Genomic DNA, 57,671 nt, shown 5'->3' on the forward strand with positions numbered 1-57,671 from the left:
GACAAGTAGTTTCGTACGTCTCATCCGCCGAGGCGCACGACGGCCGGCGGTGTGGTGGCAGCCCGGAATGTCCAAATCAGGTCCAGGCACATCCACCACGTCGCCTTCGGGGTGGTCCCGGTGATGATCTGGGCTGAGCTCGAAGACTTCCGCGCTCTGGTGAGCCAGGCCCAGGCGACGTGGTCGCGGTAGCGGTGCCCGACGAGCTGGGCTGATGTACGGGCGTTGTGCAATGTGCATCGTATTCGCGCCAGATACAGTGAATTTGCCCTTGAACTGTCGTGATGCAGTTTGGTGCAGTTCATCATGGACCGTATTTCAGGGTGCCCGGGGCATCGTAGAGGTCTGCGCATTACCGACGATTGGGTCTGTCACGTCTCAGCGGAGGCATGAGATGTCGTATGTGGTCGCGTCACTGGGAACAACGGGCGCGGCGACGCCGCAGGTCCCGCGCGGTCGGCCCTGGCAACGAAACCTGACGGCGGTGGGCTTGCTCGCCCACCAACGGCTACGGCAGTACGGCGCTGTGTCAGGTTGTCTAGCTGCGCAAACGCCCAATCCAGGGGGAATGACAGCAGGCCGGCCACGGAAACATCGCACCGCGTCAAGCGAGGTCTAAACATGAGTGAGTTCAGGGTCCCCGCTCCGTTCGCTGTCGACGAGTACGACAGCATCATCGCCGCGATCTTCGAGCACGAGCGCGATGATCCCAACTACGTGATCTATCGACGCCAGATCGACGGCGTCTGGATGGATGTCACGTGTGCCGCCGTGGCCGGCCAGATCCGCTCGGCAGCACTGGGCTTGATCGCGTTGGGAGTGCAGGCTGGGGATCGAGTGGTCCTCTTCTCGGCCACCCGCTACGAGTGGCCGATCCTCGATTACGCAATTCTGTCTGTCGGCGCGGTCACCGTACCGATCTACGAGACGTCGTCGGCGGAGCAGGTGCGCTGGGTGCTGCAGGACTCGGAGGCGGTGGTGGCGTTCGCGGAATCCGATGCGCACGCGGCGATGGTCAACGAGCTCGCCGGCGACCTGCCGGCCCTGCGCCATGTGCTGCAGATCACCGGCTCCGATACCGAGGCACTCGACCGGCTTGCAAAGGCGGGCGCGGTGATAGACCCGGCCGAGCTGACCGCTCGGGTCGAGGCGCTACGCAGCTCGGACGCCGCGACGCTGATCTACACCTCGGGCACCACCGGGCGACCGAAGGGTTGCCAGCTGAGCCATTCCAACCTGGTCTACCAAACTCGGGGCGCCAAGGCTTACCACCCGACGCTGCTGCGCACGGGTGAGAAGCTGCTGATTTTCTTGCCACTGGCCCACGTGTTTGCCCGGGCGATTAGCATGGCCGCCTTCCAAAACAAAGTCACTGTGGGATTCACCAGCGACATCAAGAATCTGCTCGCGCTGTTGGCGGTGTTCAAGCCGACGTCGGTGGTGTCGGTGCCGCGGGTGTTCGAAAAGGTATACAACACCGCCGAGCAGAACGCCGCCAACGACGGCAAGGGCGCCATTTTCAAGATCGCCGCACAGACCGCGGTCGACTGGAGCCAGGCGCAAGACGACGGCAATCCGGGATTGTTGTTGCGCGCAAAGCATGCGGTGTTCGACCGGTTGGTCTACCGCAAGCTGCGCGGGGCGCTGGGCGGCGAGTGCCGCGCAGCTGTCTCGGCCGGGGCGCCGCTGGGTAAGCGGCTCGGTCACTTCTACCGTGGCGCCGGACTGACGGTCTACGAGGGCTACGGCCTGACCGAGACCAGTGGCGGCATCGCCATCAGCCCGTTCGCCGATGTGAAGATCGGTACCGTCGGAAGGCTGTTGCCCGGCAACAGTTTGCGCATCGCCGACGATGGTGAACTGCTGGTGCGCGGCGGCGTGGTGTTCACCGGCTACTGGCGCAATGAGCAAGCGACCGCCGAGGCATTCACCGACGGCTGGTTCCGGACGGGCGATCTCGGTGCGGTCGATGAGGACGGCTTCTTGACCATCACTGGGCGTAAGAAGGAGCTCATTGTCACCGCGGGCGGTAAGAACGTCGCCCCCGCGGTGCTGGAGGATCAGCTGCGGGCGCACCCGCTCATCAGCCAGGCAATGGTGGTCGGGGACAACAAGCCGTTCATCGGTGCGCTCATCACCATTGACCCCGAGGCGTTCGACGGCTGGAAGCAGCGCAACAGCAAGACGACTAGCGCCTCGGTGAGCGAGCTGGCCACCGATCCCGACCTGGTCGCCGAGGTGGACGCCGCCGTCAAGCACGCCAACCTGCAGGTATCGCATGCTGAGTCGATCCGCAAGTTCCGCATTCTGCCCGTCGACTTCACCGAGAACACCGGCGAGCTGACCCCGACGATGAAGGTCAAGCGCAACGTGGTGGCCGAGAAGTTCGCCTCCGACATCGAGGCGATCTACAACAAGGACTAGCCCCGAGCAGACGCAGAATCGCCCTGGAACCCTCGGTCCAGGGCGATTCTGCGTCTGCTCGCCACACTTAGCCGCGCAGCAGGTCCGCCAGCCGAGCGGCTAGCTTGTCCCAGCGCCACTGGGCCGTCACCCATTCCCGCCCGGCGGCCCCCATCGCGGCGGCCCGGTCCCGATCGTTGAGCAACTCGCTGACCGCGTCGGCGACCTTGTCCACCGAGTTACCGTCGATGACTAGCCCAGTCCTGTTGTGCTGCACCGTTTCTGGGGCTCCACCGGATTGGCCGGCGATCACCGGTACGCCGGTGGCCGAGGCCTCGAGAAACACGATGCCCAAGCCCTCGACGTCCATTCCGGCACCCCGAGTGCGGCATGGCATCGCAAACACGTCGGCCAGCGCATGGTGAGCGGGTAGCTCATCGCCCCGCACGCCGCCGGTGAACGTCACATGATCGGCCACCTCGCAGTCTTGTGACAGCTTGCGCAGCGTCTCCAGGTACGGACCACCCCCGACGATCACCAGCGCGGCCCCATCGACGCGCTGCCGGATCAAGGGCAGCGCCTTGATCAGCATGTCCTGGCCTTTGCGGGGCACCAGTCGCGACACGCACACCACCGTGGGTCGTTCGCCCAGCCGGTAGCGCTCCCTCAGCTCGGCGCGGGCGGCCGGATCGGGACGGAACCGGTCGCTGTCGACCCCGGGAGGCAGGTATTCCAGCGTCGCCGCGGGACCGAAGGCAGCCGCGAACCGGGACCGCGTATAGCGGCTGACGAAGGTCACTGTGTCGGTGCCGTCGCCGATGCGGCGCAGCACCGATCTTGCAACGGGAAGCATCGACCAGCCCACTTCGTGGCCGTGTGTGCTGGCCAGTACCCGGCTCGCTCCAGCCTGCCGGGCGCGTGGCGCAAGCAGAGCCAGCGGTGCGGCCGCGCCGAACCAGACGGTGTCAATGTCGTGCTCGGTGATCAGGCCACGCATCCGGGTGTCGACTGTGGGTACGGGCAGCATCAGCGTGCTGGGATGTCGCACCACCTGGTAGCCCGCCTTGTCCGCTGCGGCGTCAAAAGCCTCGGCGCCCTTCCACTTTGGCGCATACACCGTCACGGCATGCGATCCGGCTTCGGAACCGGATTGGACTAGGCGAGCGACGAACTCCCCCAGGTAGGACTGGATACCACCACGCCGGGGTGGAAAATCGTTCGTTACCAGCAGGACCCGGCTCACTGCGACAGGCTAGCCGGTCTCCCTCCCGCGAGCAGACGCAAAATCGCCCAGAACCGCGGCGTGTCGGGTGATTTTGCGTCTGCTCGCGGGAGATGTCCTCAGCTCGCGGGAGATGTCCTATCCGGTCAGCCAATGGTTCCAGCGCACCAGCAGGCCAGCCGCATCTGTGCCGAGCACATCGCGGAGGGCGGTCGCGAGCTCGGAGTGTCCGACACCGCATGCGGAGAGATAGAAGGCGCGCAATGTCGCCGTGCCGTAGCTATCCGCGACGAAGCGGGCAAACCACCACGCTCGGTCATATGCCTGCGAGCGCTGCGGCCCGGGTGTGTTTAGGTCGGTGTCCGACGGCAGCGATGGCGCCGCTTCGGCGGGCGGTGCGGTGTTCGGGCGGGCTACGAAATCGGCTACCCCCTCGGTCACCCATTGAGGTGCGTCAAGGGCGCTGTCGGCTCGTGCCGCATAGTGAAAAAGCTCGTGCGCCAACACTATTCGCAGGGCGTCATCACTCATGTTGTCCGCGCCCGGCGCGAACACGATCCGTTGGCCGACCGAGACCCGTCGGGCAGGATCGACGCTGTCGGCGACGGCAACCGCCGCGATGTCGGCCCATTGCGATGCCGGGCCTCCGCCAACGGCGACAAGAAACTGTTCACGCGATCCCGCGGCCACCACCGAGATCTCGTGTGGCCAGTCGGCTCCCCAGAAGGCCACTACCTTGTCAATCGCGGCACCGATGTTCGCAGCGACGCGAGACAGTAGCCGCTCGGCGCCCGAACCGCCGACGCTAACTAACCGGACGGCGCGATCGCCGACGACCAGCGTCTGCGTAGTGTCTATAGGTCGAGTGGGCACCGGTTGTCCGGGTACCACCACCGCCGCAGTCAGCTCAGCTACAAATACGCACGTCAGCAGTGCCCGAGCCCAGCGGCGTCGCCGGCCGAGCCGGTGGAGCCGCCCAGCGGGGCTATCAGTAGCGGCGAGCGTCGTAGATCGGGCCGGACGAGTCCATCGGCACCACTCGCACCGGCTGGCCGTAGGTAGAGGAATGGACCATGAGGCCGTCGCCAATGTAGATGCCGGCGTGCGACGCGTCGGAATAGAAGGTCAGCACATCGCCCGGCTGCAGGTCCGATAGCGCCACCGGTTGACCACCGTGGGCCAGCGCCTGGCTGGAGTGTGGCAGCGCGATGCCGGCCTGCTGAAACGCCCACATCACCAATCCGGAGCAGTCGAACCCGCCCGGTGCGGCGCCGCCCCACGCGTAGGGCGAACCGACTTGCGTCAACGCAGCCTGCACGACGACCGCACGGTCGCCGCCACCACCTGGTGGCACGAACGGGAATCCGGGCACCATTCCGCTGGGCGGCGGGGCCTCGCCGGGCACCGCGGCCGCTGCCGATACGCCGGGCGCCAACGCCTCGGGAGCCGGCCCGGGAGCACCCGGAAGACCCGCCGGGACCTGACCCGGATCGGCGAGCGCGTCGCGCTGTCCAGGGGTCAACGCTTGGTATTGCGACTTCACGACAGCGATCTGTACCTGCAGCTGACTTTGCTTGTGCTGCAGACTCGCCCGAACCGCGGCGGCTTGTTCGGCCGCGGACTTGGCATCGGCCGCCGACTTGGCAGACGCTTGCTCAGCCTTGGCGGCCTGCTCTCCAGCAGCCCGGAAACTTGCCATCTGCGAAGACATTTGATGCGCCATTACCCGCTGCACCGTGAGTCCGTCGATCAGCAGCTGCGGCGACTCCGCCGTCAGGATGGCGTCCATGCCGTCGGTGCGGCCACCCATGTATGTGGCGGCAGCGATCTTGTTAACCGCGGTCTGGAATGTGGCCAAACGTGCTTTGGCGGCATCGGCTGCGGCCTGATCATCCGCATGCTTTTTTTCCGCAGCCTGCTGGGCAGCCAGCTTGGCGTTCAGGTCGAGCTGTGCGCTGTGCATCGCCTCGGTGGTCTGTTCGGCCTGCCGGGACAGCTCGTTGAGTTTGGCTAGCGCGTCGTCGGCAGGATCGGCCGTCGCATTAAAGGCATTCACGACTAGGACGCCGGACAACACGGTGAAGCTCGCTAATGAACCGATGGCCGATCGCTTGATGACGCGCACGATCGAACGCCTACAGTCGAGCTTCAAAATTTGCTTCCTTAAACGGCCATCGACGCGTTGACGTCGAGCTGGTTTAGGTCTCAAACAGGTTACGAAACGATATCAGCGTTTGTCCAAAGGGGCAGATTAAGAAAATAGACAGATTTCTATCGTTTTCTTGTGGACAACCGTGCTTCTGCTATGGCAATTCCGACGCATGATCACGCAGAGACCTTACGCGACACCAGATCCGTGATTGCGGCGGACCGGCACCAGCCGCAACCTTGGGGCCAATCCCACATCGGCGAGCACCTCCAGCGCCGCGCGTTCGTCATGCGATAACGATTCCGGAACCCCCAGCAGCACGCTCACCACACAATCGCGACAAGCGGGCCCACGCACCGCGCAATCGTCACAGTCGATGATCACGGGCGCGCCTGCCCCCGGCGCTGCGTTGCTCTCCGGTCCGCTTCCTAGTGTCATCTGTGTGAGTCCCTCTCGTTCGTAGTCGGTCGGCTGGGCCGAACGCTAGCGACGGGCACCGACATCTATCCGTGGTCGGAAGTCGGGGCGGCGTGGGAACCGACGGGTGTCGGTGCGCACGCTTAACGTCGCCGCCATGGGTGTGACCGGTGGGACTCAGCTGAGTTTGCCCGGGCTCAACCCAGACGAAGATGTCTCGTTACGCGAGACGACCTTTGTCGTGGTCGACTTGGAGACCACCGGCGGACGCACGATGGGCACCGCGGGAGCGCCCCCAGACGCCATTACCGAGATCGGTGCCGTCAAGGTCCGCGGCGGCGCCGTCCTCGGCGAATTCGCCACCCTGGTAGACCCACAGCGCAGCATCCCGCCCCAAATCGTGCAGTTGACCGGCATCACCACCGCGATGGTGTGTGACGCCCCCGCCATCGACGCCATCCTGCCAATGTTTCTCGAATTCGCCGGTGGCGCAGTGCTGGTAGCCCACAACGCCGGGTTTGACATCGGATTCCTGCGCGCCGCCGCGCAGCGGTGCGACATCGCCTGGCCGCGACCGCGGGTACTGTGCACGGTCCGACTGGCGCGGCGAGTGCTCAGCCGAGAGGAGGCCCCCAGCGTGCGACTGGCCGCCTTGGCGCAGCTGTTCGCCATCGCTAACCAGCCCACGCACCGCGCCCTCGACGATGCGCGTGCCACCGTCGACGTGTTGCACGCGCTCATCGAGCGGGTAGGCAACCAGGGCGTCCACACCTATGCCGACCTACGCTCGTATCTGCCTGACGTGACCCCGGCTCAGCGTCGCAAGCGGGTCCTCGCCGACGGCCTGCCACACCGGCCGGGGGTCTACGTGTTCCGCGGACCGTCGGGCGAGGTGCTCTACGTGGGCACCGCGGTTGACCTGCGACGACGCGTCAGCCAGTACTTCAACGGCACCGATCCGCGCAGCCGGATGAAGGAGATGGTCACGTTGGCTAGCGCGATCGACCATGTCGAGTGCGCGCATTCGCTGGAGGCCGGTGTCCGTGAATTGCGGATGCTGGCTGCGCATGCCCCGCCGTATAACCGCCGGTCGCGCTTCCCACACCGGTGGTGGTGGGTGGTGCTCACCGATGAAGCGTTCCCGCGCCTGGCGGTGGTCCGTTCTCCGCGGCACGACAGCGTGGTCGGCCCATTTCGGTCCCGCACCGACGCCGCCGACACGGCAGCCCTGCTGGCTCGATTCACCGGGGTCCGAACCTGCACCAAACGCCTGGCGCGATCAGCCTTGCACGGTCCGTCCTGCCCAGAGCTCGAAGTGTCGCCCTGCCCGGCCAACCGCGACGTCACCGCTGCGCAGTACACCGCGGCGACGCAGCGCGCAGCGGCCCTGATCGACGGACGCGACAACAGCCCGCTGGCCGCGGCCGTCCAGCAGGTCGCCGCGCTCGCCGAACGCCGTCACTATGAAAGCGCCGCGCGACTGCGTGATCGCCTCGCCACCGCCATCGAAGCGCTGTGGCGTGGCCAGCGACTGCGCGCGCTGGCCAGCGTGGGCGAGCTGATCGCCGCCAAGCCGGACGGCCCCAAGGGCGGCTGGCAACTCGCCGTGATCCGCCATGGTCAACTCGCCGCGGCCGGTTGCGCCCGACGCGGAGTGCCGCCGATGCCGGTGGTCGACGCCGTTGCGGCTGGCGCCCAAACGATCCTGGCGGCGCCGGCCCCGCTCGGCGGGGCACTGGTCGAAGAGACCGCGGTCATCACGCGCTGGCTGACGGCGCCGGGGGTGCGCATCGTTCGGGTTTCTGAGGGTGGGTGGGTGTCACCGCTGGGGTCAGCGGGGCCATGGGCGGCGTGGGCGGCGTTAGCGCGTTCGGCGCGACTGGCCGGTGAGCAAGCGGAGTTAGACCTGCTGGCTGAACCGCACCCATCGCGCGAGCAGCTGTTCGGCCGCACCGCTGTCGATCGCGGCGCTGGCCCGCCGCAACCCGTCTTCCCACGCCGGCAGCCATTCGGCGCGGCTGGATAACCCGGCGTGCGCGACGATCGCTCCCGCGGCATTGAGCACCACGGCATCTCGAACCGGTCCCGTCACGCCGCCCAGCACCGCGCGCGCTTGGGCCGCGTTGGCCTGCGCGTCGCCTCCGCGCAGGTCGTCAAGGTCGGCGCGGGCAAACCCGAATCCGGCGGGGTCAAAGGTCAGCTTGTCCACGGTCCCGGCTTGCACTCGCCAGATGGTGCTCGTGGTGGTGGTGGTCAACTCGTCGAGCCCGTCGTCACCGTGTACGACCAGCACGCTGGACCGGCGTGCAGCGAACACCCCGGCCATCACCTCGGCGAGGTCGGCAAAAGCGCAGCCGATCAATCCCGCCCGGGGCTGAGCCGGATTGGTAAGCGGCCCAAGGAGATTGAACACCGTAGGCACCCCAATCTCACGGCGCACCACGGACGCGTGCCGGTAGGACGGATGAAACTGCGGCGCGAAGCAGAACCCGATTCCTACCTCTGCGAGGCTGCGCGCAACCTGGTCGGGGCCCAGGTCGATGCGCACTCCGAGCGCCTCGAGCGTGTCTGCGCCACCGGACAACGAAGACGCCGCTCGGTTGCCGTGTTTGACCACCGGAACACCCGCGGACGCCACCACGATCGCCGCCATGGTGGACAGGTTGACCGTGTTGAACCCGTCGCCGCCGGTGCCGACGATGTCGACGGTGTCCCCGATATCCCTAAGGATCGCGTCGATAGGCATCGAGCGGGCGTGACTGAGCATGACGCCGGCTAGTTCGCCGACTTCGTCTGCGGTGGGAACCTTCATCTTCAGAGCCACGGCAAAGGCGGCGATCTGGGCCGGTCGCGCGCTGCCGGTCATGATTTGGTCCATCGCCCAGGCGGCCTGGCCGCGCGCCAAATCCTGCCCGTCCGTCAATCGACCAAGCACCTGCGGCCAGGACGGCGCCGACGCGGCTGCGGGACGGGGAGACCCCCCAGGAGCGGAAGTCTCAGATGACGGAGCCACGCGCCGATGGTCCCACGACAGGACCCGCGGGAACGAATTTCTGACCCGGGTAGAGTTCAACAACTACAAAGCGTCATACTTGCGGATGTGACGAGTGCTGTAGGGACCTCTGGTACTGCCATCACGGCGCGCGTGCATTCGCTGAATCGGCCCAACATGGTCAGTGTTGGCACCATAGTGTGGCTATCCAGCGAGCTGATGTTCTTTGCTGGGTTGTTCGCGTTCTACTTCACAGCGCGAGCGCAGGCCGGCGGGAACTGGCCGCCGCCTCCGACGGAGCTGAATCTGTATCAGGCCGTGCCGGTGACGCTGGTCTTGATCGCCTCGTCGTTCACCTGCCAGATGGGCGTGTTCGCGGCCGAACGCGGCGATGTCTTCGGGCTACGGCGCTGGTATGTGATCACGTTCCTGATGGGCCTGTTCTTCATCCTCGGCCAGGGCTACGAGTACATCAACCTGACCACTCACGGCACCACGATCCCCGGCAGCGCATACGGCAGCGTGTTCTATCTCGCCACCGGCTTCCACGGGTTACACGTCACCGGCGGTCTGATCGCCTTCATTTTCCTGCTGCTCCGCACCACGATGAGCAAATTCACCCCGGCACAGGCCACCGCCAGCATCGTCGTCTCCTACTACTGGCATTTCGTCGACATCGTGTGGATCGCACTGTTCACCGTGATCTATTTCATCCGATGAAAGCCAGCGGCGCCCGAACAAACCCGAACAGGACCCAAACAGGAATTGACAGGAGTGCTCAGTTGAAACTGAGGTTCACCCGATCCGGTGGGAGTGACCGCAATTCTCGGGTTCGACGGCGCCTACGCCGTCGGTTGTCGGGCGGGCTGCTGCTGCTGATCGCGCTAACCATTGCCGGCGGGCTGGCGGCCGTGCTGACCCCCACCCCGCAGGTGGCCGTCGCCGACGAGTCTTCCTCAGCGCTGCTGCGCACCGGCAAACAACTCTTCGACACCTCATGCGTGTCCTGCCACGGGGCAAATCTGCAGGGCGTGCCCGATCACGGGCCAAGCCTGATCGGTGTCGGCGAGGCCGCCGTCTACTTCCAGGTGTCGACCGGCCGGATGCCGGCCATGCGCGGTGAGGCTCAGGCGGCGCGCAAGGACCCGATCTTCGACGAGGCACAGACCGACGCCATCGGCGCCTACGTGCAAGCCAACGGTGGAGGCCCCACGGTGGTGCGCAACCCCGACGGCAGCATTGCGATGCAATCGCTGCGCGGCAACGACCTCGGTCGCGGTGGCGATCTATTCCGCCTCAACTGTGCCTCGTGCCACAACTTCACCGGCAAGGGCGGAGCGTTGTCCTCTGGAAAGTTCGCCCCCGACCTGGGCCCGGCCAATGAGCAGCAAATCCTCACCGCGATGCTGACCGGCCCGCAGAACATGCCGAAGTTTTCCGACCGCCAACTCTCCTTTGAATCGAAGAAAGACATCATCGCCTACGTGCGGACCGTCGCCGAGGAACGCTCGCCGGGTGGCTATGGCCTCGGGGGATTCGGGCCGGCACCCGAAGGCATGGCGATGTGGATCATCGGGATGGTCGCGGCCATTGGGCTAGCACTGTGGATTGGGGCTCGCTCATGAGCCGCGCCGGCGACGATATGGCGCGCAGCGACAAAATCGGCGAAGGGGAGCGGCGCGTAGTGAGCGAAGTCGACCGCATCGAAGGCACCGACAAAGGCGCGGCCCGTGAGCCCGACGAGGCGGCGCTTGCCGCGATGTCGCAACAGGAACTGCTTGATCTGGGCGGAAAACTGGACGGTGTCCAGATTGCCTATAAGGAAACTCGCTGGCCGGTCGAGGGCACTAAGGCCGAGAAGCGCGCCGAGCGCGGGGTGGCCATGTGGCTTTTGCTCGGCGGTGGATTCGGGCTCGCGCTGCTGCTGGTTTTCCTGTTCTGGCCATGGGAGTACAAGCCCAGCGGCGACGCGGGCAGCTTCCTGTATTCCCTCGCCACCCCGATGTACGGCCTGACCTTCGGGCTGTCCATTCTGTCGATCGCCATCGGCGCGGTGCTGTTCCAGAAACGGTTTATCCCCGAAGAGATCACGATCCAGGACCGACACGACGGCGCTTCTCGCGAGATCGACCGCAAGACCGTGGTGGCCAACCTGACCGACGCGCTCGAGGGCTCGACGATCCGACGCCGCAAGCTGGTCGGGCTGTCTCTGGGCATGGGTCTGGGAGCGTTCGGCCTCGGCACTTTGGTGGCATTTGCTGGCGGCATGATCAAGAACCCGTGGAAGCCGGTCGTCCAGACCGCCGAGGGCAAGAAGGCTGTGCTGTGGACGTCGGGGTGGACCCCACGCTACAAGGGCGAGACCATCTATTTGGCGCGGGCCACCGGCGCGCACGGCGGACCACCTTTCATCAAGATGCGCCCCGAGGATGTCGACGCTGGCGGGATGGAGACGGTCTTCCCCTGGCGGGAGTCCGACGGCGACGGCACCACGGTGGAATCACATGAAAAGCTCACCGCGATCTCGTTGGGCATCCGCAATCCGGTGATGCTTATCCGTATCAAGCCCACCGACATCGGCCGGGTGGTCAAACGCCAGGGCCAGGAGAGCTTCAACTATGGCGAGTTCTTCGCCTTCACCAAGGTCTGCTCGCATTTGGGTTGCCCCTCATCGCTGTACGAGCAGCAGTCTTACCGGATCCTGTGCCCTTGTCACCAGTCGCAGTTCGACGCGTTGCACTTCGCCAAACCGATATTTGGCCCGGCGGCCCGCGCGTTGGCGCAGCTGCCTATCACGATCGACGCAAACGGGTATTTCGTCGCCAACGGTGACTTCATCGAGCCCGTCGGACCAGCATTTTGGGAGCGCACAACAACATGAGTCCAAAATTCAGTCCTCCAAAAATCGGTGACGTCCTGGCTCGCCAAGGCGAGGACATCGATACGCGGTATCACCCGTCGGCAGCGTTACGCCGCCAGCTCAACAAGGTCTTCCCGACACACTGGTCGTTCCTGCTCGGCGAGATCGCGCTGTACAGCTTCATCGTGCTGCTGATCACCGGCGTGTACTTGACGCTGTTCTTTGATCCCTCGATGGTTGACGTCACGTACAACGGCGTCTACCAACCGCTGCGCGGCGTCGAGATGTCGCGCGCCTACCAGTCGGCGCTGGAGATCTCCTTCGAAGTCCGAGGTGGCCTGTTCGTCCGCCAGATCCATCACTGGGCCGCCTTGATGTTCTCCGCGGCGATCATGGTGCACCTGGCGCGCATCTTCTTCACTGGAGCATTCCGGCGGCCCCGTGAGGCCAACTGGATCATCGGTTCGCTGCTGCTGATCCTGTCCATGTTCGAGGGCTACTTCGGCTACTCGCTACCCGACGACTTGCTGTCCGGCATCGGTCTGCGGGCCGCGCTGTCGTCAATCACGTTGGGCATGCCAGTTATTGGGACCTGGCTGCATTGGTTGCTGTTCGGTGGCGACTTCCCCGGCACCATCCTGATTCCCCGGCTATACGCACTTCACATCCTGCTGCTGCCGGGGATCATCCTGGCGCTGATCGGGCTGCATCTGGCGTTGGTGTGGTTCCAGAAGCACACCCAGTTCCCCGGCCCGGGACGCACCGAACACAACGTGATTGGTGTGCGGGTGATGCCGGTCTTCGCGTTCAAGTCCGGCGCGTTTTTCGCGGCCATCGTCGGCGTGCTGGGTCTGATGGGCGGCCTGTTGCAGATCAATCCCATCTGGAACCTGGGTCCCTACAAGCCATCTCAGGTGTCGGCGGGTTCGCAGCCCGACTTCTACATGATGTGGACGGAGGGCCTCGCTCGTATCTGGCCGCCGTGGGAGTTCTACTTCTGGCATCACACCATTCCCGCCCCGGTGTGGGTCGCCCTGATCATGGGCCTGGTTTTCACCCTGCTGATCATCTACCCCTTCCTGGAGAAGCGGTTCACCGGCGACTACGCGCACCACAACCTGCTGCAGCGGCCACGTGACGTTCCGGTGCGCACCGCGGTCGGCGCCATGGCGATCAGCTTCTACATGGTGCTGACCCTCGCGGCGATGAACGACATCATCGCGTTGAAGTTCCACATCTCGCTGAACGCGACGACGTGGATCGGGCGTATCGGCATGGTGGTACTTCCGCCGTTCGTCTACTTCATCACCTATCGGTGGTGCATCGGGCTGCAGCGCAGTGACCGTTCGGTGCTCGAGCATGGCGTCGAGACCGGCATCATCAAGCGGTTGCCGCACGGCGCGTACATCGAGCTGCACCAGCCGCTCGGACCGGTTGACGATCATGGGCACCCGATACCGCTGGAGTACCAAGGTGCACCATTGCCCAAGCGGATGAACAAGTTGGGCTCGGCGGGATCGCCGGGTAGGGGCAGCTTCCTATTCGCCGATCCGGCATCGGAGGATGCGGCGCTGCGCGAGGCGGGGCATGCCGCGGAACAACGTGCCCTGACCGCACTGCGTGAACATCAGGAAAGCATCGTCGAGTCAAACGGCGAACACGGCTAGCACCGCTCGCCCGCTGAGGTGAGCTGACGGAGCTGACGGAGCTGACGGAGCTGACGGAGCTGACGGCGGGAGCATCGCCCTGCACCGAAATCCCGCTCTGGGCTCACCGTGGAAGCCCCAAATTGCACACTCGAGGGCAACGGGCTCATTGCCGAGCCACGACACGGCGCAGTTGCCGTACGTGTACCCACTCAATCGCCGGCATCCCCGCGGTGACAACGCCGGCCAACCCGTAGCAGATCCACGACGGACCGTCATGACCGACGGCCATCAGGTAGGTCGCCGCCGCGGCTGCGGTCAGTGCAACGCCGATGGTGCCCGTCAGCGCGACCGTCCCACGCAACCAGACCCGATCCACGGCCGTCCCGGACCACTCGCCAGCGGTCCCGGCCGCTTTGACCGCCCCCGCGCGAGCCGGCTCCGCCACCGTGCGCGCTCCGGCGCGGCCCGGCCTCACGGGTTGCCGTCCCGCCCCACTCCCCTGCAGCGCTCTCGAACGAACGACCGGCTCGTCCTGGACCGTGCGGCGAGCCCGCAGCAACACCGGGATTGCTCCCGCAATGATCAGCGCGGAGACGATGATGACGGCGTACAACACCCATGTGGTGTGCGGCGCCATCTTGTGGAAGCCCCGGCCCAGATCCGCCAGTGCGACGGCGGCGGCAACGCTGACCCCTATGAGCACCAGCCAGATAGCGGCGCAGGCCCCAACCAGAATGCGGTCGACAACGTCTGGCGACACGACCGGATCAGGCCCCCGCCGGTATGCGGAATACCTACCGACCATCAGCAGCTCGTCTGCGGTGCGTCGTTGGTGTTCGATGACAACACCGTTCCGTCACTTGTCGTAATGGAGCAGTTGAGTCTGCTCACCCGGAAGAGGCTTGACGCCTCGACCGAGCCCACGTCGGAATTCGAGATCGGTGTGACGGTCATCGACCAGGGGATGTACACGTTGTGCTGGGTTCGTCGCCGACCGGAGGCGTCGACATAGGTGATCGAGATGATGTCGCCGGGCGCCTTGGTACCGGTCACCGAATAAGTGACCTGTCGCGGACCCGCCGGCGTCGTGGTCGTGATGGGTGGCGGCGCCGCGGCTGCGCTCGTCGTCGCCGGCGGCGGTGTGGTGGTGGTCGCGGCGGGCGGTGGCGTGGACGGGGGCGGTGGCGGTGGCGGAGGCGTTACGGTCACGGTCTGCGTCTCCGTCGCGGTCGGAATCTCGGTGGTGGGTGGGGGTGGTGGGGGTGGCGAAGATGGCGGGGGCGGCGGCTTGGTGGTGGTGATTTCGTCCTGCAGCGGCGGCACGGACGTGGTGGTGCCGGGTGTCGCGAGCTTGTTGGAGCCAGTGTGCGTGACGAGCAGCGACACCGATACCACGAGCGATATGGCGGCCAGGATGGCCGCGACGCCCACCACCCAGGGCCAACGCGGGGCCGCGCTCTCGGCATCCTCGTCGGAGTCGTCATAGCTGTCGTAGTCGTAGAGGCTCAGATCGACGGGCACATACCGGGCGCTGACAAATTGCTCGGACTCCGGCGCCGAATACGCACGCGAATACGCATCGGTCTCCCCGGTTTGGTCTCGGAGCTCTACTTCGCCGCTCTCGCCGACGGAGCCCAGCTCGGCGGCGGTGTCACTGCTGGGTTCGAGCTCGGCGCTGGGCTCATCACCGGAGACGGGACCGTCAGGTTCCCGCCCGGGGGGATTCGGCCCGCTCATGTTCGCCTACCCTGTCCAACTCCCTCATCAGCGCTGCACCTATGGACGCGCGCCGGACAAATTCTCGTGTGCCTCGCAAACCCTACCCAATCGGGCCGGCCAGAGGCGTCTTGGCAAACTGGCCACTGATCAACTGATGCCCTGATTGTGACCTTCCCGGATCCGATCAGTGTTTCTCGGGGCCAACGTAGTACTCGAAGACCAGTCCGGCCGCCGAGGCAAGGATGAACGTCACGCCCGCAACGATCAACCACGGCAGCCACAACGCGATTCCGACTGCCGCGACCGAACCCGAGAGCGCGACCATGATCGGCCACCAGCTGTGCGGGCTAAAGAATCCCAACTCCCCTGCGCCGTCACTGATCTCGGCGCCTTCGTAGTCCTCGGGCCGGGTATCGAGACGGCGCGCCACAAACCGGAAGAAGGTGGCGACGATCAAGGCCAAGCCGCCCGTGAGCGCAAGCGCGGTAGTGCCGGCCCACTCGACGCCACCGGTGGCGAACAGCGATGTCAGCACACCGTATAGCACCGTCGTCAAGACGAAGAATGCGGCGACGAACTCAAACAGCCTGGCTTCGATATGCATTGAGTGTCCTAACCTACTGGCTGGGGGGCCAATTCACCGCGGCGGGTATCGAACGGGTGGGTGGTCACCGCAAGAGGTGCCTGGTTGATTGCCAACAGGGCCTCGGCGTTGTTCTTTCCTTCGATCCGTTGCTGCAAGTACGCCTTGAAGTCGTTGGGGGCTACCACCCGAACCTCGAAGTTCATCATGGAGTGGTATGTGCCGCAGAACTCGGCGCAATGGCCGACAAACGCCCCGGTCTTGGTGATCTCCTCGATCTGCCAAACGTTGACCGAGTTGTTCGCTTGCGGGTGGGGCATCACGTCTCGTTTGAACAAGAATTCCGGTACCCAGAAGGTGTGCACGACGTCGGCCGAAGCCATCTGGAATTCGATGCTTTTGCCAGCGGGCAACACCAGGACGGGAATCTCGGTGCTGGTCCCCAGGGTTTCGACCTTGTCAAAATTCAGGTAGGTGCGGTCCTCGGTGTTGAGCCCGCGCACCGGGCCCACCAGCTCCTCACCATGCTTGTCCTTGCCCTCCGGCTTGGACTGCATGGCCTGTTTGCGCACCGGGTCGGCGCCCTCGTAGGTCAGGGTGCCGTCCTTGAAATTCACCCGCTGGTAGCCGAACTTCCAGTTCCATTGGAACGACGTGATGTCGATCACGACCTCGGGGTCCTTGGCTATGTGCAGCATCTTCTCCTGCACCACGACCGTGAAGTAGAAGAGCACCGAGATGATCAGGAACGGCACGACGGTGAGCACTAGCTCCAGCGGCATGTTGTAGCCGAACTGGCGGGGCAACTCGGTGTCGGTTTCCTTCTTCCGGTGGAACACAGCGGACCAGAAGATAAGGCCCCACACGATGACACCGACGACCAGGGACGCAATCACCGCCCCGATCCACAGTTCCCTGTTGAGGTGGCCCTCGTGGGTGATGCCTTCCGGCCAACCCAGTGCCAGCGCTTCCTGCCAGCTACATCCGCTCAGGGTGACGGCCAGCGTGCCCAGCGTCGCGGCCAGCGCGAGCACCCGAAGACGACGGGACACACCCCGGCTCGCACCGCCGACACGACTTGGCTCGCTAGGTGTCACGTTGGCGCCTCCTATATCACAAGCTGTGCCGACTGATGGCCGCGCGCTTCCCGCGGCAACCGTCGGCGAACTCGGATGTCGAATACTACGCAGCGTAGACCACGTGCCTCGACCGGGCGACTGCCTGGTCACCGCGACCCGCCGGATGCGACATCCCTCGGCGTCGCGACGTGGGGCATACTGAGGCGCCGTGTGTGGACTGCTGGCTTTCGTCGCCGCCCCGACGGGCCGTGGCGGCCCTGACGCTGCCGCGGCCCACGCCGCCGAGTCCGACAGCGCGATAGCCCGCGCGTCACACTTGATGCGCCATCGCGGCCCGGATGAACCGGGCACCTGGGTCGACCCACACGCCGACGGTTCCGTCGTCTTCGGGTTCAACCGGTTGTCCATCATCGACATCGCTCATTCGCATCAACCGCTGCGATGGGGGCCCCCGGAGGCGCCGGACCGCTACGTGCTGGTGTTCAACGGCGAGATCTACAACTACCTGGAGTTGCGCGACGAACTAGCGACCCGCCACGGCGCCATTTTCGCCACCGAGGGCGACGGCGAGGCGATCGTCGCCGGTTACCACCACTGGGGCACCGACGTGTTGAGGCGGCTGCGCGGCATGTTCGCGTTCGCGCTGTGGGACACCGTCACCCGCGAATTGTTCTGTGCCCGCGACCCGTTCGGCATCAAGCCGCTGTTCATGGCGACCGGCGCCCGCGGCACTGGGGTGGCCAGCGAGAAAAAATGCCTGCTGGACCTCGTGGACTTGATCGGATTCGACCGCGAGATGGACCACCGGGCGCTGCAGCACTACATCGTGCTGCAGTACGTGCCGGAGCCCGAGACGCTGCATCGCGGGGTTCGCCGACTGCAATCGGGCTGCTATGCGCGGATCCGGCCCGGGTCGGCGCCCGAGATCACCCGTTACTTCGCGCCGCGCTTCGCCGCGACGCCGATCACCACCGATACCGAACAGGCCCGCTATGACGAGATCACGGCGGTGCTGGAGGATTCGGTGGCCAAGCACATGCGCGCCGACGTCACCGTTGGCGCGTTTCTGTCCGGAGGCATCGACTCCACGGCCATCGCGGCCCTGGCCATCCGGCACAACCCGAGACTGATCACGTTCACCACCGGCTTCGAGCGCGAGGGTTTCTCCGAGATCGACGTCGCGGTGGCCTCGGCCGAGGCTATCGGAGCGCGCCATATCGCCAAGGTGGTCAGTGCAGACGAGTTTGTGGCCGCGTTGCCCGAGATCGTCTGGTATCTCGACGAGCCGGTCGCCGACCCTGCGCTGGTGCCGCTGTTTTTCGTCGCCCGCGAGGCCCGAAAGCACGTCAAGGTGGTGCTGTCCGGTGAAGGCGCAGACGAGCTGTTCGGCGGCTACACGATCTACCGCGAACCGCTGTCGCTGAAGCCCTTTGACTACCTACCGCGGCCACTGCGACGGTCGATGGGAAAGGTGTCCAAGCCGTTGCCGGAGGGCATGCGCGGCAAGAGCCTGCTACACCGCGGATCGCTGACCCTCGAGGAGCGCTACTACGGCAATGCCCGCAGCTTCTCCGACGCCCAGCTTCGTGACGTCCTGCCCGGCTTCCGGTCCGACTGGACCCACACCGATGTGACGGCGCCGATATATGCCGAATCGGCCGGCTGGGATCCGGTCGCGCGGATGCAGCACATCGACTTGTTCACCTGGCTGCGCGGCGACATCCTGGTCAAGGCTGACAAGATGACGATGGCCAATTCGCTCGAGCTGCGGGTACCGTTCCTGGATTCCGAGGTGTTCGCCGTGGCCTCGCGGTTACCGCTGCAAGCCAAGATCACCCGCACCACCACCAAGTACGCGCTGCGGCGCGCGCTGGAGCCCATTGTGCCGGCGCATGTGCTGCACCGGCCCAAGCTGGGCTTCCCGGTCCCGATCCGGCATTGGTTGCGCGCGGGCGAGTTGCTGGACTGGGCGTATTCGACGGTTGACTCGTCGCAGGCGGGCCACCTGGTGGATCTCGCCGCGGTGCGCCGCATGCTCGACGAGCACCGGACCGGCGGCAGCGATCACAGCCGGCGACTGTGGACGGTGCTGATATTCATGCTGTGGCACGCAATCTTCGTCGAGCACACTGTGGTACCGCAGATCAGCGAGCCCGAGTACCCGGTCCAGTTATGACGGCCAGCAGACGTAAAAGCTCCCGAAAACCGCGGTTTTCGGGAGCTTTTACGTCTGCTCGGCCGGGTTAGGCGAGCACCGCGGCGATCTCGGCGGCGGCGTCGTCGCCGTAAGCACCCGCTAACCGGGTGGCCGCAACCTCTCGGTCCCACACCCACTCTTGGGTTCCGGTCGACTCCAGCACCAACACCGCGACCAGCGAACCCAGCTGCGCCGAACGCTCCAGACTCAAACCGGCGCTGCGCCCGGTCAGGAAACCAGCGCGGAACGCGTCGCCGACGCCGGTGGGATCGGTCTGACTTGTCTCGGGCACCACACCGACGTGGATGGTAGTGCCGTCGCGTTCTACCACATCGACTCCCTTCGCACCCAGCGTGGTCACGCGCAGTCCGATCTGGGACATCACATCGGCCTCGGACCAGCCGGTCTTGGACAGCAGCAGATCCCATTCGTAGTCATTGGTGAACAAGATGCCGGCGCCGTCAATGAGCTTGCGAATCTCCTCACCAGACAGCCTGGCCAACTGCTGGGAAGGGTCGGCGGCAAACGCCAAGCCCAGCTTGCGGCACTCCTCGGTGTGCACGATCATGGCGGCCGGGTCGTTGGCCCCGATGATCACCCACTCGGGCGTACCGATGGACGACACCACCTCGGCGAGCGAGATGTCGCGGGCCTCTGACATGGCGCCCGGGTAGAACGATGCGATCTGGGCCATCTCGGTGTCGGTGGTGCAGACGAAACGGGCAGTGTGCGCAGTCCGGGAAATCAGCACGTGGTCGCAGTTGACGCGATGCCTTTGCAGCCAGTCGCGATAGTCGGCGAAGTCGGCGCCGGCCGCACCGATCAACACGGGGTCACCGCCGAGCACGCCGATGGCGAAGGCGATATTTCCGGCCACCCCACCGCGGTGCACCACCAAGTCGTCGACCAGGAAACTAAGCGACACCTTGTGCAGGTGTTCGGCGAGCAGCTGCTCGGAAAAGCGGCCTGGAAACCGCATGAGGTGGTCGGTCGCAATGGAACCGGTTACCGCGATCGTCACAAAAATTCCGCCCTTCATTCTCTAGGTCGTCTAGCTTCTCACGGATCTCATCCTGACGACCAACGCTGGCGTCGCATTCACAGGTCGTCGGCAGCTATTGCGCTAGCCTGCCTAGAGAGCTCACCTGGTTGCCGGAATTCCCTGATGAAGCGGCAACCGCTAGTCGTCCGCTACTAGCTTCAGACACCAGCGTAGGAGAACAGCGATGGCCGGTCCGCATTCGCCGAACCCTGCCGTCGGCGCCGACGGACCACACCCGTACCCCGGGACCGGGCCCGAAAAGCCCCCGACCTTCGACTTTCCCGACCATCCCGGCGGCACCGAACCATCCGTCCCACCCACGCAGGCGAGTGCCCCGGCGCCTCAGTCAACCGGCTATCCCGGCCCCATGTCACCACCCGTGCCCTATCCGAAGCGCCAGCCCAGGCGGCTACTCATCGGCACCCTGCTCGCCATCGTCCTGGTAGCGGGCCTTACCGCGGCAATCGTGTACGGGGTCCGCACCAACGGGGCCAACACCGGAGGGACATTTTCGGAGGGATCGGCCAAGACGGCGATACAGGGGTATTTGAACGCGCTAGTGCACAAAGACATCGACACCATCGTCCGCAATGCGCTGTGCGGCATCTACGACGGCGTGAAGGACAAGCGCTCCGATCAAGCTCTGGCCAAGCTAAGCAGCGACGCGTTTCGCAAGCAGTTCTCGGAGGTCGATGTGACCTCGATCGACAAGATCGTGTACTGGTCGCCATACCAGGCTCAGGTGCTCTTCACCATGCGGGTGACGCCCGCCACCGGTGGCCCGCCGCGGGGCCAAGTGCAAGGCGTCGCACAGTTGCTCTTCCAGCGCGGCCAGATCTTGGTGTGTTCCTACGTGCTGCGCACCGCAGGACAGTACTAACCGGGCCGGGACGACACGCCCCGGCCCGGCCCCGTCCAACACAAGCTAAGTGGTCAGTTGAAGGAATCCCCGCACGCACACGAGCCGGTGGCGTTGGGGTTGTCGATGGTGAAGCCCTGCTTTTCGATCGTGTCGACGAAATCGATCGACGCACCATCCACATAGGGGGCGCTCATCCGGTCCACCGTCAATGTCACACCGCTGAACTCCGCGGTCAGGTCTCCGTCCAGCGTGCGATCGTCGAAGAAGAGGTTGTAGCGCAGCCCCGCGCAGCCGCCGGGCTGAACAGCGATCCGCAGCGCTAAATCGTCACGTCCCTCCTGATCCAGCAGGGCCTTCGCCTTGGTGGCAGCGGCCTCGGTCAGGATCACGCCGTGGGTCTTGGCGCTCGAGTCGTTCTGCACCGTCATTGCTTCTCCTACATGCCTCAGTGTTGTATGGCCCCGCCAAACTGGAGTCGAATCCGGTTTGGGATCTGCTCCTGGGGAAAATCCACTGTGATCAACGGTACCCTGCACCGCCGCGATTCCCGAGTCGTGCGGCAACCTCAGATGCCAATCCCATGAGCTGATTGGCGGCGTCAGCCAGCGCCAACCCCACTGAACCCGCGTAATCGGCGATCGACAAGGCCGACATGATGCCTGACGAGCGCGCCGCGGATTTATCCAGAACCACCTGCCCGGCTAGAACAATCACCGGAATTCCCAGTGGGCGGGCCGCAGCCGCGATCTCGCCGACCACCTTTCCGTGCAGCGACTGCTCGTCGAACTTGCCCTCCCCTGTGACGATCAACTCCGCATCGGCGAGGTCGTCGGCAAGGTGGGTATGTTCGGCGATGATCGCCGCACCGGATTCGCACCGGCCGCCCAGTGCAAGCAGCCCCGCCCCGATACCGCCGGCGGCACCGGCACCCGGCTCGGCGCTCACGGCCCGCCCAGCCGCGGCGTCCAGTTCCACCGCCCATGCCCCAAGGCGAGCTTCCAGCGCTGCGACGGTAGCGGCATCGGCGCCCTTCTGCGGCGCAAACACCCTGGCCGCGCCCCAGGGCCCTACGAGCGGGTATTCGACGTCCGAGGCGGCGATCAGCTCGACTTCGGCCAACTGGCGGCGGGCAGCATCGAGGCCGCCGAGCTCCGCAATCATCCCGCGTCCGCCGTCGGTGCAAGCGGTCCCTCCCAGACCAACGACGATTCGCACCGCCCCGGCCCGCAATGCAGCGGCGATGAGCTGTCCTACTCCCCCGCTATGCGCCGCCAATGCGGTCTCGGGCGACGGCGGGCCGCCCAGCAACGACAGGCCGCACGCTTGTGCGCATTCCAGGTACGCCGTGGCCGACGCCGGATCGAACACCCACTCGGCGTCCACCATGGTGTCCAGCGGGCCGGACACCTGCAGCCGCCGCGACTCGCCCAGTCGGCTGCGCAGCACCTCGACGAAGCCGGGGCCGCCGTCGGATTGAGGGGCGACGATGAACGTATCGCCTGGCCGTGACCGGGTCCAGCCGGTTGCTATGACGGCGGCCGCCTCGACCGCGGATAGGCTGTCGCCGTAGCAATCCGGGGCCACCAGCACCCGCATCGCAGGCAGCTGAAGCCGGCCGGGCGCGAGGCCATCGGCAGCGGCATCCGAGGCGTGCGGGCCGTCCATTACACGCAGCCTAGGGCCAACACGCATGCTGGCGTTGCGTAACCGCCGGCATAGTTCCGGCGAGCCGCTGCCCGCGAAGTAACCTGGCCACTGTGAAGCTGCTGGGCCGCAAGAAGGGTCATGAAGAAGGCGCCGACGCGCCAACCGCACGCGACACTGCCGGCTCCGGGCCGGCCGCAGATGCCGCGTCAGGAGTGGCTCAAGGGGCGCGGAAGACTGGGCCAAAGGGTCGGCCCACACCCAAGCGCAGCGAGGCCAGGCGCAACACCAGGAAGGGTCCGGTCGTACCGGCGCCAATGACTGCCTCCGAGGCGCGAGCGCGGCGCAAGACGCTGGCCGGCCCCAAACTCAGCCGCGAGGAACGCCGCGCTGAAAAGGCCGCGAGCCGGGCCCGGATGACGGAACGCCGGGAACGCATGATGGCCGGTGAAGAGGCCTACCTGCTCCCGCGCGACCAGGGCCCGGTAAAGCGTTATGTCCGCGACGTGGTGGATGCCCGGCGCAATGTGCTCGGCCTGTTCATGCCGTCGGCACTGGCGTTGCTGTTCGTCATGTTCGCCGTCCCGCAGCTGCAGTTCTACATGTCGCCCGCGATGCTGGTGCTCATGGCCGTGATGACGATCGACGGGATCATTTTGGGCCGCAAAGTTGGCAAGCTGGTGGATGCGAAGTTTCCGGATAACACCGAAAGCCATTGGAAGCTAGGCATATACGCCGCGGGCCGGGCGTCGCAGATGCGCCGCATGCGGGCGCCGCGCCCCCAAGTCGAACGCGGCGCCAATGTCGGCTAAGAATCGCCGGAAAGCCGTCTGACCGCTGTGCGCACCCTGGTACTCGGAGGCATCAGATCGGGCAAGTCGCAATGGGCGGAGGAAGCCATCGCCGCATCACTGGCACCCGGCGAGCCGGTCCGCTATCTGGCCCCCGGGCGATGCGCCCAGGCCGACCCGGAGTGGGCGCAACGGATCGCCAAGCACCGGAACCGTCGTCCCGGACACTGGTCGACCGTCGAAACCGATGACATCATCACCCAGCTACGGCAATCACCGGACATCCCGACGCTGGTCGACGATCTGGGCGCATGGCTGACTAGCACGCTCGAACGCCACCACGCCTGGGAAGACGGGTCAGTTGCGGCGCCCGTCCGGGACATGCTCGCCACGGTTGACGCGTTCCGGTCGACGCTGGTGCTGGTCAGCCCCGAGGTGGGGCTGACGCTCGTGCCGGCGACCGCATCCGGGCGCCGGTTCGCCGACGAGCTGGGCAGCCTGAACCAGCGGGTTGCTGCCCTATGCGACCGGGTGGTGCTGGTGGTGGCCGGGCAGGCCGTACCGATCAAGCCGTCGGCAACATGATCGGATTCGCGCCAGTGTCGCCCCCCGATGCGAGCGCCGCAGCGGCCGCCCGCGCCCGCCAGGACACCCTGACCAAACCGCGCGGCGCGCTGGGCCGCCTCGAGGATCTGTCGGTCTGGGTGGCGTCCTGCCAGGATCGATGTCCGCCGCGGCAGTTCGAGCGGGCCCGGGTGGTGGTGTTCGCCGGTGATCATGGTGTCGCCCGGTCCGGGGTGTCGGCGTACCCGCCGGAAGTGACCGCCCAGATGGTCGCCACCATCGACGGCGGTGGTGCGGCGATCAACGCGCTGGCCGACATCGCGGGCGCAACTGTCCGGGTGGCCGACCTGGCAGTGGATGCCGACCCGTTGACCGCGCAGATTGGCGCGCACAAGGTGCGCCGCGGCAGTGGGGACATCGCTACCGAGGACGCGTTGACCGATGACGAGACCGCCGCAGCGATCGCGGCTGGCCAGCAGATCGCCGACGAAGAGGTCGACGCTGGCGCCGACCTGCTGATCGCCGGCGACATGGGGATCGGAAACACCACCGCGGCCGCGGTTCTGGTGGCGGCGCTGACGGAGGCGGAGCCGGTCGCCGTCGTGGGGTTCGGCACCGGCATCGATGACGCCGGCTGGGCCCGCAAGACGGCCGCGGTGCGCGATGCCTTGTTTCGGGTGCGGCCACTGCTGCCCGACCCGGTCGCATTGCTGCGCTGCTGCGGCGGTGCGGACTTGGCGGCGATGGCGGGCTTCTGCGCGCAGGCCGCGGTGCGGCGTACCCCGCTGGTGCTCGACGGCATGGCGGTGACGGCCGCGGCGCTGGTCGCCGAGCGCTTGGCGCCCGGCGCCCGGTTGTGGTGGCAAGCCGGTCACCGCTCCACCGAACCGGGTCATGGTCTGGCCCTGGCGGCTTTGCAGTTGGACCCGATCCTGGACCTGCGCATGCGCCTGGGCGAGGGAACCGGTGCGACGGTCGCAGTCTCGGTACTGCGCGCTGCGGTGGCGTCGCTGTCATCGATGACCACCTTTTCAGAAGCCGGCGTCTCGACCCCGTCCGCATCGTGATGCGTTCGCTGGCAACAGCTTTCGCCTTCGCAACGGTGGTTCCGGTGCCCGGCTCCGGCGCCACTGGCATGGGACGCGGCGCCATGACCGCGCTGCCCGTGGTCGGTGCCGTGCTGGGTGTGCTGGCCGCGACCGTCACCTGGGCCGGTGCGCTCGCGTTCGGCCCGTCGAGTCCACTAAGCGGCATGCTCACCGTGGCGGTGCTGCTGGGCGCCACCCGCGGCATCCACATCGACGGTGTTGCCGATACCGCCGACGGTCTGGGTTGCTACGGGCCACCACAGCGCGCGCTTGCGGTGATGCGCGACGGGTCGACCGGTCCGTTCGGGGTGGCGGCGGTTGTCTTGGTCATCCTGTTGCAGGGACTGGCCTTCTCGATAGTCGGCGGGGTGGGAATCGCCGTGGCCGTCTTCGCCGGCCGGGTCACCGCGGTGCTGGCCTGTCGCCGGTCGGTGCCGGTGGCCGACGGCAGCGGACTGGGCGCCCGCGTCGCGGGCACCCAGTCCGCCCCGGTGGTGGCGGCCTGGCTCGCGGTGCTGCTCGCGGTTTCGCTGGCGGCCGGTCCACGGCTATGGCAGGGACCAATCGCGGTGCTGGTAGCGGTTTTCTGCGGCGCGGTTCTGGTCGCGCATTGTGTGCGCCGCTTCGGAGGCATTACCGGCGACGTGCTGGGTGCCGCGATTGAGTTGACCACGACAGTGAATTTAATATTGTTGGCGGCACTGGCCCGCGTTTAGCTTTCGGCTATTGCCGGCTAATTTTGCTTGTCCCCCAATCGGGGGACAAGCAATTCCACCGATGGTTTCCAATCGGAGGATTGTTTGCCCCGCTCAGCAGCCTTAACGTTTTCGTTATGCTCGCAACCCTGGCACCGGACGCCTCGGCTGAAAAAAGCCCATTCAGGCGACTTGTGACCCAGGGCACGTTTTACACCACCGGGACACAGCTGAGCAATGGCGCCGTGGTGTTGCCATTCATTTGCGCACACCAAGGCATTACCTGGGCCGCCGGGCTGCTATTTCCGGTGTACGCAATGGGTTCGATCGTGGGAAATTCGATGTCGCCGGCGATTCTGCAGCGTGCGGGCCAGCTGCGACACCTGTTGTTGGCGGCGATGGCGGCGATCATGGCGTCGCTGGTGGCGTGGGATGCCGCAATCCCCTGGACCGGTCGTTGCGTCCCAGTGGTGTTTCTGCTGACGGCGGGGGTCGCGGGAGTGGTTGTCGGCGTCTCGACCGTCGCCTACACCGACATGATCTCTAGCAAGCTACCCGCGTCACGCCGGGGCGAACTGTTCCTCACTCAAGGTGCAGCCGGCTCAGCGCTGGCCACCGGCGTCACGCTGGTGATCGTGCCGATGCTCGCTCTCAGCGATCAGATGGCCCACTATCGCTATCTGCTGTGGATGGGTGCAGCGGCGCTGATCGTCTCCGGTGTCGCAGCGCTGTGCGTCGGTCCGATGCGGTCCGCTGCCACCACCACACGGCCGCCGTTACGGGACATTTATCGGCAGGGCTTCGCGGTCGCCCGGACCCAGCCGTGGTTTCGCCGGTACGCGGCGACTTATCTGTTGTTCGCTCCGATCTGCCTGGGAACCACCTTCTACAGCCTGCGGGCCGCCCAGAAGATCGGCAGTTTGCATGTTCTGGTGGTCCTTTCCAGCATCGGATTGGTCATCGGTTCGGTGATGTGGCGCAAGGTCTACCGCCGGTTTGGGGTGCGCGGCATGCTGGTGGGCAGTGCACTGCTCAGCGCGTCTGCCGCGCTGTTGTGCATCGTTGCCGAGTCATGCGGCCAGTGGTACCACATGTGGGCGTACGGAACCGTTTTCTTGCTGGCCACGGTGGCCGCTCAGCCGGTTGTCGCGGCATCGGTTTCGTGGATCAGCGTGTTCGCCGCCGAGCAACACCGGGCGACGCTGATCGGCTTCGGGTCGACGTTGGTCGCGATCATGTCGACAGTCATAGGAGCCGTCCTGGGTGTGATCGCCCAGAAGCACGCAACGGTGTGGCCGGTTGTCATTGTGCTGATGCTGTCCGTCGTCGCCGCCATTGCGGCTCTGGGCGCACCTGGGCCAGCCGCGGAGCCCGCGCGCAGTCGATCGCCGCGAGCGCAGCGCGGCAAATCAGGGGTGCTCGTGTTCGAAACCATCAACGGCCCCCGTCGCCTCCACCGCGGGCAGATCCGACGCGCGTGGGACAGTTGGCACCCAGAGCCGGTTCGGCCGGCGCCGGCCACCGCTGTCGCCGTCGCTTCCTAACCCAGCCGCGACATCCAGCCATGGGTATCGGCAAAGGTGCCGCGTTGGATCCCGGTGAGGGTGTCGCGCAACGCCATCGTCACTTCACCCGGTTGGCCGCCAGCGATGGTGAATTCACTGTCGCCATACTTCACCCGAGCGACTGGGGTGATCACGGCCGCGGTGCCGCACGCGAACACCTCGGTGATCTCACCGGAGGCGGCTTTCTTCTGCCACTCGGCGATATCGATCTTGCGCTCCTCGACCGCGAAGCCGGCGTCAATTGCCAACTGCAGCAACGAGTCCCGCGTAATGCCAGGCAGCAGTGAGCCAGACAGCTCGGGGGTGACCAGGCGCGCCGAGCCGCCACTGCCGAGCACGAAGAAGATGTTCATCCCGCCCATCTCTTCGACGTAGCGGCGTTCGACGGCATCCAGCCAGACCACTTGGTCGCAACCGTTTTCGGCGGCTTCGGCCTGCGCCAGCAGCGAGGCTGCGTAGTTGCCGCCGAACTTGGCCGCACCGGTACCACCCGGACTGGCCCGCACGTATTCCGTTGACACCCAGACGCTGACCGGACTGATGCCACCCTTGAAATACGCGCCCGCCGGCGAGGCGATCAACAGGTAGCGGTACTCCTTGGCCGGTCGCACCCCAAGTCCCGGCTCGGTCGCGAAGATGAACGGCCGCAGATAAAGCGCCTCTTCACCGCCGGCCCGCGGCACCCACCCCTTGTCGATCGCGATGAGCTGGCATAGGGATTCGATGAAAACAGCCTCGGGCAATTCGGGAATCGCCAGCCGTCGGGCCGACGACCGTAACCGGGCTGCGTTGGCCTCGGCGCGAAACGACACGATCGACCCGTCCGCCCAGCGGTAGGCCTTGAGCCCTTCGAACACTTCTTGTGCGTAATGCAGCACGATCGCCGACGGGTCCAGCTCGATCGGTCCATACGGGATGACCCGCGCATTGTGCCAACCCCGGCCTCCCACCTCCGGCGAGCTGTAATCGATCGACACCATGTGGTCGGTGTGGTATTTACCAAAACCAGGGTCGGCCAGGATCGCTGCCCGCTCGCCCTCGGTCGCCGGGTTTGCCGCGCGGGAAACGGTAAACTCAAGGGAGCCGCTGGTCATGGGGTCGATTGTATATCCGTGTGCGAACGTGTTTTTGCTACGCGAGCCGGTCGGCTAGCGCGTTTTCAGCTCCACGAACGGCGGACGCACCACTTCGCATTCCACCGCGCGGCCGCGGACGTCGACGGTGATTTGCTGGCCGTCCTGTACTTCCGCATCGGTGTCGATCAACGCCAGCGCGATGCCGGCCTGCAGGGTGGGCGAAAACGTCCCCGACGTGGTGACCCCGACCGCGCTGTCCCCTTGGCGCACCGTCAAGCCCGGCCGCAGCACCCCACGGCCGACCATGCGCAAACCCCGCAGCAGCCGCCGCGGCCCCGCCTCTTTCTCGGCCAACAGCGCGCCACGGCCAAAGAACGCATCCTTCTTCCAGCCGATTGCCCAGCCGCAGCGGGCCTGCAGCGGCGAGATGTCGAGCGAAAGTTCGTGTCCGTGCAGCGGATAGCCCATCTCGGTGCGAAGGGTGTCGCGGGCGCCCAGGCCGGCGGGCGCACCGCCCGCCTCGGACACCGCAGCCAGCAGCGCATCGAACACCACCCCCGCCGACTCCCAGGGCGGGAGCAGCTCGTAGCCGTGTTCGCCGGTGTACCCGGTTCGGCAGACGCGCACCGGCACGCCCGAGTAAGTGGCATCGGCGTAGCCCATGTAGTCCATGCCCGTTGGCAGCCCCAGGGCGTTGAGCACATCGGTGGACCGTGGCCCCTGCACCGCGAGCACCGCGTAGCAGCGATGCTCGTTGGTGATCGACAGGTCGGCCGGCGCGACCGCTTGCAGCGCGGCGACCACCGCGGCGGTGTTGGCGGCGTTGGGCACCAAGAAGATCTCGTCGTCATCGACGTAATAGGCGATCAGGTCATCGATGACGCCGCCGAATTCGGTGCAGCACAACGTGTATTGCGCCTTACCCGGACCGATGCGGCTGAGGTCGTTGGTGAGCGCGGAGTTGACGAACTGGGCCGCACCGGGTCCGCGGACCAACGCCTTGCCGAGGTGGCTGACGTCGAACAGGCCGACGGCATTTCGGGTGGCGTTGTGCTCACTGACGGTACCGCTGTACGACACCGGCATCAGCCAGCCGCCGAACTCGGCGAAACTAGCGCCCAGCTCGCGATGACGGTCTTCCAATGGCCCCTGTAGCAGATCTGACGCAACGCTCACGGCGTCCCACCCTAATCACTGGCTGCTGGCACACTTTGGTAGGTGTCCGATTCCTTGGATTTCGATGCGCTGGAAGCCGCGGGAATCACTAACCCGCGCGAGCGGGCCGATCTGATCAAGTACCTCGACGACCTTGGTTTCACGCTCGAGGAGATGGCCGAGGCCGAGAGCCGCGGGCGGCTGTTCGGGCTGGCTGGTGACGTCCTGCAATGGTCGGGACGCCCGGTTTACACCCTGCAAGCCGCGGCGGCGCAACTCGGCCTGTCGGCCGATGACGTTGCACATGCCTGGGCTCTGCTGGGCTTGACCGTCGCCGGCCCCGATGTCCCCGTGCTGAGCCAGGCCGATGTTGACGCCCTGCAGACCTGGGTCGCGGTCAAGTCGGTGGTCGGCGAGGACGGCGCGTTCGGCCTGCTGCGGGTTCTGGGCGCCGCCATGGCGCGGCTCGCGGAGGCCGAGTCGACGATAATCCGGGCCGGGACACCGGACATCCAGATGACCTACACCCACGATGAACTCGCCACTGCCCAGGCATACCGCTCGGTCGCCGAGTTCGTGCCGCGCATTGGGGCCCTGATCGACATCGTGCACCGGCATCATCTGACCAGCGCCCGAACCTACTTCGAGGGCGTCATTCAGGACACATCCGCGAGCGTGGTCTGCGGCATCGGTTTCGCGGATCTGTCGGGATTCACCGCGTTGACCCAGATGCTGACACCCGCCCAGCTGTCGGACTTGCTTACCGAATTCGGCGCCACCGTCGCGGACGTCGTGCACGCCGACGGCGGCCGCGTGGTGAAGTTCATCGGCGACGCCGTGATGTGGGTGAGTCCGGCGCCCGAGGGGTTGGTCAAGGCGGCGTTCGATCTCGTCGACCATCCCAGGGCGCGCGAAGCGGGCCTGCGGGTGCGTGCCGGCCTTGCATACGGCACGGTCTTGGCCATCAACGGCGACTACTTCGGCAACCCGGTCAACCTCGCCGCGCGCCTGGTAGGAGCCGCCGCCCCGGGGCAGATCCTGGCCGATGTGGCACTGCGCGACCAATTGCCGGACTGGCCCGCCTTCGCGTGTGACCCGTTGTTCCTCAAGGGTTTTGACGAACCAGTGGCCGCCTTTGAGCTGGGCGCACCGGACGCCGACGAGCTGGACCCGGCCCCCAGTGACTAGGGTGGTTGCCCGTGACCACCGAACCGGGTGACCAATCCCCCACAGTCCCCTCCGTCCAGGTCGCCACATCGCTGCCCAAACGTGGTGTGGCTTCTTCGGTATTGGTCGTGCCGGTCGTTTCGACCGGCGACGACGACCGCCCGGGCGCGGCCGTGGCGTCGGCCGAGCCCTTCTTGACCACCGATGTGGTGGCTGAGATCGAGTCCGGCCTGCGGGCACTCGACGCAACGGGCAGCACTGAACAGGTGCACCGGCTGGTCGTACCGTCGCTGCCGGTGGACAGCGTGGTGACGGTCGGCCTGGGCAAACCGCGGGACGAGTGGCCGGCCGACACGATCCGTCGCGCCGCCGGTGTGGCGGCGCGATCGATTGGCGGCGCCGAGGTGGTGCTCACCACGCTGGCTGAGGTGCCCGGTGAGGGCGAGTGCGCCGCCGTCGTCGAAGGGCTGATCCTGGGTGGCTACCGGTTCAGCACTTTTCGCAGCGCCAAGACCGCGCCGAAAGATCCTGGGCTGCGCAAGATCACCGTGCTGTCCACCGCGAAGAACGCCAAGAAACAAAGCGCGCACGGCGCGGCCGTCGCGACCGCCGTCGCCACCGCACGCGACTTGGTCAACACTCCGCCCAGTCACCTGTTTCCCGCCGAGTTCGCAAAGCGCGCAAAGGCTTTAGGTGCATCCGCCGGCCTTGAAGTGGAGGTGCTCGACGACAAGGCGCTGCGGAAGGCCGGATATGGCGGCGTCATCGGTGTCGGCCAAGGCTCGTCGCGGCCGCCGCAGCTGGTCCGGTTGATCCACCGGGGATCGCGGTTGGCCAAGAACCCGAAAAAGGCGAAAAAGGTAGCCCTGGTCGGTAAAGGCATCACCTTCGATACCGGCGGCATCTCGATCAAGCCAGCCGCCTCGATGCACCACATGACCTCGGATATGGGCGGCGCGGCCGCGGTCATCGCGACCGTAGTGCTGGCCGCGCGACTAGAGCTGCCCATTGACGTGATCGCCACCGTGCCGATGGCCGAGAACATGCCCTCGGCGACGGCGCAGCGGCCCGGCGACGTGCTGACGCAGTACGGCGGAACCACCGTCGAGGTGCTCAACACCGACGCCGAGGGTCGGCTCATCTTGGCCGACGCCATCGTTCGGGCATGCGAGGACGATCCTGACTACCTGATCGAAACTTCGACACTGACCGGAGCGCAGACGGTTGCATTGGGCGCCCGCATACCCGGCGTGATGGGCAGCGACGAGTTCCGGGGCCGGGTCGCGACGATCTCGCAGCGGGTGGGTGAGAACGGTTGGCCGATGCCGCTGCCCGATGAACTCAAGGACGACCTGAAATCCACGGTGGCCGACCTGGCCAACGTGAGTGGGCAGCGCTTCGCCGGCATGCTGGTGGCCGGGGTGTTCCTGCGGGAATTTGTTGCCGATTCGGTGGATTGGGTGCATATCGATGTGGCCGGGCCGGCGTACAACACCGGCAGCGCGTGGGGCTACACACCCAAGGGGGCCACCGGCGTGCCGACCCGCACCATGTTTGCCGTGCTTGAGGACATCGTCGAGAACGGCTGAGCCGGGCACTCGCCGAGCGTCACGCTGAGCTGATGCTGGCCTGCCAGCGTCACGCCAGCGCAGCGATCGCGGCCGGGTTTAACCCCTACATGCAGCGGCTAACCATGCCACTGTGACTATGCGACGGGTAATCATTGCGGTCGGCGCGGTGCTGCTGCTAGCCGGTGTGATCGGGCTGTTGGCGCCGGTGTCGGTGCAACACGATAACGGCGGGACCGTGTCCTGCGGAAACGGGATAGCCACCGATCTTTCCGCAGCCCGGAGCGCCAACGACAGGAGCGGGCCGGACATCCCCATCCTCAAGGACATCATTCCGCACACCGACTACGTGGCTCAATGCCAGTCGTCAGTGTCCAGCCGACGAATGTGGACGGTGCCGCTGGTAGCAATCGGAGTCGTCGGGATAGCCAGCGCACTGCTCGTGCGGCGAACTGAAGGCGCGACGACGAGCGCTTGACGTTCAGATCACGCGCAGGCGCGCGGTGCTGCGCAATGCCTGCGGCAGTACCCGGGAAATGCCGTACAACGCGTAGGCCTCGGGGGCAACCGGCCGAATCGGTTTGTTCTTCTTAACGGCAGACACAATCGCGTCGGCAACCTTGTCCGGACCGTAGTGGCGCAGCCTGAACATCCGGTCGATCTGGCCTTGGCGCCCTTCGACCGTGTCGTCCTTTCCGGCGGGCACGTCGAAGCGCGTGGTTTGGACGATGTTGGTGTTGATGACGCCGGGGCAGATCGTGGTCAGACGAACGTCCGCGGCGTCGAGCTCGGCGCGCAAACAGTCGGAGAACATGTAGGTCGCCGCCTTAGAGGTGCAGTACGCGCTCAGCGATTGCAGCGGCGCATAAGCCGCCATCGACGACACGTTGACAATGTGCCCGCCGGTTCCGCGCTCGACCAGCCGGCGACCGAATGCCCGGCAGCCGTTGACCACGCCACCAAGGTTGACATCCAACACCCGGTCGAACTGCTCGGCCGGAGTGTCCAGGAAGCCGCCCGCCTGGCCGATGCCGGCATTGTTGATCACGATGTCGGGAACGCCGTGTTCGGCACTGACCTCCTCGGCGAACGCCTCAACCGCGTCGCCGTCGGACACGTCCAGCACATACGCGTGGGCGACGCCGCCGCGGGCGGCGATCTCAGCGGCCGTCTCCTTGACCGTGGCTTCGTCGATATCGCTGACGACTACCTCGGCGCCCTCCCGCGCGAAGGCCAGCGCAGTCTCCCGGCCAATGCCGCTGCCTGCGCCGGTGACCGACACCAGCATGTCGCCGAAATATTCACGGGGGCGGCCCACCTGTGCACGCTGCAGGGCACGGCTTGGCGGCTTGCCTTCGGCAACGTCGGCGAAGTCATGCATCGCGGCCGCCATCACCTGCGGGTGCGACATCGGTGAAAAGTGCCCGGCCTTGATATCGCGCCGCCACAGTCGAGGCACCCAGCGCGCCGTCTCGTCGTACCCGTAGGGCCGCACATAGGGGTCTTTGGTGTTGACGATCAGCTGCACCGGCACATCGACGATGGACGCACGACGGTTCCCGGAGAAGGACCGAAAGTAGTTGGCGGGGTAGGTCTTCACCGAGTGCGCGGCATCGCTGGCCAGGTTGTCGGAGTGGTGGATCTGGTCGCTGGGAATGTTGTCGACGATGTTGCGCCGTACGGCAGCGCTGGACAGCGCCACGCGCAGCAGCAGTGGTGTCAGCACCGGTATCGAGAACAGCACCATGTAGCTCAACCGCAGCGCCTGGCTGAGCGCCCGGAGGAAGGTTCGTGGTCGCCACGGTCGGCGCAGGCCGCCGAACACATAATTGACCAGCTGATCTTGACTTGGACCCGACACCGAGGTGAACGAGGCGACCCGGTCACTGGCTGCTGGACGGCTCAGGTACTCCCACACGCCCGCCGAGCCCCAGTCATGGGCCAGCACATGTACCTTCCTGCCTGGGCTGAGTTCGCCGATGACTGCGGCAAAGTCGTCGGCGAAACGGGCCATGGTGTAGGCCGCGACCGGTTTGGGCGCCGACGACCGGCCGACTCCGCGGTTGTCGTAGCGGATGATGCGAAACCGCTCGGCCAGCAGCGGAACGACACCGTCCCACAGCACATGCGAGTCCGGGAAGCCATGCACCATGACCACCGTCGGGCCTTCCGGATTGCCTTCCTCGTATACCGCGATACGCACGCCGTCCGCGCTGTCCACGAACTGTTGGGGTGCTCGCTGTGTTGCCGGCATCAAACCTCCGCCACGCGACTTGCGTTTTGCCTTCCAGTTGCCACACGGTAGCAAGGAGGTCGGACAGTCGGTTGGCCCTGGCTGGGTGCCGACAAAGGCGCGGTGACAGGATAGTTTCGACGTTGGGTTCCGCACCTGGTTCGCGACGGTGTGGTAAGCCAGAGATCGATTTTGTGCCGACCGACGACCGATCCAGGAGTCAATAGAGATGGCCTTCTCAGTCCAGATGCCGGCACTTGGTGAGAGCGTGACCGAGGGAACGGTCACCCGGTGGCTCAAACAGGAAGGCGATGCGGTCGAACTCGACGAGCCCCTCGTCGAGGTTTCGACCGACAAGGTCGACACCGAAATCCCGTCGCCGGCCGCCGGTGTGCTGACCAAGATCATCGCCCAGGAGGACGACACGGTCGAGGTCGGCGGTGAGCTCGCGCTGATCGGCGACTCCCCCGACGGCGCAGAAGCCGCCGCGCCGCCCCAACGGGAACCTGAAGCCGCGCCGGCGCCGCCTGCTCAAGCGGAACCAGAGGCCCAGCCCGAGCCTGAGCCCGAACCAGAGCCGGCGCCGGCTCGAGCGGCTTCCGCGGAACGTGGCGACACGACACCGGTGCTGATGCCTGAGCTCGGTGAGTCGGTGACCGAGGGCACGGTGACCCGCTGGCTGAAGAAGGTCGGGGATTCGGTTCAGGTTGACGAGCCGCTGGTGGAGGTGTCCACCGACAAGGTCGACACCGAGATTCCGTCCCCGGTGGCAGGTGTGCTGGTCAGCATCACCGCCGACGAGGACGACGTGGTTCAGGTGGGGGGCGAGCTGGCACGGGTCGGCGCCGGCGCCGATACCGGTGCCGCGCCGCCCCCGACCCCCAAGCCGGAACCAAAGCCCGCGCCAGCACCCGAGGCGAAGCCCGAGCCAAAACCCGAACCCGTGGCCCAGGCCGCACCCCAACCCACACCCGAGCCTGCGCCGAAGGCCGAACCGGCGCCACCTCAGCCCGCCGCCGCATCCGAAGGCACCCCGTACGTGACCCCGCTGGTGCGAAAGCTCGCGAGCGAAAACAACGTCGATCTCGCCGAAGTTCAGGGCACCGGAGTGGGCGGTCGCATCCGCAAGCAAGACGTGCTCGCCGCTGCCGAACGGAAGAAAACGGCCGCCAGGCCGGCGCCGGCTGCCCAGGCGCCCGTCGCTGCGCCGGCGGCAACGGCCACGCCCACGCCGGCGCCCGCGCTGGCCCACCTACGGGGGACCACGCAGAAGGCCAGCCGGATCCGCCAGATCACCGCCAACAAGACCCGCGAATCCCTGCTTGCAACGGCGCAACTCACCCAGACGCACGAAGTCGACATGACCAAGATCGTGGCCCTGCGCGCCAAGGCCAAGACCGCGTTCGCCGAACGCGAAGGCGTGAACCTGACGTTCCTGCCGTTCATCGCCAGGGCGGTGATCGACGCCCTCAAGATTCACCCCAACATCAACGCCAGCTACAACGAGGACACCAAGGAGATCACGTACTACGACGCCGAACACCTCGGGTTCGCCGTCGACACCGAGCAGGGCCTGCTCTCCCCCGTGATCCACAACGCCGGTGACCTATCACTGGCCGGCTTGGCCCGCGCGATCGCCGACATCGCCGCCCGCGCCCGATCAGGCAACTTGAAACCCGACGAGCTGTCCGGTGGCACCTTCACCATCACCAACATCGGCAGCCAGGGCGCCTTGTTCGATACGCCGATCCTGGTTCCGCCTCAGGCCGCCATGTTGGGCACCGGGGCCATCGTCAAGCGGCCCCGGGTCATCGTCGATAGCAGCGGCAACGAGTCGATCGGGGTCCGCTCGGTCTGCTATCTGCCGCTGACCTACGACCATCGACTTGTCGATGGCGCTGACGCCGGACGTTTCCTCACCACCATCAAGCATCGGCTCGAAGAGGGGGCGTTCGAGGCCGATCTGGGGCTGTGAACGTGGCCCAAGCCCCCCAATCCCGCAAAGCCACTGTCGCGATAGCAGGTTCGTCAGGCTTGATCGGCTCCGCCCTCACCGCGGCTCTGCGCGCTGCCGACCACCCGGTACTTCGCATCGTGCGCCGGACGCCGGCGAATTCCGAAGAACTGCACTGGAATCCCGAGAGCGGCGAGTTCGATCCCGACGTGCTCACCGGTGTCGACGTCGTGGTCAACCTGTGTGGCGTCAACATCGGTGGGCGCCGGTGGTCGGGCGCATTCAAACAATGCCTGCGAGACAGCCGGATCGCGCCCACCGAAGTGTTGTCCGCCGCCGTCGCCGACGCCGGCGTCCGCACTCTGATCAATGCCAGCGCGGTCGGCTACTACGGAAACACCAGGGACCGCATCGTCGACGAAAACAACTCAGCGGGAAAGGGTTTCCTGGCCCAGCTATGTGTGGACTGGGAGGCCGCCACGCTGCCCGCCCAATACGCCGGTGCCCGCGTCGTGCTGGCCCGCACCGGCCTCGTGCTGGCCTCTGCGGGAGGTGCGCTGCGCCGGATGCGGCCGCTGTTCTCGGTGGGCCTCGGAGCCCGGCTGGGCAGCGGCCGTCAATACATGTCGTGGATCAGCCTTGAGGACGAGGTTCGGGCGCTGCTGTTCACCATCTCGCATTCGACCCTGTCCGGCCCGGTGAACCTGACCGGGCCTGCGCCCGTTACCAACGCCGAATTCACCACCGCGTTCGGCCGCGCCGTCAATCGCCCAACCCCGTTGGCGCTGCCCGGTTTCGCGGTACGCGCCGCGCTCGGCGAGTTCGCCGACGAGGGGCTGCTCACCGGTCAGCGCGTCATCCCGGCCGCGTTGGAACGAGCCGGTTTCCAATTCCACCACAACACAATTGGCGAGGCCCTCAGCTACGCCACCGCACGACGCCACCAGGATTAGGCGCAACGCGCGTCACGCCAGCGTGGCCACGGCCGCCCAGCGTCGCACCAGCCGATAGCCCCAGGCCGGGAAAGCGGCGGGTAGCCTCGTCACCGTGACGGATTCCATCCGGTCGAGTCCGGCCGCGATCGACGTTCGACAGCTGCCGACGATCGATTACCGCACCGCCTGGCAGCTACAGCGCGACCTGGCCGAAGCCAGGGTCGCCGGCGGTGCCGACACCTTGCTGCTGCTGGAACACCCTTCCGTCTACACCGCCGGACGGCGCACCGAACCCCACGAACGACCGATTGACGGCACCCCGGTTGTCGACACCGACCGCGGCGGCAAGATCACCTGGCACGGGCCGGGTCAACTGGTCGGCTATCCGATCATCGGGCTGGCCGAACCTCTCGACGTGGTGAACTACGTTCGGCGCCTTGAGGAATCACTAATCAAGGTGTGCAGTGATCTAGGCCTGAACGCGGTCCGGGTCGACGGACGTTCCGGGGTGTGGCTCCCCGGACGGCCGGCGCGGAAGGTCGCCGCCATCGGTGTCCGGGTATCGCGCGCGACGACGCTGCACGGGTTTGCGCTCAACTGCGATTGCGATTTGGACGCGTTCGCCGCGATCGTGCCGTGCGGCATCACCGACGCCGGGGTCACGTCGTTGTCCGCCGCGCTCGGACGCAGGGTCGCCGTCCAGGAGGTCCGTGCGGCCGTCGCCGACGCCGTCTGCGACGCGCTGGACGGTGTGCTGCCGGTGAGTCAGCATGACGCCGCCCGCGTAGCATCGGCGATGTGACTGTCGCACCGGAAGGCCGCAAGCTCTTGCGTCTGGAGGTGCGCAACGCGCAGACGCCGATCGAGCGCAAGCCGCCGTGGATCAAGACGCGGCTTCGGATGGGACCGGAGTACACCGAGCTGAAAAACCTGGTCCGGCGTGAGGGTCTGCACACGGTCTGCGAAGAGGCCGGCTGCCCCAACATCTTCGAATGTTGGGAGGACCGGGAAGCCACCTTCCTCATCGGTGGTGACCAATGCACCCGCCGTTGCGACTTCTGCCAGATCGACACCGGCAAGCCCGCCGCGCTGGACCGCGACGAGCCGCGACGGGTCGCCGAAAGCGTCCGCACGATGGGACTGCGCTATGCCACCGTCACCGGCGTGGCTCGCGACGACCTGGCCGACGGCGGCGCATGGCTGTATGCGGAGACGGTCCGTGCCATCAAGGAGCTCAATCCGCAGACCGGCGTCGAACTGCTGATCCCCGACTTCAACGGCGAGCCCGGCCGGCTTGCCGAGGTCTTCGAAGCCCGCCCGGCAGTATTGGCGCACAACGTCGAAACCGTGCCTCGCGTCTTCAAACGGATCCGGCCCGCCTTTACCTACCAGCGCAGCCTGGGCGTAATCACCGCGGCACGCGAGGCCGGGCTGGTCACCAAGAGCAACCTCATCCTCGGCCTGGGCGAATCCACTGACGAGGTCCGCACCGCTCTGGCCGATCTACACACCGCGGGCTGCGACATCGTCACGATCACCCAATACCTGCGACCCTCGACGCGCCACCACCCGGTTGAGCGTTGGGTGCGGCCCGAGGAGTTCGTTGAGCACGCGCAATACGCCGAAACCCTGGGCTTCGCAGGAGTGTTGGCCGGGCCGTTGGTGCGATCGTCGTACCGGGCGCGACGGCTTTACGAGCAGGCCCGTACCCGTACGTATTCTTGAAGACTATGGCGAAACCCCGAAATGCCGCCGAGAACAAGGCTGCCAAACAACAGGCAAAGGCCGCCCGCAAGGCCGCCGCTCGACAGCGCCGCAGTCAGTTGTGGCAGGCTTTTACGATCCAGCGCAAGGAGGACAAGCGCCTGCTGCCGTACATGATTGGTGCGTTTGTGCTGATCGTGGGCGTGTCCGTGGCGGTGGGTGTCTGGGCCGGCGGGTTCACCATGATCACGATGGTCCCGTTGGGCGTGCTGTTGGGGGCGCTGGTGGCGTTCATCATCTTTGGCCGGCGAGCCCAACGATCGGTCTACCGCAAAGCCGAAGGTCAAACCGGCGCGGCGGCCTGGGCGCTAGAGAACCTGCGCGGCAAGTGGCGGGTGAGCCCGGGGGTGGCCGCCACCGGCAATTTCGACGCGGTACATCGGGTGATCGGGCGGCCCGGCGTCATTCTTGTCGCAGAGGGATCGGCGGCGCGAGTCAAACCGTTGCTGGCCCAGGAGAAGAAGCGCACCGCGCGACTGGTGGGCGACGTGCCGATTTACGACATCATCGTCGGCAACGGCGACGGCGAGGTGCCGCTGGCCAAGCTGGAACGCCATCTCACCCGACTTCCGGCCAATATCAGCGCCAAGCAAATGGACGCGCTGGAGTCGCGGCTCGCCGCGCTGGGTTCGCGAGCCGGTGCCGGGGTCATGCCGAAGGGCCCGATGCCCCCCACCGCCAAGATGCGCGGCGTCCAGCGCACCGTGCGCCGCAAGTAACCGCGCAATTAACTTCTAACTTCGCGACCGCGAGCGTAACCCCACTGCGATTTTCGGCTCGAATTTTCGCCGTGGCGTTACGCTCGCGGCGCCGAGAGTAGAAACTAACGGCGCACCACCGCAGTGCCGGTCAGCCGGTCCTGCAGCCCGCGCCCATCCGAATCGGTGAACAACGGTGGGACCACCAGCCCGATCAACAGCCCCCGGATCGCCAATCGCCCGATCCCCACGGGCAGCCGACCATCCACCGACGCCACCGCAAGACCCAGCGCCAGCTGGCCTGGGGTGAAGCCGAACAGGCGCACCGACACGACGCCCAGCAGCAGCCAGATGACCAACACCACCGTCGCCAACATCGCCTGGGAGACGACGCCTAGCTCCAAAGTCAGCAGGGCCAAGCCGTAGGCGATCAGCCAGTCGATCAGCAGCGCCATAAATCGGCGCCCCATCGGCGCCAGTGAACCGGGTCCGGTCCGCGGTAAGCCCAACGCTTCACCGGGGTATCCGGCAGCCGATTCAGGCGTCATCGACTGGCTCCGATTGCCCACAAACCGTGACTCTGGGACAGCCCGCGTAACCTCGACAACGGACCAGATACGATCTTGCGGGCCATGGCTTCACAATAGGGTTAGGCGTCAGCCCAGGTTCTAGCGTGGGCGCCGTGGTCACGTAACTTCTGCGCAACACGGGGTTGACTGACGGGCAATAACGGCTCCATAGCGTCGGCCGCGAATTACCAAGTAAAGGAGCATTCTGTGACGGAATTGACGCCCGACGACGTCTTCAAACTCGCCAAGGACGAGAACGTCGAGTTCGTCGACGTCCGGTTCTGTGACCTGCCCGGCATCATGCAGCACTTCACGATCCCGGCTTCGGCGTTCGACAAGACCGTATTCGATGAGGGTCTGGCCTTCGACGGCTCGTCGATTCGCGGATTCCAGTCGATCCACGAGTCCGACATGCTGCTGCTGCCCGATCCGAGCACCGCGCGCATCGACCCGTTCCGCGAGGCCAAGACGCTGAACCTCAACTTCTTCGTGCATGACCCGTTCACCCTGGAGCCGTACTCGCGCGACCCGCGCAATATCGCGCGCAAGGCCGAGAACTACCTGATCAGCACCGGCATCGCCGACACCGCATACTTCGGTGCCGAGGCCGAGTTCTACATCTTCGACTCGGTGAGTTTCGACTCGCGCGCCAACGGCTCGTTCTACGAGGTAGACGCCATCTCCGGATGGTGGAACACCGGCACACCGACCGAGGCCGACGGCAGCCCCAACCGCGGCTACAAGGTCCGCCACAAGGGCGGATACTTCCCGGTGGCCCCCAACGACCAGTACGTCGACCTGCGCGACAAGATGCTGACCAACCTGATCAACGCCGGCTTCACCCTGGAGAAGGGCCACCACGAGGTGGGCACCGGCGGCCAGGCCGAGATCAACTACAAGTTCAACACGCTGCTGCACGCCGCTGACGACATGCAGCTCTACAAATACATCATCAAGAACACCGCGTGGCACAACGGCAAGACCGTCACGTTCATGCCCAAGCCGCTGTTCGGCGACAACGGCTCCGGCATGCACACCCACCAATCGCTGTGGAAGGACGGCAGCCCGCTGATGTACGACGAGACGGGCTATGCCGGTCTGTCGGACACCGCCCGTCACTATATCGGCGGCCTGCTGCACCACGCGCCGTCGCTGCTGGCCTTCACCAACCCGACGGTGAACTCGTACAAGCGGCTCGTTCCGGGTTACGAGGCCCCGATCAACCTGGTGTACAGCCAGCGCAACCGCTCGGCGTGCGTGCGTATCCCGATCACCGGCAGCAACCCCAAGGCCAAGCGACTGGAGTTCCGCTGCCCGGACTCGTCGGGCAACCCGTATCTGGCGTTCTCCGCCATGCTGATGGCGGGCCTGGACGGGATCAAGAACAAGATCGAGCCGCAGGCGCCGGTCGACAAGGACCTCTACGAGCTGCCACCGGAGGAGGCCGCGAACATCCCACAGGCCCCCACCCAGCTGGCCGCGGTCATCGACCGTCTGGAGGCCGACCACGAATACCTCACCGAGGGAGGCGTGTTCACACCCGACCTGATCGAGACGTGGATCAGCTTCAAGCGCGAGCAGGAGATCGACCCGGTCAACATCCGGCCGCACCCGTACGAGTTCGCGTTGTACTTCGACGTTTAAGCCGGGTCACCGACCGCGAGCAGACGCAAAGGCCCCCATTTCGGTACCGAAATGGGGGCCTTTGCGTCTGCTCGCCATTAGTCCAGCGCGAGGTCCTTGCGGAAGCGCCGCATACCCTCGATCTTCTCGGCCAAGCCGGCATCCGGCCCCGCGTAGAACATCCACGGCATGGTGATGATCCCGGTGATGCCAGCGTCCGCGGCGCGCTGATAATCGGCGCTGGTGAAGGCGTCGGTCAGCGGCGTCAAAATGGCGAAATCGTCTAGAGACAGCCCATTTTCGAGCCGCAACTCGCGCAATCGACCCACCGCAGCGATGGCGCGATCGGTCTTGATCAGGTCCCCGATCCAGCCATCGTGGCGGGCGGCACGGCGCAGCGCGATATCACTGAGTCCGCCGACATAGATCGGTATTGGCGGCGGGGTTGGTTGCATCTCCAGCCGCTGTGTCTGGTAGAACTCGCCATCGAATTCCGTCCAGCCCGGTTCCCACAACGCCCGCATCAACTCGAGCATTTCGTCGGTCCGCTTACCGCGGCCCGCGAACTGCTCACCCATCAAAGCGAACTCCTCGCAGCACCAGCCGACTCCGATACCCAGCTCAACTCGGCCGGATGCCAAAAGCGCCGCTGTACCAATGGCTTTGGCGGCCGAATAGGGATTGCGCATCGCGGGAATGTATACCGTGGTGACGAACCGCAGCCGTGTCGTGACCTGGGCGAGCGCCCCCACGAGAACCCAGGGATCGGGCCAGTCGGTGAACGGCTGCCACCGTCGTTGCCCGTCTTTGGTGTATGGATACGGAGTGGCCAGGGTCTCCAGGTTGACGACGTGGTCCGGGATTCCGATGCCGTCATAGCCGAGTTCATCGGCGGCCTTGGCGATCTCGATAATCTCCGCGGTATTCAAGAAAGCGCTGCTGATGTAGAACTTCATTCGACATCCCGAGCCCACGCCGGCTTGATGAAAACACCCTCGGCTTCGACGGTCACCCCCGCGGCGTCCGAAATGAAGCCCCGCGCAAAGGCTTTGACACCCTCGCTGCGTTCGACAAAGGCTTCGGCGCGAAGCGGGCCCAGTGCAGTGCCGCGGAGATACTTCACGGTGATGGTTCCCGTGAACAACGGCTTGGTCAGTCCACCACTCGCCGCCTCGCCGAGCATGTGGTCAAGCACCAGCGCGCAAACACCGCCGTGCACCAGGCTCGGCGGGCCCTCGTAGGCCGCACCCAGGACAAACTCACTCCAGCACCGCCCGTCGTCGTCGTGATGGACGACCAGTGGCGGGGCTATCGGATTGCACGCACCGGTCGCGGCATTACCCAACGGCAGCGGGCGGCCGTCAACGCGGTAGGTCACGCCGACGGGCCGGACGCGTTGATTGCGCAACGACTCGGTCACCGCCTCGATCGTGGTCCGCGCCTGCTGGATGACGCCGTCGTCGGCCTGGGTCCGTATGGTGGCCTCGATGAGGTCCCGAACGGCGTCGGTCAACGGGGCATACACCGCCGTCACCCGCGCAAGCTCAGCCTCGCTGAGGGCCTCAAACGTGGCGTCCAACCCACCAGCCTCCTCATTAACTCCCGAATACTTTGCGCACGACCGCTTTTGCGCGTCGTGTCACGCGCAGGTAGTTATCCAGGAATTCCCCGCCCTCGTCGTTTCGCCAGCCCGCGGCGACCGCGACCGCATTGAGCTGCCGTCCGGGTCCGGGCAGCTGATCGGTGGGCTTACCGCGGACCAGCACCAGCGCGTTGCGGGCCCGGGTGGCGGTCAGCCAGGCCTGACGCAGTAGCTCCACCTCTTCCGCGGCAACCAGCCCGGCCGCCGCGATGGCGTCGAGGGATTCCAGCGTCGACGTATTGTGCAGGGCTGGGACCTCATGCGCGTGGCGCAGCTGCATCAGCTGCACAGTCCATTCGATATCGGCCAGTCCCCCGCGGCCCAGCTTGGTGTGCGTGTTGGGGTCCGCGCCGCGCGGCAACCGCTCGGACTCGATGCGCGCCTTGATGCGGCGAATCTCCCGCACCGCCTCGGCCGACACGCCGTCGGGCGGATAGCGCGTCTTGTCGGCCATCAGTAAAAACCGCTGACCCAGCTCCGCGTCGCCGGCGACCGCGTGCGCGCGCAGCAGCGCCTGGATTTCCCACGGCTGCGCCCACTGCTGGTAGTAAGCGGCGTAGGAACCCAGCGTCCGGACCAGCGGACCATTGCGGCCTTCGGGCCGCAAATTGGCGTCCACCTCTAAAGGCGGGTCGACGCTCGGCGTCCCCAGTTGCGTCCTAACCTGCTCGGCGATCGACGTCGCCCACTTCACCGCCTGCGAATCATCGACGCCGGTTGCCGGATCGCAGACGAACATCACGTCGGCATCCGAGCCGTAGCCCAGCTCGGCACCGCCCAGCCGGCCCATGCCGATGACCGCGATGGCCGCGGGTGCGTGGCCGTCTTCGGGAAGGTTGGCCCGGATTGTTGCGTCGAGCGCGGCCTGCAGCACCGCCACCCACACCGACGTGAGCGCGCGGCACACGTCGGTGACCTCGAGCAGGCCGAGCAGGTCTGCCGAACCGATCCGGGCCAGCTCGCGACGGCGCAGCGTGCGCGCGGCGGCTATCGCGCGTGCCGGCTCGGGGTGGCGGCCCGCCGAGGCGATCAGCGCGCGAGCCACCGCAGCGGGCTCGGTTTCGAGCAACTTCGGTCCGGACGGCCCGTCCCCGTAGTGCTGGATGACCTCTGGTGCCCGCATCAACAGATCCGGCACATACGCGGAAGTCCCCAGCACATGCATCAGCCGCTTGGCCACAGCGGGCTTGTCGCGCAACGTGGACAGGTACCAACTGTGGGTTGCCAGTGCATCGCTGAGACGGCGATAGGCCAGCAGCGCACCGTCGGGATCGGGCGTGTACGACATCCAATCCAGCAGCCGGGGCAGCAGCACCGACTGCACCCGTCCGCGCCGGCCGCTCTGATTGACCAAGGCCGACATGTGCTTCAACGCGGTCTGCGGCCCCTCGTAGCCCAGCGCAGCCAGCTGACGCTCCGCGGCCTCCGACGTCATACCGGGGGCGATCTGCAGCCCGGCTGGGCCGATCGATTCCAGCAGTGGTTGGTAGAAGAGCTTGGCGTGCAGCCGGGATACCCGCACGCTTTGGTGCTTGAGCTCCTCCCGCAGCACCCCGGCGGCGTCGTGCCGGCCGTCGGGCCGGATATGAGCCGCGCGCGCAAGCCAGCGCACCGCCTCTTCGTCGTCGGCCTCGGGCAGCAAATGGGTGCGTTTGAGCCGTTGCAGCTGCAGTCGGTGTTCGAGCAGTCGGAGGAACTCATACGAGGCGGTCAGGTTCGCGGCGTCTTCGCGCCCGATGTAGCCGCCTTCGCTCAACGCCGCCAGAGCGGCAACGGTGGACGCCACGTGCAGCGAGTCGTCGCTGCGGCCGTGCACCAGCTGCAGCAGCTGCACGGCAAACTCCACGTCGCGCAATCCGCCGCTACCGAGCTTGAGTTCGCGGCCGCGGACGTCGGCGGGTACCAGCTGCTCGACGCGGCGCCGCATCGCCTGCACCTCAACCACAAAGTCCTCACGCTCGCATGCGGTCCAAACCATCGGCATCAAGGCTTTTATGTAGCGCTCGCCAAGTTCCATGTCGCCGGCCGCGGGGCGGGCTTTCAGCAATGCCTGGAACTCCCAGGTCTTGGCCCAGCGCTGGTAGTAGGCGACGTGCGATTCGAGCGTGCGAACCAATTCTCCGCTGCGGCCCTCCGGGCGCAACCCGGCGTCCACCTGAAAGAACGCCGTCGACGCCACCCGCATCATCTCGCTGGCGACGCGGCTGTTGAGCGGATCGACGCGCTCAGCAACGAAGATGACATCGACGTCACTGACGTAATTCAGTTCCCGCGCACCGCATTTGCCCATCGCGATGACCGCCAGACGCGGTGGCGTGCGGTCGCCGCACACGGTCGCCTCGGCCACCCGCAGCGCGGCCGCCAGCGCGGCGTCCGCGATGTCGGCCAACTGGGCACCGACCACGGTGAACGGCAACACCGGCTCATCTTCGACCGTCGCCGCCACATCAAGTGCGGCCAGCAGCAACAGGTGGTCGCGGTAACGGACGCGCAATCGGTGCACCACGGCGCCGGGAGCCCCCGGTCCATCCGCGGACTCCTCGATGCACTCGCTGAACGACTCCTCCAGCTCGTGGCGAGAAGGCAGTTTGACCTTGCCCCGCAGCAGCTTCCACGACTGTGGATGGGCGACCAGGTGCTCGCCCAGGGCCAGCGATGAACCCAGCACGGCGAACAACCGCCCGCGCAGGCTGCGCTCGGCGAGTAACGCCGCGTTCAGCTCGTCCCATCCGGTGGCTGGGTTCTCGGCGAGTCGGACTATGGTCGCGAGCGCCGCGTCGGCGTCCGCGGCGCGCGACAACGACCACAGCAGATCGACGCACGCCTGGTCGTCCTCGTTATCCCAACCCAGCTGCGCCAACCGAGCGCCGGCCCGCGGATCGATCAATCCGAGCCGGCCGACGCTGGGCAACTTGGGTCGCTGCGTCGCGGGTTTGGTCACGATTCGCGCCGACGTCGATGCAGAACGAAGCGATGCGGAGAAGTGGCGCCCACGACCATGACGGTAGCGCAAGGCACCGCCGCCCCGATGCGGGCAAGGCCGGTCTAGAGCGACAGGTAAGTGCTCAGCTCGTAGGGCGTGACATGGCTGCGATAGTTCGCCCACTCTGTTCGCTTGTTGCGCAAGAAGAAATCAAAAACATGCTCCCCCAAGGCCTCCGCGACGAGCTCGGAGGCCTCCATGGCGCGTAGCGCACTGTCCAGACTGGACGGAAGTTCGCGGTATCCCATGGTGCGACGTTCTTCGGGCGTGAGATCCCACACGTTGTCCTCGGCTTGCGGGCCCAGCACGTATCCCTTCTCCACCCCGCGCAGTCCAGCGGCCAGCAGCACGGCGAACGTCAGGTAGGGGTTGCACGCCGAGTCTGGGCTGCGCACCTCGATCCGTCGCGACGAGGTCTTGTGCGGCGTGTACATCGGCACCCGCACCAGCGCGGACCGGTTGGCGGCCCCCCAGGACGCGGCGGTGGGTGCCTCCCCGCCCTGCACGAGTCGCTTGTAGGAGTTGACCCATTGGTTGGTGACCGCGCTGATCTCAGAGGCGTGCTCGAGGATCCCGGCGATGAAGGACTTGCCGACCTCTGATAGCTGCAGCGGATCGTTGTCGCTGTGGAAGGCGTTGACCTCGCCTTCGAACAGGCTCATGTGGGTGTGCATCGCCGAACCCGGGTGCTGCCCGAACGGCTTGGGCATGAACGATGCCCGCGCGCCCTCTTCGAGCGCGACCTCCTTGATGACATAACGGAAGGTCATCACGTTGTCGGCCATCGACAGCGCGTCGGCGAAGCGCAAGTCAATCTCCTGCTGGCCCGGCGCGCCCTCGTGGTGGCTGAATTCCACCGAGATGCCCATGAACTCCAGGGCTTCGATCGCGTGGCGGCGAAAATTCGACGCGGAGTCGTGCACCGCCTGGTCGAAGTAGCCGGCGCTGTCGACCGGTACGGGTACCGACCCATCGTCGGGGCCGGACTTGAGCAGGAAGAATTCGATTTCGGGATGTACGTAGCAGGAGAAACCAAGTTCGTTGGCCTTCGTAAGCTGACGCCGCAACACATGTCGCGGGTCTGCCCACGACGGCGAGCCGTCCGGCATGGTGATGTCGCAGAACATCCGCGCCGAGTGGTGATGACCGGAGGTGGTGGCCCAGGGCAGCACCTGGAAGGTCGACGGATCGGGGTGCGCCACGGTGTCGGATTCCGAGACTCGGGCGAAACCCTCGATCGAAGATCCGTCGAAGCCGATTCCCTCCTCGAATGCGCCTTCGAGCTCTGCTGGGGCGATTGCGACCGACTTGAGGAAACCGAGCACGTCTGTGAACCAGAGCCGGACGAATCGGATGTCCCGTTCCTCCAGGGTGCGGAGGACGAATTCCTTCTGTCGATCCATAACCCGAACACTATGCAAGTTCTGTTAATTCCGTGTTACCGGTGCCCGGTCAAAAGCGTTGCACGCTGGCCCGACGGCATTTGCGCGCCGCTTTTCAGCACCGCAAGTTCGCCGGCGGCAAGGTCAGGCCGTCGAGGTATCGCACCACCGCGGTATCCACACACTCGTTGCCGTCGAACACCGCGGTGTGCTGGGTGCCGTCGAAGGTGATCAGCGGGGCACCTAGCTGGCGGGCCAGGTCGACCCCGGCTTGGTAGGGGGTGGCCGGGTCGTGGGTGGTGGAGACCACGATGACCTTGGCCGGTGGAGCCGGTGCTGCCGGGTGCGGTGTTGACGTTGCCGGCACCGGCCACAGCGCGCACAGATCGCGCGGGGCCGAACCGGTGAATTGCCCGTAGGACAGGAACGGAGCGACCTCGCGGATCTTGCGGTCGGCGGCGATCCACGGCGCCGGATCCGTCGGCGTCGGCGCGTCCACGCAACGGATCGCGTTGAACGCGTCTTGGTCGTTGTTGTAGCGCCCCTGGCGGTCCCGGCCTTGGTAGTCATCGGCGAGCAGCAGCAGGTCGCCGGCATCGGTGCCGCGCTGTAACCCAAGAAGCCCACTCGTCAAGTACTTCCAATGGCTCGGCGTATACAGCGCGTTGATGGTGCCCGTGGTCGCGTCGGCGTAGCTCAGGCCACGCGGATCTGACGTCTTACCCGGCCTGGCGACCAGCGGATCAACCAAGGCGTGGTAGCGGTTGACCCACTGGGCCGGATCGGTACCCAACGGGCAGGCCGTCGAACGGGCGCAGTCCGCGGCGTAATCGTTGAAAACGGTTTGGAATCCTGCCATTTGGTTGATGGTTTCGTCGATGGGGCCGATGGTCGGGTCAATGGCGCCATCGAGCACCATCGTCCGGACATGGGAGCTGAACCGCTCGATGTAGGCGGTACCCAACTCGGTCCCGTAGCTATATCCGAGGTAGTTGATCTGCTCGTCGCCCAGCGCTTGGCGGACCATATCCATATCGCGTGCGGCCGATGCCGTGCCGACGTTCGCCAGGAATTCCTGGCCGATCCGGTCACCACAGTGCTGAGCCAACTCGCGATAGATCTGCTCGATGTGGGCGACACCGGCCGGACTGTAATCGACCATCGGGTCGCGCCGGTAGGCGTCGAACTCGGCGTCGGTGCGGCACCGCAACGCAGGGGTCGAATGACCGACTCCTCTTGGGTCAAAGCCCACCAGGTCGAAGTGGCGGGTGATATCGGTGTCCTTGAGCTCTGGCGCCATCCCGGCGACCATCTCGACCGCGGACGCCCCGGGTCCGCCCGGATTGACAAGCAGCGATCCGATACGTTGACCGGCGGCAGGGATGCGGATCACCGCCAACTTGGCCTGTGCCCCACCGGGTTTGTCGTAATCGACCGGCACCGACACCGTTGTACATTGCGCGCTGGGAAGGCCGTTGGCGTCCGCGATGAACTCGCGACAGGACCCCCAACTCTGTTGCGGCGCGGCTGCCGGTGCAACGGTGCTCTGGGTCTGACCGGCATCGGCCTCCGGGGTCGCACTGGCCAACGGCGGCGCAGCCGTCGCGTGCCCGCAAAGCGCCAGCCCAAACGACAGCAGCGCCGAGCTCAGTGGTCTCAGGCGGCACATGGCCGTTGATCTTGTCACCCATGAATACCCGTGGCGGCGCGAAACGATCACGCCTTGATCTCGTATCTGGCTCTTAGCTGTGGCCATCCGTCAGTCTGGGGGTGACCTGCCTCACGCCAACGTTTTATCGCACACGAGAAGCCTCCTTTCACACGAACACAGCGGCCATCTTCCGTAAGACACCGGGAATAGGGATTTGAATGAATACATATGAAAATTGGCCACAAAGGAATCATCCTGAAAATGTGCGCACCTACTTTAAAGACGAAATAGATATTGATGCTCCTAAAAGTGTCGTTTGGTCATGGCTCTCACGTCCTGCACTTTATCCTTATTGGTATAAGAAGTGGCCTAAAGTACATTTTCATGAGAATAAAGATGCTCAGTTAAGACTAGGAGATATCTTTGTAGCCTATGTGAAGGGCATTAAAAGTCCCACCGAAGTGATCGATATCGAGGACGAAGACACGATAGCATGGACCGGCAAGAGGTTTGGCGTTCGCGGAGTGCACAGTTGGAGGTTGGTAGGAAATGACGATACAACTCTAGTTGTCACCGAAGAAACGCTTCGAGGTGCGCTTCCTAGCACCTTTCCTCGGCTATTCATTAATGCTGGCCATCAGATGCATCAGCATTGGTTAAAGCAGTTGAAAACGGTTTCCGAGATTACGGCGTACAATTCATCTTTGTCAATTGAAGATATTCATCGTATGTCTTATCCTTCGAAATGAACGCCTGAAATGAGTCAATTAAGTTTCCCAGATCGTCTCGGTTGGCCGCCCGACCGATGGAGCTAACACTTTGCGCCGCTGGGCGGGGTGCTACCGCCGATCAAGTACGCCGTCACGTAGTCGTCGATGCAGCTGTCCCCCTGAAATACCACCGTGTGCTGCGTTCCGTTGAAGGTCAGCAACGAGCCGTTCAGTTGGTTTGCCAGTTCGACCCCGGCCTGATACGGCGTCGCCGGATCGTGGGTCGTGGACACCACCACGGTCGACACCAGACCGGGCACGGAGACGGAATGCGGCTTGCTCGTCGGCGGCACCGGCCAGAACGCACAAGTGCCCAGCGGCGCGTCGCCGGTGAACTTGCCGTAGCTCATGAACGGTGCAATCTCGCGTGACCGGCGGTCTTCGTCAATAATCTTGGCTCGGTCTGTAATCGGCGGCTGATCAACACAATTGATCGCAACCCGCGCGTCGGTGGAATTGTTGTAATGCCCGTGCGAGTCACGACGCATGTACATATCGGCCAGGGCGAGCATGGTGTCTCCGCGGTGGTCAACCAGCTCCGAGAGGGCGTCGGTCAGGTGGTGCCACAGATTCGGGGAGTACAGCGCCATGATGGTGCCGACGATGGCATCGCTATAGCTCAGGCCGCGCGGGTCGTTAGTTTTCGCCGGCCTGCTGACCGACAGGTTGTTCGGGTCGACCAGCGGGTCGACCAGGCTGTGATAAACCTCGACAGCCTTGGCGGGGTCGGTGCCCAGCGGACAGTTCGAGTCCTGGGCGCAGTCGGCGGCATAGTCGTTGAACGCGTCCTGGAATCCCTTGGCCTGACGTAGATCTGCCTCGATGGGATCGGCGTTGGGGTCGACGGCGCCGTCGAGGATCATCGCCCGCACCCGCTGCGGAAAGGCCTCGGCGTAGGCCGAGCCGATCCGGGTGCCGTACGAGTAGCCGAGGTAGGTCAGCTTGTCGTCGCCCAGCGCGGCGCGGATGGCATCCAGATCCCTGGCAACATTGACCGTCCCGACGTGCGCCAGGAAATTCTTGCCCATCTTGTCGACGCAACGACGAACGAATTGTTTGGTCTCGTCCTCAATGCGCGCCACGCCCGCCCGGCTGTAGTCAACCTGCGGCTCGGCCCGTAGCCGGTCGTTGTCCGCATCGGAGTTGCACCAGATCGCTGGTCGCGAAGACGCCACACCACGTGGGTCGAACCCGACCAGGTCGAAGCGTTCATGGACACGTTTCGGCAGCGTCTGGAAAACACCAAGCGCGGCCTCGATGCCGGATTCACCGGGGCCACCGGGATTGATGACCAGCGAACCAATCTTGTCTCCGGTCGCAGGAAAGCGAATCAACGCCAGCGACGCCACCTCACCGTCGGGATGGTCGTAGTCGACGGGCACGGCGAGCTTGCCGCAAAGCGCACCACCGGGAATCTTCACCCCCGGGTTTGACGAACGACACGGTGTCCATTCGATCGGCTGGCCCAGCTTCGGCTCAGCCATGCGAGCACGCCCGCCGACCACGCGGATGCATCCGGCGAGCACCAGCACCACGGACGCGATCGCGGCCCAGACCAACAGCATGCGCGCGATCTTGTCGCGGCGGGACAGACTCATGGCACCCTATGCTGCCAGAGAAGACTCAAAATCCTGGTTAGCGGCCATCGCCGGGTGACCTCTCGCACGCAGCCAGCAGCTCTTCCATGCCGATGGCAAACTCGTCGGCCATCTCCCATAAATCCGGGAGCAGGTCCGGGCAGGCGATGAGCCCGACATCCAGCTTGCCGTTCAGCGACATCACGGTGATGTTGAGACCTGAGCCGTGAAAGATCGGCCCTAGTGGGTACATCGCCTTGACCTCACAACCGAGCATGTACAGCGGGATCTGTGGTCCGGGCACGTTGGACACCACTAGGTTGTGCACCGGCAAGCTCGTGGTCAAGCGGCTGCTGGCATAGACCCGCATCGCGATCCCGAAAACGGCCGGCGCCGCGAACTGTGACCAATCCTGCAACAGCGTGGCACCAATGGCTGAACTATGTTGCTTGGCAACGGAATTCGCTGCGGCGATCGCCCTCAGGCGTTCCGCGGGGTCGGCAATGTTGGTTTGCAGGCTGGCAAACATGCCCGAAACCTGGTTCCGGCCGGGGCGATCCGACTTGCCATGCACCGACACCGGCACCGTCGCCACCAGTGACGTGTCGGGCAACGCGTTGCGCTCGGCCAGGTATTGCCGAAGCACCCCGGACACCAACGCCATCACCACGTCGTTGACCTTGACGTCGAAGTGGTTCTTGACGGTCTTGATGTCTTCGAGGTCCAGCTGGGCATAGGCGATGTTGCGTCGGCCGGTGATTCTGGCGTTGAAGACCGTGCGCGGTGCGGCAAAGGGACGCGCCATGGTCAAGCCGTCCCGGGCCCGCAGCAGTGTCCCGACCACCGAGGAAACGGTGTCCGGCACCACATTCGCCAGGTTCAGCGGCCGGGTGACGAACCTGATCAAGCCGCCGGCGGCAATCTGCCAGCCGCTGCCGCCGCCGACGCCGTCCACCGGGTCGGGCGGGGGCGCGTCGGCCTCGGTGGTGCACAGCTGCGACATCAAGTTGGCGCCGGTCACCCCGTCCACGCCGGCATGGTGCACCTTGGTCATCACCCCGATGCGGCCTTTGCGATGGCAGTCGGTGCCGGCGACGCCCTCGATGACCCACATCTCCCACAGCGGCCGCCGGCGATCCAACGGCAACGATGCGATGTGCCCGCAGACTTCCGACATTTCCGCCCGCCCGCCGGGCGACGGCAAGCCGATGCGGTGCAAATGCCGATCGAGCTGAAAGTTCTCGTCATCCACCCAGACGGGGTGGTCGAGGTTCAACAGACTGTTGGCAAGCTTCTCGCGGAACTCCGGCATCGCCTTGATGCGCGTTGATAACGCGTCGCGCAGTCGGTCAAAGGTGTAGCCGCCGGGCATGGTCGACGTATCCAACTCCATGATCGAGCAAACATGCATGGGCTGGGAGGAGGTTTCCAAGTACAGGAAGCTGGCGTCGAGTCCACTGAGCCGCTGCATCCGCAGATCGTATGCCGGTGGCGAACAACACGGTGCATCTACCTGGACAAAATGGCAGACTGTTGGAGTCAGACGAACCCGGGGACCCTATCAGGACCACCACCTACAGGGCCACGAGGATCGACCCGACCACCACTAGGGACAGTGATGTCTGAGCAGAATGTTTATGGGGCTAACCCTGCCAACGCCGGCAGCAATTCGGCACCGCGCACCAAGATCCGCACCCACCACCTGCAGAAATGGAAGGCCGAAGGCCATAAGTGGGGGATGCTGACGGCTTACGACTATTCGACCGCCCGAGTCTTCGACGAGGCCGGCATTCCGGTGCTGTTGATCGGCGATTCGGCAGCCAACGTCGTTTACGGCTACGACACCACGGTTCCCATCTCGATCGACGAGCTGATCCCGCTGGTCCGTGGCGTAGTGCGGGGCGCCCCGCACGCGCTGGTGGTCGCCGATCTGCCGTTCGGCAGCTACGAGGCTGGTGCCAACGCGGCACTGGCTGCCGCTACCCGGTTCATGAAGGAAGGCGGCGCGCACGCCGTCAAGCTCGAGGGCGGAGAACGGGTAGCCGGGCAGATCGCGTGCCTGACCACTGCAGGCATCCCGGTGATGGCCCATATCGGCTTCACTCCGCAAAGCGTCAACACCCTCGGCGGCTTCCGGGTCCAGGGCCGCGGCGACGCTGCCGAACAGACGATCGCCGACGCGATCGCAGTGGCCGAAGCGGGAGCGTTTGCCGTCGTGATGGAAATGGTGCCGGCCGAACTGGCAACCCAGATCACCGGCAAGCTCACCATCCCGACCGTCGGAATCGGAGCCGGTCCCAACTGCGACGGCCAGGTCCTGGTCTGGCAGGACATGGCGGGTCTCAGCAGCGGCAAGGCCGCCCGCTTCGTCAAGCGCTACGCAGACATCGCCGGTGAATTACGCCGCGCCGCAATGCAATACGCGGAAGAGGTTGCCGCCGGCGCTTTCCCGGCCGACGAGCACTGCTTTTAGCGGGCCGATCCTCTCGGTGCACGGCGCGTAATCCCGATGTGGCACTCTATGGGGGCCTATCACCATCCACGGAGGCGAAGATGCCGGTATCGGCGCCAGAGACGGCGCGCCATCTGGAGGTCGAGCGCAAGTTCGACGTTGTCGAGTCGACAGTGTCGCCGTCCTTCGAGGGCATCGCTGCGGTGGCCCGCGTCGCAAAGTTGCCGATGCAATCGCTGGACGCGGTGTACTTCGACACCCTGACCCACGACCTAGCACGCAACCGGGTCACGTTGCGCCGTCGCACCGGTGGTCCCGACGCCGGTTGGCACCTGAAGTTGCCCGCCGGACCCGACGCCCGCACCGAAATTCATGTGCCGCTCGCCGACGACGACGCAACCGGGCAACCCGTGCCGGCCTCGTTGCTCGATGTGGTGCTGGCGATCGTTCGCGACCGCCCGATCGAGCCGGTCGCGCGAATCACCACCCAACGCGAGAGCCAGATCCTGTACGACACTGACGGAGTTGCCGTGGCGGAGTTCAGCAACGACCACGTCACCGCGTGGTCGGCTGGCTCCGATGAGGGACACGCAGAACAGCAGTGGCGCGAGTGGGAGTTGGAACTGCGGCACACGGATGGGACCGCCGGTCACGACCTGCTGAATCGGTTGAGCAACCGGCTGCTGGACGCCGGGGCCGCCCCCGCCGGCCACGGTTCCAAGCTGGCACGGGTGCTGGGTGGGACATCCGCTGCTGCTGGGCCGTCGCAACCGCGGCAACCCGCGGACCCGGTGCATCGCGCCGTGGCCCAGCACATTGAGGAGCTACTGGTGTGGGATCGCGCCGTGCGCGCGGACGCCGACGATGCGGTGCACCAGATGCGGGTGACCACCCGCAAGATCCGCAGCCTGCTCAAGGACGCCCAGGATTCGTTCGGACTGGCCGACGGGGCCTGGATCATCGATGAGCTGCGTGAACTCGCCAGCGTCCTGGGTGTGGCGCGCGATGCTGAGGTGCTCGGCGAGCGCTACCAGCGCGAATTGGACCGGCTGGCACCGGAACTGGTGCGTGGACCCATTCGAGAACGTCTGGTCGACGGAGCCCAACGCCGCTATCAAATCGGGCTGCGGCGGTCTTTGGTCGCAATGCGGTCGAAGCGGTACTTCCGACTGCTTGACGCTCTCGACGCCCTGGTCGCCGAAAACCCGGTCACGGCGGTCGGCCAGGACTCGGCGCCGGTGGCCCCGATAAACATTGACGCCGCGTACAAACGCGTCCGAAAGGCCGCAAAGGCAGCTGCCCAGGGCGGTCAAGACGGCGACGCCGACCACCAGAAAGACCCTGACGAGGCGCTGCACCGGATCCGAAAGCGCGCCAAGCGCTTGCGTTACACCGCGGCCGCGACCGGCGCGGACAAGGTGTCCCAACAGGCGAAGGCCATTCAGACGTTGCTCGGCGATCATCAAGACAGCGTGGTCAGCCGCCAACATTTGATCCGGCAGGTCGAGGCCGCCCACGCCGCAGGCGAAGACACTTTCACCTACGGCCTGCTTTACCGGCAAGAGGCCGACTTGGCAGACAGTTGCCGCGACCAGCTCGACGCGGCCCTGCGCAAACTCGACAAGTCGGTGCGCAAAGCACGGCGCTGAGGGCGAGCAGACGCAAAGGCACCCATTTTGGGCCCAAAATGGGTGCCTTTGCGTCTCTCTCGAAAATGAAGGTGACCCGAAGCGGGTGAGTGGCTGCCCCCGGGCGTTATGCGGCTTCGGTGAGTGGTTCGAGAGTCACTTTGTATCCCAGGCGTTCTAGTTGCTTGATGGCTTTGGTCTTGGTTCGCGCGGGCTGGTGTCGGGTGTAGTAGTCAGCACCGGGGTCACGGTAGAAAGCACCGTTTACCAGCATGTTCCATGCATCGGTGAGCATCTTGTGTTCGAGGCTGACCAGGGCGATCAGGGCGGGCAAGGAGTTGCGTCGTGGTTTCTTCCTGCGCGTTTGAACGGGCCGCCTGCCGGCGATGCGTCGATAGCGGACGCTGTAGTAGGTGTCTTTACTACGCGCGGCCGATAGGGCAGCTATGCCCAGGGCGGCCTTGAGGTGATGGTTGCCGGGGCGGGTGGCGGCTGATTTGACCCGGCCCGCTGATTCGTTGCAGCCGGGCACCACCCCGGCCCACGACGCCAGGTGTGCGGCGGTGGGGAACACGCTCATATCGGCGCCGGTTTCGGCGATGAACACATCGGCGACGATTCGCGACCAGCCCGGGATGCTCATCAGCAGTTCCCGGACGGCCTGAAAGGGTTTGATCGCCTCCTCAATGCGCGCATCGAGGCGAGCGATGTCGGCAGCATGGGCATCGATGCGATCCAGGTAGAGCCGCGCCATAAACGCGTGATGGTCGTTAAACCGTCCGCGCAACGCCTCGGTGAGCGCGGGAATCTTCTGGCGCATCTGCCCTTTGGCCAGATCGGCGATCACCGCCGGGTCGCGCTGCCCGGCGATGAGTGCTTCAAGCATCGCCCGCCCCGACACCCCGACGATGTCGGAGATCACCGCCGAGAGTTTGATCCCGGTGTCTTCGAGCAGCTTTTCCAGCCGCTGGATCTCTTTAGTGCGCGCTCGAGTGATGGTGGTGCGCGCCCTAGTCAGATCCCGCAACACCCGAATCGGCTCCGGTGGCACAAACGAGGCCCGCAGCAGCCCATGTGCGCCCAGATCGGCCAGCCACGCCGCATCGGAGACATCGGTCTTACGACCGGGCACATTGCGCGCCGCTTTAGCGTTGACCAGCATCACGTTCAGCTGGCCTTCGAGCAGGTAATAAAACGGTTTCCAGTAATCCGACGTGGATTCGATCACCACACAACTGACCCGTTCGGCGATCAGGTGCTCCCGCAACGCCAGGATCTCGCCGGTGGTCGACCCCCACGTGCTCACCGTCGTCGACGTGCCCC

Annotated in this window: 47 protein-coding genes and 2 pseudogenes (1 of these 49 cut by a window edge); 25 read left to right on the forward strand and 24 right to left on the reverse strand. The window is 65.6% G+C overall.

Going from position 1 to position 57,671, the window contains the following annotated elements; genetic code table 11:
• Window positions 1–621: 621 nt before the first annotated feature.
• The gene (locus tag AADZ78_RS16520) at window positions 622–2,424 is read left to right on the forward strand and encodes an AMP-dependent synthetase/ligase (RefSeq protein WP_204800687.1); all 1,803 of its coding nucleotides are present in this window, start codon (window positions 622–624) and stop codon (window positions 2,422–2,424) included.
• Window positions 2,425–2,491: 67 nt separating this feature from the next.
• Here the strand turns inward: AADZ78_RS16520 and pimB are convergent, their stop codons facing one another.
• From pimB to AADZ78_RS16540, 4 genes are all read right to left on the reverse strand, one after another.
• Entirely contained in the window at window positions 2,492–3,646 is a 1,155-nt protein-coding gene (gene pimB / locus AADZ78_RS16525) for a GDP-mannose-dependent alpha-(1-6)-phosphatidylinositol monomannoside mannosyltransferase (protein ID WP_085250768.1), read from the reverse strand.
• 117 nt (window positions 3,647–3,763) lie between these two features.
• Window positions 3,764–4,558: an eCIS core domain-containing protein gene (locus AADZ78_RS16530; protein ID WP_085250777.1), complete on the reverse strand. Its 795-nt coding sequence runs from the start codon at window positions 4,556–4,558 to the stop codon at window positions 3,764–3,766.
• A gap of 55 nt (window positions 4,559–4,613) precedes the next feature.
• On the reverse strand, window positions 4,614–5,777 hold the full coding sequence (ripC, locus tag AADZ78_RS16535; protein ID WP_085250769.1) for a peptidoglycan hydrolase RipC: 1,164 nt from the start codon (window positions 5,775–5,777) through the stop codon (window positions 4,614–4,616).
• Between the two features lie 186 nt (window positions 5,778–5,963).
• The gene (locus AADZ78_RS16540; protein WP_085250770.1) at window positions 5,964–6,212 is read right to left on the reverse strand and encodes a hypothetical protein; all 249 of its coding nucleotides are present in this window, start codon (window positions 6,210–6,212) and stop codon (window positions 5,964–5,966) included.
• Between the two features lie 136 nt (window positions 6,213–6,348).
• On the opposite strand from AADZ78_RS16540, the pseudogene AADZ78_RS16545 reads away from it, so the two are divergent.
• Window positions 6,349–8,154, forward strand: a pseudogene (locus AADZ78_RS16545) (DEDD exonuclease domain-containing protein); the annotation flags it as partial.
• On the opposite strand, the gene trpD reads toward AADZ78_RS16545, so the two are convergent.
• Window positions 8,092–9,204 (reverse strand): anthranilate phosphoribosyltransferase, encoded by a 1,113-nt coding sequence (trpD, locus tag AADZ78_RS16550; RefSeq protein ID WP_239655126.1) that lies wholly within the window; start codon window positions 9,202–9,204, stop codon window positions 8,092–8,094. The pseudogene AADZ78_RS16545 and the gene trpD overlap by 63 nt on opposite strands.
• A gap of 87 nt (window positions 9,205–9,291) precedes the next feature.
• Between trpD and AADZ78_RS16555 the strand changes: the two genes are divergently transcribed.
• The 4 genes from AADZ78_RS16555 to AADZ78_RS16570 all read left to right on the forward strand — a co-directional run bounded on the left by AADZ78_RS16555 (window position 9,292) and on the right by AADZ78_RS16570 (window position 13,710).
• On the forward strand, window positions 9,292–9,903 hold the full coding sequence (locus AADZ78_RS16555; RefSeq protein ID WP_085250773.1) for a cytochrome c oxidase subunit 3: 612 nt from the start codon (window positions 9,292–9,294) through the stop codon (window positions 9,901–9,903).
• Window positions 9,904–9,971: 68 nt separating this feature from the next.
• The gene (locus tag AADZ78_RS16560) at window positions 9,972–10,808 is read left to right on the forward strand and encodes a cytochrome c (protein WP_239655335.1); all 837 of its coding nucleotides are present in this window, start codon (window positions 9,972–9,974) and stop codon (window positions 10,806–10,808) included.
• A 59-nt stretch (window positions 10,809–10,867) separates the two neighbouring features.
• A complete protein-coding gene (locus AADZ78_RS16565; RefSeq protein ID WP_264033366.1) occupies window positions 10,868–12,064 on the forward strand; it encodes a ubiquinol-cytochrome c reductase iron-sulfur subunit in 1,197 nt (398 codons plus the stop codon).
• Window positions 12,061–13,710, forward strand: a complete 1,650-nt coding sequence (locus AADZ78_RS16570; RefSeq protein ID WP_085250775.1) for a cytochrome b — start codon at window positions 12,061–12,063, stop codon at window positions 13,708–13,710. The genes AADZ78_RS16565 and AADZ78_RS16570 overlap by 4 nt, the downstream gene beginning before the upstream one ends.
• 145 nt (window positions 13,711–13,855) lie before the next feature.
• Here AADZ78_RS16570 and AADZ78_RS16575 read toward each other — a convergent pair whose 3' ends face one another.
• The 4 genes from AADZ78_RS16575 to AADZ78_RS16590 form a co-directional block, all read right to left on the reverse strand.
• Window positions 13,856–14,497: a DUF2561 family protein gene (locus AADZ78_RS16575; protein ID WP_085250776.1), complete on the reverse strand. Its 642-nt coding sequence runs from the start codon at window positions 14,495–14,497 to the stop codon at window positions 13,856–13,858.
• Window positions 14,497–15,429 (reverse strand): MmpS family transport accessory protein, encoded by a 933-nt coding sequence (locus AADZ78_RS16580; protein ID WP_204800686.1) that lies wholly within the window; start codon window positions 15,427–15,429, stop codon window positions 14,497–14,499. Before AADZ78_RS16580 ends, AADZ78_RS16575 begins: the two co-directional genes overlap by 1 nt.
• 166 nt (window positions 15,430–15,595) lie before the next feature.
• Window positions 15,596–16,015, reverse strand: coding sequence for a cytochrome c oxidase subunit 4 (locus AADZ78_RS16585; protein ID WP_085253500.1), 420 nt, complete (start codon window positions 16,013–16,015; stop codon window positions 15,596–15,598).
• An 8-nt stretch (window positions 16,016–16,023) separates the two neighbouring features.
• Window positions 16,024–17,091, reverse strand: coding sequence for a cytochrome c oxidase subunit II (locus AADZ78_RS16590; protein ID WP_085253499.1), 1,068 nt, complete (start codon window positions 17,089–17,091; stop codon window positions 16,024–16,026).
• Window positions 17,092–17,281: 190 nt separating this feature from the next.
• Here AADZ78_RS16590 and asnB point away from each other — a divergent pair, with 190 nt between their 5' ends.
• Window positions 17,282–19,249, forward strand: a complete 1,968-nt coding sequence (asnB, locus tag AADZ78_RS16595; protein ID WP_085253498.1) for an asparagine synthase (glutamine-hydrolyzing) — start codon at window positions 17,282–17,284, stop codon at window positions 19,247–19,249.
• Window positions 19,250–19,316: 67 nt separating this feature from the next.
• On the opposite strand, the gene AADZ78_RS16600 is transcribed toward asnB, so the two are convergent.
• Window positions 19,317–20,291: a carbohydrate kinase family protein gene (locus AADZ78_RS16600; protein WP_085253504.1), complete on the reverse strand. Its 975-nt coding sequence runs from the start codon at window positions 20,289–20,291 to the stop codon at window positions 19,317–19,319.
• A gap of 205 nt (window positions 20,292–20,496) precedes the next feature.
• On the opposite strand from AADZ78_RS16600, the gene AADZ78_RS16605 reads away from it, so the two are divergent.
• On the forward strand, window positions 20,497–21,192 hold the full coding sequence (locus tag AADZ78_RS16605; RefSeq protein WP_085253497.1) for a hypothetical protein: 696 nt from the start codon (window positions 20,497–20,499) through the stop codon (window positions 21,190–21,192).
• A gap of 53 nt (window positions 21,193–21,245) precedes the next feature.
• Here the strand turns inward: AADZ78_RS16605 and AADZ78_RS16610 are convergent, their stop codons facing one another.
• Together AADZ78_RS16610 and AADZ78_RS16615 are read right to left on the reverse strand one after the other, a co-directional pair.
• Entirely contained in the window at window positions 21,246–21,602 is a 357-nt protein-coding gene (locus tag AADZ78_RS16610) for a HesB/IscA family protein (protein ID WP_085253496.1), read from the reverse strand.
• Window positions 21,603–21,693: 91 nt separating this feature from the next.
• A complete protein-coding gene (locus AADZ78_RS16615; RefSeq protein WP_139829103.1) occupies window positions 21,694–22,770 on the reverse strand; it encodes a glycerate kinase in 1,077 nt (358 codons plus the stop codon).
• Between the two features lie 161 nt (window positions 22,771–22,931).
• Here AADZ78_RS16615 and AADZ78_RS16620 point away from each other — a divergent pair, with 161 nt between their 5' ends.
• From AADZ78_RS16620 to AADZ78_RS16640, 5 genes and pseudogenes are all read left to right on the forward strand, one after another.
• A complete protein-coding gene (locus AADZ78_RS16620) occupies window positions 22,932–23,630 on the forward strand; it encodes a DUF3043 domain-containing protein (RefSeq protein ID WP_085253494.1) in 699 nt (232 codons plus the stop codon).
• Window positions 23,631–23,657: 27 nt separating this feature from the next.
• Entirely contained in the window at window positions 23,658–24,194 is a 537-nt protein-coding gene (locus tag AADZ78_RS16625) for a bifunctional adenosylcobinamide kinase/adenosylcobinamide-phosphate guanylyltransferase (protein WP_085253493.1), read from the forward strand.
• Window positions 24,191–25,240: a nicotinate-nucleotide--dimethylbenzimidazole phosphoribosyltransferase gene (gene cobT / locus AADZ78_RS16630; protein ID WP_085253492.1), complete on the forward strand. Its 1,050-nt coding sequence runs from the start codon at window positions 24,191–24,193 to the stop codon at window positions 25,238–25,240. Before AADZ78_RS16625 ends, cobT begins: the two co-directional genes overlap by 4 nt.
• Entirely contained in the window at window positions 25,237–25,977 is a 741-nt protein-coding gene (locus tag AADZ78_RS16635) for an adenosylcobinamide-GDP ribazoletransferase (protein ID WP_085253491.1), read from the forward strand. The genes cobT and AADZ78_RS16635 overlap by 4 nt, the downstream gene beginning before the upstream one ends.
• Before the next feature lie 116 nt (window positions 25,978–26,093).
• A pseudogene (locus tag AADZ78_RS16640) lies at window positions 26,094–27,312 on the forward strand (MFS transporter); the annotation flags it as partial.
• 184 nt (window positions 27,313–27,496) lie between these two features.
• Here the strand turns inward: AADZ78_RS16640 and AADZ78_RS16645 are convergent.
• Both AADZ78_RS16645 and gcvT read right to left on the reverse strand, forming a co-directional pair.
• Window positions 27,497–28,615, reverse strand: coding sequence for a branched-chain amino acid aminotransferase (locus AADZ78_RS16645; RefSeq protein ID WP_085253490.1), 1,119 nt, complete (start codon window positions 28,613–28,615; stop codon window positions 27,497–27,499).
• A 54-nt stretch (window positions 28,616–28,669) separates the two neighbouring features.
• The gene (gene gcvT, locus AADZ78_RS16650; RefSeq protein WP_085253489.1) at window positions 28,670–29,773 is read right to left on the reverse strand and encodes a glycine cleavage system aminomethyltransferase GcvT; all 1,104 of its coding nucleotides are present in this window, start codon (window positions 29,771–29,773) and stop codon (window positions 28,670–28,672) included.
• Window positions 29,774–29,815: 42 nt separating this feature from the next.
• On the opposite strand from gcvT, the gene AADZ78_RS16655 reads away from it, so the two are divergent.
• From AADZ78_RS16655 to AADZ78_RS16665, 3 genes are all read left to right on the forward strand, one after another.
• Complete coding sequence (locus AADZ78_RS16655) at window positions 29,816–30,940, forward strand: adenylate/guanylate cyclase domain-containing protein (RefSeq protein WP_085253488.1); 1,125 nt, start codon at window positions 29,816–29,818, stop codon at window positions 30,938–30,940.
• A gap of 11 nt (window positions 30,941–30,951) precedes the next feature.
• A complete protein-coding gene (locus AADZ78_RS16660; RefSeq protein WP_085253487.1) occupies window positions 30,952–32,508 on the forward strand; it encodes a leucyl aminopeptidase in 1,557 nt (518 codons plus the stop codon).
• Between the two features lie 112 nt (window positions 32,509–32,620).
• Window positions 32,621–32,965 (forward strand): aminopeptidase, encoded by a 345-nt coding sequence (locus AADZ78_RS16665; protein WP_085253486.1) that lies wholly within the window; start codon window positions 32,621–32,623, stop codon window positions 32,963–32,965.
• 3 nt (window positions 32,966–32,968) lie between these two features.
• On the opposite strand, the gene AADZ78_RS16670 is transcribed toward AADZ78_RS16665, so the two are convergent.
• Complete coding sequence (locus tag AADZ78_RS16670) at window positions 32,969–34,741, reverse strand: SDR family oxidoreductase (protein WP_085253485.1); 1,773 nt, start codon at window positions 34,739–34,741, stop codon at window positions 32,969–32,971.
• A 208-nt stretch (window positions 34,742–34,949) separates the two neighbouring features.
• On the opposite strand from AADZ78_RS16670, the gene sucB reads away from it, so the two are divergent.
• The 5 genes from sucB (at window position 34,950) to AADZ78_RS16695 (ending at window position 40,092) form a co-directional block, all read left to right on the forward strand.
• A complete protein-coding gene (gene sucB / locus AADZ78_RS16675) occupies window positions 34,950–36,695 on the forward strand; it encodes a 2-oxoglutarate dehydrogenase, E2 component, dihydrolipoamide succinyltransferase (RefSeq protein ID WP_085253484.1) in 1,746 nt (581 codons plus the stop codon).
• A 2-nt stretch (window positions 36,696–36,697) separates the two neighbouring features.
• Complete coding sequence (locus AADZ78_RS16680; protein WP_085253503.1) at window positions 36,698–37,627, forward strand: TIGR01777 family oxidoreductase; 930 nt, start codon at window positions 36,698–36,700, stop codon at window positions 37,625–37,627.
• A gap of 94 nt (window positions 37,628–37,721) precedes the next feature.
• Window positions 37,722–38,411, forward strand: a complete 690-nt coding sequence (lipB, locus tag AADZ78_RS16685) for a lipoyl(octanoyl) transferase LipB (protein ID WP_085253483.1) — start codon at window positions 37,722–37,724, stop codon at window positions 38,409–38,411.
• Window positions 38,408–39,334: a lipoyl synthase gene (gene lipA / locus AADZ78_RS16690; RefSeq protein WP_085253482.1), complete on the forward strand. Its 927-nt coding sequence runs from the start codon at window positions 38,408–38,410 to the stop codon at window positions 39,332–39,334. Before lipB ends, lipA begins: the two co-directional genes overlap by 4 nt.
• Before the next feature lie 5 nt (window positions 39,335–39,339).
• On the forward strand, window positions 39,340–40,092 hold the full coding sequence (locus tag AADZ78_RS16695; RefSeq protein WP_085253481.1) for a DUF4191 domain-containing protein: 753 nt from the start codon (window positions 39,340–39,342) through the stop codon (window positions 40,090–40,092).
• 104 nt (window positions 40,093–40,196) lie between these two features.
• On the opposite strand, the gene AADZ78_RS16700 is transcribed toward AADZ78_RS16695, so the two are convergent.
• Window positions 40,197–40,619 (reverse strand): RDD family protein, encoded by a 423-nt coding sequence (locus tag AADZ78_RS16700; RefSeq protein ID WP_085253502.1) that lies wholly within the window; start codon window positions 40,617–40,619, stop codon window positions 40,197–40,199.
• 228 nt (window positions 40,620–40,847) lie between these two features.
• Between AADZ78_RS16700 and glnA (AADZ78_RS16705) the strand changes: the two genes are divergently transcribed.
• On the forward strand, window positions 40,848–42,284 hold the full coding sequence (gene glnA / locus AADZ78_RS16705) for a type I glutamate--ammonia ligase (RefSeq protein WP_085253480.1): 1,437 nt from the start codon (window positions 40,848–40,850) through the stop codon (window positions 42,282–42,284).
• Between the two features lie 77 nt (window positions 42,285–42,361).
• Here the strand turns inward: glnA (AADZ78_RS16705) and AADZ78_RS16710 are convergent, their stop codons facing one another.
• From AADZ78_RS16710 to AADZ78_RS16730, 5 genes are all read right to left on the reverse strand, one after another.
• Window positions 42,362–43,219: a TIGR03619 family F420-dependent LLM class oxidoreductase gene (locus AADZ78_RS16710; RefSeq protein WP_085253479.1), complete on the reverse strand. Its 858-nt coding sequence runs from the start codon at window positions 43,217–43,219 to the stop codon at window positions 42,362–42,364.
• On the reverse strand, window positions 43,216–43,842 hold the full coding sequence (locus AADZ78_RS16715; RefSeq protein WP_085253478.1) for a PaaI family thioesterase: 627 nt from the start codon (window positions 43,840–43,842) through the stop codon (window positions 43,216–43,218). The genes AADZ78_RS16710 and AADZ78_RS16715 overlap by 4 nt, the downstream gene beginning before the upstream one ends.
• A gap of 16 nt (window positions 43,843–43,858) precedes the next feature.
• Entirely contained in the window at window positions 43,859–46,849 is a 2,991-nt protein-coding gene (locus tag AADZ78_RS16720; RefSeq protein ID WP_085253501.1) for a bifunctional [glutamine synthetase] adenylyltransferase/[glutamine synthetase]-adenylyl-L-tyrosine phosphorylase, read from the reverse strand.
• Window positions 46,850–46,950: 101 nt separating this feature from the next.
• Window positions 46,951–48,291 carry a type I glutamate--ammonia ligase gene (gene glnA, locus AADZ78_RS16725; RefSeq protein WP_085253477.1) on the reverse strand — a complete coding sequence of 447 codons (1,341 nt, stop codon included), beginning with the start codon at window positions 48,289–48,291 and terminating at the stop codon, window positions 46,951–46,953.
• A 94-nt stretch (window positions 48,292–48,385) separates the two neighbouring features.
• Window positions 48,386–49,939: an alpha/beta hydrolase gene (locus tag AADZ78_RS16730; protein WP_085253476.1), complete on the reverse strand. Its 1,554-nt coding sequence runs from the start codon at window positions 49,937–49,939 to the stop codon at window positions 48,386–48,388.
• Window positions 49,940–50,139: 200 nt separating this feature from the next.
• On the opposite strand from AADZ78_RS16730, the gene AADZ78_RS16735 reads away from it, so the two are divergent.
• Window positions 50,140–50,670, forward strand: coding sequence for an SRPBCC family protein (locus AADZ78_RS16735; protein WP_139829102.1), 531 nt, complete (start codon window positions 50,140–50,142; stop codon window positions 50,668–50,670).
• Window positions 50,671–50,732: 62 nt separating this feature from the next.
• On the opposite strand, the gene AADZ78_RS16740 is transcribed toward AADZ78_RS16735, so the two are convergent.
• Together AADZ78_RS16740 and AADZ78_RS16745 are read right to left on the reverse strand one after the other, a co-directional pair.
• A complete protein-coding gene (locus AADZ78_RS16740) occupies window positions 50,733–52,289 on the reverse strand; it encodes an alpha/beta hydrolase (protein WP_085253475.1) in 1,557 nt (518 codons plus the stop codon).
• Between the two features lie 37 nt (window positions 52,290–52,326).
• Window positions 52,327–53,739, reverse strand: coding sequence for a WS/DGAT/MGAT family O-acyltransferase (locus AADZ78_RS16745; protein ID WP_085253474.1), 1,413 nt, complete (start codon window positions 53,737–53,739; stop codon window positions 52,327–52,329).
• A gap of 147 nt (window positions 53,740–53,886) precedes the next feature.
• Between AADZ78_RS16745 and panB the strand changes: the two genes are divergently transcribed.
• Both panB and AADZ78_RS16755 read left to right on the forward strand, forming a co-directional pair.
• Complete coding sequence (gene panB / locus AADZ78_RS16750; RefSeq protein ID WP_085253473.1) at window positions 53,887–54,741, forward strand: 3-methyl-2-oxobutanoate hydroxymethyltransferase; 855 nt, start codon at window positions 53,887–53,889, stop codon at window positions 54,739–54,741.
• 80 nt (window positions 54,742–54,821) lie between these two features.
• Window positions 54,822–56,369: a CYTH and CHAD domain-containing protein gene (locus AADZ78_RS16755; RefSeq protein WP_085253472.1), complete on the forward strand. Its 1,548-nt coding sequence runs from the start codon at window positions 54,822–54,824 to the stop codon at window positions 56,367–56,369.
• Between the two features lie 106 nt (window positions 56,370–56,475).
• Here the strand turns inward: AADZ78_RS16755 and AADZ78_RS16760 are convergent, their stop codons facing one another.
• On the reverse strand, window positions 56,476–57,671 hold the 3' portion of the coding sequence (locus AADZ78_RS16760) for an IS110 family transposase (protein WP_085253334.1). The gene runs 88 nt beyond the window's last position; 1,196 of the gene's 1,284 nt are visible here — the last part of the coding sequence; its start codon lies beyond the right edge, outside the window; it ends in the stop codon at window positions 56,476–56,478.

This window comes from Mycobacterium riyadhense (assembly GCF_963853645.1).
Lineage (GTDB): Bacteria > Actinomycetota > Actinomycetes > Mycobacteriales > Mycobacteriaceae > Mycobacterium > Mycobacterium riyadhense.

Bases quoted from the DNA above. Each gene is read 5' to 3' on its own strand.
- AADZ78_RS16745 (WP_085253474.1), bottom strand. From the start codon at position 53,739: ATGCAGCGGCTCAGTGGACTCGACGCCAGCTTCCTGTACTTGGAAACC.
- AADZ78_RS16755 (WP_085253472.1), top strand. From the start codon at position 54,822: ATGCCGGTATCGGCGCCAGAGACGGCGCGCCATCTGGAGGTCGAGCGC.
- AADZ78_RS16740 (WP_085253475.1), bottom strand. From the start codon at position 52,289: ATGAGTCTGTCCCGCCGCGACAAGATCGCGCGCATGCTGTTGGTCTGG.
- AADZ78_RS16700 (WP_085253502.1), bottom strand. From the start codon at position 40,619: ATGACGCCTGAATCGGCTGCCGGATACCCCGGTGAAGCGTTGGGCTTA.
- AADZ78_RS16615 (WP_139829103.1), bottom strand. From the start codon at position 22,770: ATGCGGGTGCTGGTGGCCCCGGATTGCTACGGCGACAGCCTATCCGCG.
- AADZ78_RS16540 (WP_085250770.1), bottom strand. From the start codon at position 6,212: ATGACACTAGGAAGCGGACCGGAGAGCAACGCAGCGCCGGGGGCAGGC.
- AADZ78_RS16575 (WP_085250776.1), bottom strand. From the start codon at position 14,497: ATGGTCGGTAGGTATTCCGCATACCGGCGGGGGCCTGATCCGGTCGTG.
- AADZ78_RS16710 (WP_085253479.1), bottom strand. From the start codon at position 43,219: ATGAAGTTCTACATCAGCAGCGCTTTCTTGAATACCGCGGAGATTATC.
- AADZ78_RS16580 (WP_204800686.1), bottom strand. From the start codon at position 15,429: ATGAGCGGGCCGAATCCCCCCGGGCGGGAACCTGACGGTCCCGTCTCC.
- AADZ78_RS16645 (WP_085253490.1), bottom strand. From the start codon at position 28,615: ATGACCAGCGGCTCCCTTGAGTTTACCGTTTCCCGCGCGGCAAACCCG.
- AADZ78_RS16695 (WP_085253481.1), top strand. From the start codon at position 39,340: ATGGCGAAACCCCGAAATGCCGCCGAGAACAAGGCTGCCAAACAACAG.
- AADZ78_RS16735 (WP_139829102.1), top strand. From the start codon at position 50,140: ATGAATACATATGAAAATTGGCCACAAAGGAATCATCCTGAAAATGTG.
- AADZ78_RS16605 (WP_085253497.1), top strand. From the start codon at position 20,497: ATGGCCGGTCCGCATTCGCCGAACCCTGCCGTCGGCGCCGACGGACCA.
- cobT (WP_085253492.1), top strand. From the start codon at position 24,191: ATGATCGGATTCGCGCCAGTGTCGCCCCCCGATGCGAGCGCCGCAGCG.
- AADZ78_RS16520 (WP_204800687.1), top strand. From the start codon at position 622: ATGAGTGAGTTCAGGGTCCCCGCTCCGTTCGCTGTCGACGAGTACGAC.
- AADZ78_RS16730 (WP_085253476.1), bottom strand. From the start codon at position 49,939: ATGTGCCGCCTGAGACCACTGAGCTCGGCGCTGCTGTCGTTTGGGCTG.
- AADZ78_RS16670 (WP_085253485.1), bottom strand. From the start codon at position 34,741: ATGCCGGCAACACAGCGAGCACCCCAACAGTTCGTGGACAGCGCGGAC.
- AADZ78_RS16585 (WP_085253500.1), bottom strand. From the start codon at position 16,015: ATGCATATCGAAGCCAGGCTGTTTGAGTTCGTCGCCGCATTCTTCGTC.
- AADZ78_RS16610 (WP_085253496.1), bottom strand. From the start codon at position 21,602: ATGACGGTGCAGAACGACTCGAGCGCCAAGACCCACGGCGTGATCCTG.
- glnA (WP_085253477.1), bottom strand. From the start codon at position 48,291: ATGGATCGACAGAAGGAATTCGTCCTCCGCACCCTGGAGGAACGGGAC.
- sucB (WP_085253484.1), top strand. From the start codon at position 34,950: ATGGCCTTCTCAGTCCAGATGCCGGCACTTGGTGAGAGCGTGACCGAG.
- panB (WP_085253473.1), top strand. From the start codon at position 53,887: ATGTCTGAGCAGAATGTTTATGGGGCTAACCCTGCCAACGCCGGCAGC.
- AADZ78_RS16570 (WP_085250775.1), top strand. From the start codon at position 12,061: ATGAGTCCAAAATTCAGTCCTCCAAAAATCGGTGACGTCCTGGCTCGC.